Source organism: Pseudomonas fluorescens, assembly GCF_018614775.1.
GTDB lineage: Bacteria > Pseudomonadota > Gammaproteobacteria > Pseudomonadales > Pseudomonadaceae > Aquipseudomonas > Aquipseudomonas fluorescens_BY.
Window position 1 is genome coordinate 1 of record NZ_JAGGOF010000097.1, and the last position, 57,671, is coordinate 57,671.

Genomic DNA, 57,671 nt, shown 5'->3' on the forward strand with positions numbered 1-57,671 from the left:
CAGGCCCATGCCGAACATCACCAGCCCCAACAAAGGCACGATAGCGACCTTCAGGTCCACGAACCACTGCGGCAGCAGGAATGCCACGACGGCGAAAGCCAGTACCCAGTAAGCGAAGGTATTGCCGACAAAGCGGCTCAATGCAGCCAGTGCGCGCATGACCTGATCCTTATTATTGAATGAACACATAAAACCAATGTGGGAGCGGGCTTGCTCGCGAATGCGGTCTGGCATTCAACAATGATGTTGACTGACAATCCGCATTCGCGAGCAAGCCCGCTCCCACATTGGTTTTATGTGTTCATTCAATAATAAGGATCAGGTCATGCGCGCACTGGCTGCATTGAGCCGCTTTGTCGGCAATACCTTCGCTTACTGGGTACTGGCTTTCGCCGTCGTGGCATTCCTGCTGCCGCAGTGGTTCGTGGACCTGAAGGTCGCTATCGTGCCTTTGTTGGGGCTGGTGATGTTCGGCATGGGCCTGGCGCTCAAGCTGGAAGACTTCGCCGAGGTAGCCCGTCGGCCGGGACGAGTGGCCTTGGGGGTGATTGCCCAATTCGTCATCATGCCCGGTACCGCATGGCTGCTTTGCCAAGTGTTCAGCCTGCCGCCGGAAATCGCCGTCGGCGTGATCCTGGTGGGCTGCTGCCCGAGCGGCACGTCGTCCAACGTCATGACCTGGCTGGCGCGCGGCGACCTGGCCCTGGCCGTGGCGATTTCCGCGATCACCACGCTGCTGGCTCCCCTGCTGACACCGGCGTTGATCTGGTTGCTGGCCTCGGCCTGGTTGCCGGTGTCGTTCTCGGCGCTGTTCTGGTCGATCCTGCAAATCGTACTGTTGCCGATTGCACTGGGCATCATCGCCCAACGCCTGTTGGGTGCCCGGGTTCGTCATGCCGTAGAAGTGCTGCCGCTGATATCGGTAGTGAGCATCGTGATCATCGTGGCGGCGGTGGTGGCGGCCAGTCAGGCGAAGATCGCCGAATCCGGCCTGCTGATCATGGCCATTGTGATGTTGCACAACAGCTTCGGTTACCTGTTGGGGTATTTCACCGGACGCGTGTTCGGCCTCCCCTTGCCCCAGCGCAAGACCCTGGCGCTGGAAGTGGGCATGCAGAACTCCGGCCTGGGCGCAGCACTGGCGAGTGCACACTTCTCGCCGTTGGCGGCGGTGCCCAGCGCGCCGTTCAGTGTCTGGCATAACATCTCCGGCGCCTTGCTCTCGACCTATTTCCGGCGCATGAGTGAAAAGCAGGACCGCGAGGCGCTCGCTACCCGGCGAGCTGTTGACTGAACGTAAACTTGATCGAGTGCCCGACAATGGGCACTCTACCCTTCAGCGGGGACGACCCCGCCACTTCATCAAAGTGTTCAATCCGGGGACGGCCCCATCATCGATGGAGGCGTGTAATGTCCTGGATCATTCTGTTTTTTGCCGGCCTGTTCGAGGTCGGTTGGGCTGTCGGCCTGAAATACACCGACGGTTTCAGTCGCCCTCTCCCCACTGCATTGACGATTGCCGCCATGGCGATCAGCCTCGGCCTGCTTGGCCTGGCCATGAAGGAATTGCCGTTGGGCACGGCCTATGCGATCTGGACCGGGGTCGGCGCCGTGGGCACGGTGATCGCCGGGATCATCCTGTTTGGTGAGTCGATGGCGCTGGTTCGGTTGGCCAGCGTGGCGTTGATCGTCGCGGGATTGATCGGGCTCAAGGTCAGCGCCTAGGCTTCCACCGCTATCGCGAGCAGGCTCGCTCCCACATGGGCTCTGCGGTGCTCCGCGATTGTGCCTGGCACAAAGCTGTGGGAGCGGGCTTGCTCGCGAAGGGGCCGGCAGTTTCAACATTCTGGTCGACTGACACTCCGCTTTCGCGAGCGGGCTCGCTCCCACATTTGACCGAGTTGCCCGAACCGGACGCGATCTATTGTGGGAGCGAGCCTGCTCGCGAAAAATCGAAAGACCGCAGCCTATCTATCTGACCGCCCCGCGCAACTCGCCCACCAGCGCCTGCAACTTCATGGGCTCAGCCAGCTCCACCGCCACCGCCGGCCCGGCCACCAAGGTCACCCGCGACCACAACCGGCGAAACAGCCCCTTGGCCGGGTCACGACTGAAGAAACTGCCCCACAAGCCCTGCAACGCCAGGGGAATCACCGGCACCGGGGTTTCCTGGAGGATGCGGGTCAGGCCGCTCTTGAACTCATTGATCTCACCGTCGGCGGTCAGCTTTCCTTCAGGAAAAATGCACACCAATTCACCGTCCGCCAGGTACTGGGCGATTCGCTTGAAGGCCTTTTCATAGATATGAATGTCTTCCTGGCGCCCGGCGATCGGAATCGTCCCAGCGGTGCGGAAGATGAAATTCAATACCGGCAGGTTGTAGATCTTGTAGTACATCACGAAGCGAATCGGCCGACGTACCGCGCCGCCAATCAGCAAGGCATCGACAAAGGACACGTGGTTGCAGACCAACAGCGCCGCGCCTTCATCGGGTATCGCGTCCAGGTTGCGATGTTCTACGCGGTACATGGAATGGCTCAGCAGCCAGATCATGAAACGCATGCTGAACTCGGGGACGATCTTGAAGATGTAGGCGTTGACGCCGATGTTCAGCAGCGACACCACCAGGAACAACTGCGGGATCGACAGCTTCGCCAGGCTCAGCAAGACGATGGAGGCAATCGCCGAGACCACCATGAACAACGCGTTGAGGATGTTGTTGGCGGCGATTACCCGCGCCCGCTCGTTCTCGGCGGTGCGAGACTGGATCAGCGCGTACAGCGGCACGATGTAGAAGCCGCCAAAGATGCCGAGGCCGAGGATGTCGATCAGCACCAGCCAAGCATGGCCGAAGCCGAGCACTTCAAGCCAGCCATGGCCGTCGACGCTGTCGGGAATTCCACCGGAATGCCACCACAGCAACAGCCCGAACACGGTCAGCCCGAACGAACCGAACGGCACCAGGCCGATCTCGACCTTGCGCCCGGAGAGCCGCTCGCAGAGCATCGACCCCAGGGCGATCCCCACCGAGAACACCGTGAGGATCAGGGTCACCACGGTTTCATCACCGTGCATCCACTCCTTGGCATAGGCCGGGATCTGCGTCAGGTAAATCGCCCCGACGAACCAGAACCACGAGTTGCCGACAATCGAACGGGACACCGCCGGGGTCTGCCCCAGGCCCAGCTTTAAAGTGGCCCAGGATTGACTGAAGATGTTCCAGTTCAGACGCATTTGCGGCGAGGCCGCGGCGGCACGCGGGATGCTGCGACTGGCCAGGTAACCGAACACGGCAATGCCGACAATTGCGCTCGACACCAGCGGGGCGTAATGGGCCGAGGACATCATGACCCCGGCGCCGATAGTGCCGGCGAGAATCGCCAGGAAGGTGCCCATCTCCACCAGGCCGTTGCCGCCCACCAACTCGTCCTCACGCAGCGCCTGCGGCAGGATCGAATACTTCACCGGGCCGAACAGCGCCGAATGCGTGCCCATGGCGAACAGCGCCAGCAGCATCAGTGACAAATGATCGAACAGGAAGCCCACCGCGCCGACCGCCATGATGACGATTTCGCCCAGCTTGATCAGACGGATCAGCGCATCCTTGGCGAATTTTTCCCCGAACTGCCCCGCCAGGGCCGAGAACAGAAAGAACGGCAGGATGAACAACAGGGCGCAGAGGTTGACCCAGATCGAGCGGTCGCCCTCGATGGTCAGTTTGTAGAGGATGGCGAGGATCAGCGATTGCTTGAACACGTTGTCGTTGAACGCGCCCAGGGACTGCGTGATGAAAAACGGCAGAAAGCGCCGCGTGCGAAGCAAGGTGAACTGCGAGGGGTGACTCATCTTCCGTGTTCCTGAATGGCCTGGACGCTTATTGGAAATAACGCTTTTCGATCCAGGCCACACATTACCCCACGCCATGGGTGGCTTGGAGATGTCCAACGATTATTTTGCCAATCCTGCAATGCACGGTGACACAAACAACTCACCGTGCCAGGCGCCCATCAACGTGCGCCGGCCGACGATCAGCCACATCAGCGCCAGCAGCAGCACCAGCCCACACCCGAACACGCTGAAAAAAGCCAGGCTCAGCAGGTCCGCCAACTTCAGCGTCGTCAGCGCGTAGACGCCCAAGGGAAAGGTAAAGCCCCACCAGCCAAGGTTGAAGGGAATGCCGTCGCGCAAATAGCGCGCGGTGATCAGCAGCGCCATCAACATCCACCAGAACCCCAGGCCCCATAGCGTGATGCTGGCCACCAGGCCCAGCCCGGCGGCGATTTCACCGACGCCCGGCAAGCCATTGGCGGCAAAGATCAGCGGGGCATCGTTGCCCAGCAGCAACATGCCCAAGGCACCGGTGCCGATCGGACCGAGGGCCAGCCAGCTCGACGCGGCCATGTTTTCGTGGGGCAGTTTGTGCAAGGCCATGCGCAGCAGCAATATCGTCAGAATGCTGAACGCCACCGGCAGGGAAAATGCCCAGAGCACGTAGCTGGTCACCAGCACGACCAGTTGTCCATGAGCGTCGGCCAGATGCGGTGCCAACAGCCCGCCGCTGGCCGCCGCGACTTCGGCGGCCACCACCGGCAACAGCCACACGGCGGTCATCTGGTCGATCCGGTGTTCCTGGCGGGTGAACATCAGGAACGGTATCAGTACGCCACAGGCCAGGGACATCGCCACGTCGAGCCACCACAGCGTTTCAGCCAGCGGCACAACGCCCGCGCCCCAACGCGGCAGGCCGAACACCAGAAAGCCGTTGATGAGAGTCGCCAGCCCCATGGGAATGGTGCCGAAAAACATCGAGACCGTTGAGTGGCCGAAGATCCGCCGCGCTTCATCGAAGAACAACAGCCAGCGCGCGGCGTAGAGTCCGGCGAACAGCACGAACAGCAGCGTATTGAACAACCACAACCCTTCGCCCACGACACGCAAGGCCGGCACATTCCCCGGCCATTGCGCCAAGGACAAGGCCAGGACGCCGGTGCCCATGGTCACGGCGAACCAGTTGGGCGTGAATTGGCGAATGGCTTCCAACGGCCTGGGCAAATGGCTCAACGGACGAAAGCGGGTCTTGGTGGCGCAGCATGTCATGGCACAACTCCTGTCCTCGAATGCGGTGGAACCCATGCTAGAGCCAGATCGAATATCTATATAACGGGTAATTTCTCTATATGTCATCTGTTCTACAGATAAAGCATCAGAGGCGGTCACCGGTTTTCATCACAACGCTTTGCGGCTGGCGCATCGCCCCCCAGAGTGCAACGACCGACAGCACAATCAACACCGCACCGTAACCATCGGTGGTCGGGATCAGCCCGAACACTCGCACCAGGTTCCCGGCCAGCAACGACGGCAGGCTGAACGCCAGGTAACTGAGGACGTAGAACGCCGACATCAGGCCAGCCCGTTCGTGAGGCAAGGCCAGCGGCACGATACTGCGCAATGCACCGAGAAAGCCCGCGCCAAAACCGCTACCGGTCACCAGCGTGCCGATGAAAAACAACGGCAGGCTGCCGCGGTGTGCCGCGCTCAACACCAACACCAGGCCGATCACCAACAAGGCGCCGGCCCAACGCAGAATCGTCCCGGCCGCCTGGTTGCGCAGCGTATAGATGGACAACGCCCCGCTGAGGGTCAGCACCGCCACCAACGCGCCGCCGATCAGGTTGGAGGAAGATCCGGTCGCGGTCCGCACCAGGGACGGTGCCAAGGACAGGTAGAAGCCGCCCACCGCCCAGGCCGCCAGGTTCAGGGGCAGCGTCAGCCACAGGGCTCGCCGCGCCTGGACAGGTACGTGCAAGGTCGGACGCAGGGATCGCCACGCGCCGGGTTGTGGGCTGACGCTTTCTCCCAAGTGCCAGAGGTAAACCGCCTCGCCCAGGAACAGTCCCAGCAGCAGCCAATAGGTCAATTGCAGCGGCAACGGCGCGAACTCGGCGAGCAGGCCACAGCCCAGCGCACCGCACGCCATGCCCAGCATGGGCGCGACGCTGGTGATCAGCGGACCTTGCTGTCGGTCGAAATCCAGCAACGCGGCGCCCAGCACGCTGGTGGCCATGCCCGTGGCAAAGCCCTGGATCAAGCGGGCGCCGATCAGCCAGCCGATGCTTTCGGCATTGATAAACAGCAGCATCGCCAGCATGTTGAGCAGCAGCGCCACGAAGATCACCGGTTTGCGACCCAGGTAGTCCGACAACGAGCCCACGGTCAGCAGGGCCGCCAACAAACTGAAGGCGTAGACGCCGAAGATCAGCGTGAGGATCGCCGGGGAAAACTGCATGTGTTCCTGGTAGAGGTGATACAGGGGCGTCGGTGCGCTGGACGCGGCGAGGAAACCGAGCAAGGTGACTGCCAGGAAGATCAAGCTGGCTCGCGTTGACGCGGGACGGGACATGGGCACGCTCCATCAAAATGTCTATAAAAGCTAATTATTTGCTTTTGTAGAGTCTGCGCCCGACACGCGCTTAAAGCAAATTCTTTGTGTTAAGGTCCTATCCATGGCTATTAAAGAAGGTTTACGCCCCGGCGGCAGAAGCGCCCGGGTCCAAGAGTCGATCCATTCGGCCGTCCGTGCCCTGCTTCAGGAACAGGACCGCGCCACGCTGACCGTGCCGCAAATCGCTGCGCGCGCGGGCGTGACGCCGTCCACCATCTACCGGCGCTGGGGTGACCTGCCGGCGCTGCTGGCCGACGTCGCCGTCGCCCGCATGCGCCTCGACAGCGAACCGGCCAACACCGGCAGCCTGCGCGGCGACTTGCGCGCCTGGGCTGAGCAGTACCTGGACGAAATGAGTTCCGAACCCGGTCGCAACATGATGCGCGACATCCAGGCCTGCGCCACGCCGGGGCATTGCGTGGAAATCATCAGCGCTCAGTTGCAGATCATTCTGCAGCGTTATCCCGATGCGCCTGACCCCGGCATCGAACGGCTGATCAATGTGATAGCGGCGCCGACGGTCTTCCGCATTCTCTTTGCCAGCGCGCCGCTGGAGGTCGAGGAATTGCATCGGTTGATTGATATCGCGTTGGGTCAGTAAGGCCGCCATCGCGAGCAGGCTCGCTCCCACATTGATGGGGTGAACCCTGGATCCTGGAGCTGACTCAACACCCCTGTGGGAGCGAGCCTGCTCGCGATGAGGCCGGCAAAACCACCACAAAACTGAACAATCCCCCTACCCCGCGACACCCCGCCACGCCCCGACCTTGGTCGACACTGACGAACCCGAGCGGGCATGCGAGACTGTCTTGCCGGGCTCAAGCCTGGCGTTCTTCGTTCGGGAGTTTCCATGTCGTTGTCCAGCGGGCTGATCGCCGGTGTCGCCCTGGCCTATATGGCCATCATGTTCGCCATCGCCTTCTACGGCGACCGGCGCAGCACGCCGCTGCCGCCACGGGTACGCGCCTGGGTCTACAGCCTGTCGCTGGCGGTGTACTGCACCAGTTGGACGTTCTTTGGCGCCGTGGGCCAGGCCGCCGAACAGCTCTGGTCATTCCTGCCGATCTACCTCGGGCCGATCCTGCTGCTGGTGCTGGCGCCGTGGGTCCTGCAGAAAATGGTGATGATCAGCAAGCAGGAAAACATCACTTCCATCGCCGACTTCATCGCTGCCCGCTATGGCAAATCCCAGTCCCTGGCGGTGGTGGTGGCGCTGATCTGCCTGGTGGGCGTGTTGCCGTACATTGCCTTGCAGCTCAAGGGCATCGTGCTCGGCGTAAACCTGCTGATCGGCGCCGGCGCCGACGCCATGGGTACCCGCGCCCAGGACACCGCGTTGATCGTCTCGCTGATCCTGGCGCTGTTCACCATCGTGTTCGGCACCCGCAACCTGGACGCCACCGAACACCACCGCGGCATGGTGCTGGCGATTGCCTTCGAATCCCTGGTCAAGCTGTTCGCCTTCCTCGCCGTCGGCGCGTTCGTGACCTACGGCCTCTACGACGGTTTCGACGACCTGTTCGACCAGGCGATGCTTGCGCCGCGACTAGAGCAATACTGGAAAGAAACCATCAACTGGCCGTCCATGGTGGTGCAGACCGGGGTCGCGATGATGGCGATCATCTGCCTGCCACGGCAATTCCACGTGACCGTGGTGGAGAACATCGAGCCCCAGGACCTGCGCCTGGCCAAGTGGGTGTTCCCTGCCTACCTGGCTTTGGCCGCACTGTTCGTGGTGCCCATCGCCCTCGCCGGGCAAATGCTGTTGCCCAGCTCGGTGCTACCGGATTCGTTCGTGATCAGCCTGCCCCTGGCGCAGGCTCATCCGGCGCTGGCGTTGCTGGCGTTCATCGGCGGCGCCTCGGCGGCCACCGGCATGGTGATTGTCGCCAGCGTGGCGCTCTCCACCATGGTCTCCAACGACATGCTGCTGCCGTGGCTGTTGCGCCGCAACAACGCCGAGCGGCCCTTCGAAGTGTTTCGCCAGTGGATGTTGTCGGTGCGGCGCGTGAGCATCGTGGTGATCCTGCTGCTGGCCTATGTCAGCTATCGGTTGCTGGGCTCGACGGCGAGCCTGGCGACCATCGGCCAGATTGCCTTTGCCGCCGTCACTCAATTGGCCCCCGCCATGCTCGGCGCGCTGTATTGGAAACAGGCCAACCGCCGCGGCGTGTTCGCCGGCCTCGCCAGCGGGATTTTCCTGTGGTTCTACACCCTGGTGTTGCCGATCGCCGCCCATAGCCTTGGCTGGTCCCTGGGCAGCTTCCCCGGTTTGGCCTGGCTGCACGGCAACCCGCTGAATCTGCCAATCAGCCCGCTGACCCAAGGCGTGGTGCTGTCCCTGGCCGGCAACTTCACCTTGTTTGCCTGGGTGTCCGTGCTGTCGCGCACCCGCGTCTCGGAGCACTGGCAGGCCGGGCGCTTCATCGGCCAGGAAATCAGCGCCCGTCCCAGCGCCCGTTCGATGCTGGCGGTGCACATCGAAGACCTGCTGCAACTGGCCGCCCGTTTCGTCGGCGAGGAACGCGCGCGGCAGAGCTTCATCCGCTTTGCCTATCGCCAGGGCAAAGGCTTCAACCCGAACCAGAACGCCGACAGTGAATGGATCGCGCACACCGAACGGCTGCTGGCCGGTGTACTCGGTGCTTCGTCGACGCGGGCGGTAGTAAAAGCCGCCATTGAAGGTCGGGAGATGCAGCTCGAGGATGTCGTGCGCATTGCCGACGAAACCTCGGAAGTGCTGCAGTTCAACCGTGCACTGCTGCAAGGCGCCATCGAGAACATTACCCAGGGCATCAGCGTGGTCGACCAGTCGCTCCGGCTGGTGGCTTGGAACCGCCGCTACCTGGAACTGTTCAACTACCCGGACGGCTTGATCAGTGTGGGGCGGCCCATCGCCGACATCATCCGCTACAACGCCGAACGCGGCCTCTGCGGACCGGGCGAGGCGGAAGTGCATGTGGCCCGGCGCCTGCACTGGATGCGCCAAGGCCGCGCCCATACGTCGGAGCGGCTGTTCCCCAACGGTCGGGTCATCGAGCTGATTGGCAACCCGATGCCCGGGGGCGGTTTCGTCATGAGTTTCACCGACATCACGGCGTTCCGCGAAGCGGCGCAGGCGTTGACCGAAGCCAACGAAGGGCTGGAGCAACGGGTGGCCGAGCGCACCCGGGAATTGTCGCAACTGAACCTGGCCCTGACCGACGCGAAAAGCACCGCCGAGGCGGCCAACCAATCGAAAACCCGCTTCCTTGCCGCCGTCAGCCATGACCTGATGCAGCCGCTCAACGCCGCGCGCCTGTTCTCCGCCGCGCTGTCCCACCAGCACGACGGCTTGCCCAGCGAAGCCCGGCAACTGGTGCAGCACCTGGACAGTTCGCTGCGCTCGGCCGAAGACCTGATCACCGATCTGCTGGACATTTCCCGCCTGGAAAACGGCAAGATCAATCCAGAGTGCAAGCCGTTCGCCCTGAACGACCTGTTCGACACCCTCGGCGCAGAGTTCACCGCGCTGGCCCAGGAACAAGGCTTGAAATTCCGGGTTCGCGGCTCGCGGCTGCGGGTCGACAGCGACATCAAGCTGCTGCGACGCATCCTGCAAAACTTCCTCACCAACGCCTTTCGCTACGCCAAGGGCCCAGTGCTGCTGGGCGCGCGGCGGCGCAACGGCGAGTTGTGCCTGGAAGTCTGGGATCGCGGACCGGGCATCGCCGAGGATAAACAGCAGGTCATCTTCGAAGAATTCAAGCGCCTCGACAGCCATCAGACCCGCGCCGAAAAAGGCCTGGGATTGGGCCTGGCGATCGCCGACGGCCTATGTCGCGTGCTGGGGCATACCCTGCGCGTGCGTTCCTGGCCGGGACGCGGCAGCGTGTTCAGCGTCAGCGTGCCCCTGGCTTGCGCACAGGCAGTCGTGCCCAGCGCCGCGGCCGAACCCAACGGCCATTTGCCAAGGGGCGCGCAGGTGCTCTGCGTCGATAACGAAGACAGCATTCTGATTGGCATGAATAGCCTGCTGACGCGTTGGGGTTGCCAGGTGTGGACGGCGCGCAACCGTGAGGAATGCGAGCAGTGGCTCATCCAGGGTGGCCGCCCGCAACTGGCGTTGGTGGATTTTCACCTGGACGACGGCGAGACCGGCACCGAGCTGATGGCCTGGCTGCGCACGCGCATGGGCGAACCGGTGCCGGGGGTGGTGATCAGCGCCGACGGCCGGCCGGAGACGGTGGCCCAGGTGCATGCAGCGGGCCTGGATTACCTGGCCAAGCCGGTGAAGCCGGCGGCGCTGCGGGCGTTGTTGAGTCGGCATTTGCCATTGTGATGGGCACCCCTGCAATCCTGTGGCGAGCGAGCATCTTGTGGAGCTTCTTGTGGGAGCAAGGCTTGCCCGCGATACACGCGCCTCGACTTACCCTTGGGCCGTATTGTTCCCATCGCGGGCAAGCCTTGCTCCCACAAGTGCTTCGTTCGCTGAAAATCTACTCTGACAGCTCCACCGGCCCATCCGCATCCGTCATCGCTCGCTCAAGCAAGTCGGCCGGCAAGCTCTTGCTGGCCCGGGCGCCGAGGAGCTTGAGTTGCTCGCTGCGGCTGATCAGGTTGCCGCGCCCTTCCGTCAGCTTGTTGCGCGCCGCGCTGTAGGCTTTGTCCAGTTGCTGCAAGCGGCTGCCGATCTCGTCCAGGTCCTGGATAAACAGCACGAACTTGTCATACAGCCACCCGGCCCGCTCGGCGATTTCCCGTGCGTTCTGGCTCTGGCGTTCCTGTTTCCACAGGCTGTCGATCACCCGCAAGGTCGCCAACAATGTGGTTGGGCTGACGATCACGATATTGCGGTCAAACGCTTCCTGGAACAGGTTCGGCTCAGCCTGCAACGCAGCGGAAAACGCGGCCTCGATCGGCACGAACAGCAACACGAAATCCAGGCTGTGCAGCCCGTCCAGGCGCTTGTAGTCCTTGCCGGCCAAGCCTTTGACGTGGGCCCGCAACGACACCACATGTTGCTTGAGGGCGAGCAGGCCAATGGCGTCATCTTCGGCGGCCACGTACTGCTGATACGCCGTGAGGCTGACCTTGGAATCGACCACCACCTGCTTGTCGCCGGGCAGATAAATCAATACGTCAGGCTGGAAGCGCTCGCCGTCCGGGCCCTTGAGGCTGACTTGGGTCTGATACTCGCGGCCCTTCTCCAGGCCCGCGTGTTCGAGCACCCGCTCCAGAATCAACTCGCCCCAATTGCCCTGGGTCTTCTGGCCTTTGAGTGCACGGGTAAGGTTGGTGGCTTCATCGCTCAGGCGCAGGTTCAGCTGTTGCAGGCGCTCCAACTCCTTGCCCAGCGAAAAGCGCTCACGCGCCTCGGCCTGATAGCTTTCTTCAACGCGCTTTTCGAAGGACTGGATGCGTTCCTTCAAGGGGTCAAGTAACTGGCCCAGGCGCTGCTGGCTGGTTTCGGCGAAGCGCTGCTCACGCTCGTCGAAGATCTTACCGGCAAGTTCGGCGAACTGCGCCCGCAACTCGTTTCGCGAACCTTGCAGATCATCCAGGCGTTGCTGATGGCTTTCCTGCTGCTCGTGCAGTTCGGCGTGCAGCGAGGCCGCCTGGGCATCGAGCCGGCGCAGCTCCGCTTCCTTGTTGGCGCGTTCCAGGTTCCAGGCGTGGGCCGCGTCGCGGGCATTGTCGCGCTCGATCTGCAACAGCTCGACTTCGCGAGACGCGGCAGCGAGTTCGGCTTGCTTGGCGGCGTTGGCCTGGCTCAGATCGCTGATCTCATCGCGGCAGGCATCGAGCTGGGCGTTGAGACCGTCGTGGGCCATGTGCGCAGTGGCCAGGCGCTCCTCCAGCAAGGCCTGCTCGGTCTGCGCGGCGCTGGCCTGGCGTTGCAGGTGCCAGGTCAGGCCCAGCAACGGCACCGCAGCGCCTGCCAGACCGAACAACAGGCTGGTCAAATCCATAGCCATGACAATTCCTGCTGATGAAATAAAGCCCGAAGGTTAACCAAGCGGGCGGGGCATTGCCCAGCTCAGTCTTGGATTTCAGTCAATTTCACCGAGGGCCTGCCGGGCACGGTGATCGCCGGCCCGGGCGGCCTGGCGCAGCAGGTCGTGGCCAATACGCCGATCCCGAGCATTGCCGCATTCGCGGCACATCAACTGCCCGAGACGACTCTGCGCCGCGACCACGCCTTCCCGGGCCGGTTGCTTGAGCAAACGGCCGGCCAAGTGTTTGACACTGGCATTTGACCCAAGGCGCGGGCTGTCAAGCAGCCACTCGGCGACGCGCATCGACATGCATTTTGGAGTGGTAACACGGGGGGGTGTGGAAGTAACAGGCGTTGATACGGAGCGAAACTTCATAAAGCACTGCGGGACAGATCGGAAGGCGCGCCACTCTACTCCTTTTTTCGTACGGGTAAAGTCGAAAAAATCCGGCACGCCCGTGCTAGAGCAAGCGCTTGGGACAATCCACAGAAGCTGTGGATAACTCAGTGGACAACCTCCCCTTAACTCGCCGAAAGCCCTGTGGAACGGGGCCTGCGCTCAAACTGACGATTTTTTCACCAGTAAAAAAAAGCGATGTTTTTCATTGACTTAAATTTTCGACACAGGCACCCACTGCGGTTTGCTCGCACATGACAGTACGGTGACAAGCAGCATGGCAAGTGTGCACAAGTAACACCTGAAGTGGTTATAAGGGTCGGTTTTTTTGGTTCATCCAGCGGTAAACCTGGGGATAACGTTCTCGCCTATCCGCGAAAACCATCCATCCTTTGGGGGAGCGAGCCTGCTCGCGATAGCGGTGGGTCAGGCAGTGCGCTATCGCGAGCAGGCTCGCTCCCACAGGGGCCGGGCTGACCCGTTAGGCTATTTGAATATTTTTTGACCAGTGCCCTTCCCTCCAGCGATTCGATCCGTTACTATCCGCGGCGTTAGTACCAAGCTGAAAGTCAATTCCGGGTCGAACACCTCTCCGCGGTCAGCCATCCCAACTGGGAAGCCCTTGCCGATAAAAAGAGACCGACCCCCTCGATGGTTTCCAGGTATCCCTTGCGCCAACACTGCCTTTGATCAAATGCAAAGGGTGTTGCCAGGCTCGTTACTCTGACCGAACCAACCTGCAAATTGATCAGGATCTTCACCCCGGGCCCAGAACCTTTGCCCTTGATGTGTTGCCTGCCCTCCTAAGTACCTACCTGCCAGCCCAAGCGCGCACTTTTATAGCGCTCAAACTGGCTGCTTTGTTCCAGTCGGGTTCTTCGTTCGACCAATGGTGGTCGACGTTACTGGAACGTTTTAACGTTGCACGGTTCTTAACCGTGTCATTTGTAGGAACACCCATAATATGTCGACTCAAATCCACACGCAGGATGCCATCCGCACCCTAACCAACGCTTTTGCTCCAATGAACTGCCTGATCATGGCAGCGCGCAAAGGCTGCTTCAGCTTCACCCTGGTCAACGAACACGGCATCGCCCGTCACAGCGAACGCCTGTACCCCGATCAGTACTCCAGCGCAGAGCCGCTGCAGGCGGTGATCGAGCGTACCCGTCAGGCGCTGGTTGCCTGATACGCCGTAAAGGCAGAAACCCCAAGAGCCCCGCCCGAAAAGCGGGGCTTTTTGTTGCCTGAGAAACGCAGGACAAGCGAAACGGCCTAAGCACCAAGGGATATAACAGTTATAACCGTTCGCTGAAGATGTTTTAAAAACAGTCCTTTACAGCACAAATATGACACTACACTTCAGGTCAAGCGGCATGATCCGCTTTCGGCGGAGCCTGAACCGATCCATTGCTGCCAAGCCCACACCCGTCAGGCTCCGCCCCTATCACGCTTCGAGGGTTTTATGGGTATCGCCGCCAGCGAACTGTGTCGATATGTAATCCGCCCGACGCTCCTTTACCTGGAACGCCACAGCGCCACGGCGGAGTCCTTGTTGCTGGGCATTGCCGCCAGCCAGTCCGGCCTGGGTTCAGCCTTGCATGACCGGCGCGGGCACGGCCTGTATCGCATCACCGAGCCTCGCCACCAGGCGCTGTGGGACCATTACCTGGCGTTGGACCCGGAGCGCGCCAGCCTGGTCCGCGGCCTGGCCAGCCAGCATGCCTTCCTCAGCGGGCCGCACCTGGAACTGACCGTCAACCTGCGCTACGCCACCGCCATTGCCTGGCTGCTGGTGGAAGAACAGAATCCAGCCCTTCCGGACGCCGATGACCTGCTGGGCATGGCGCGCATCTGGCGCCAGACCTTCCACCCGCAAGGGCGCTTGCGAGACTTTACGTGCGCTTGGCAAAGCTGTGTTTCACCACAGAAACAGTTCGCTTGCTGACGAGGAATTCAGAAACTTCCTACAATGCACGTGAATTTGGTCGGATTGTCCTACAAAACCGCTCTAAATCAGGCCATGCAGGCTATAGCGCTAGAACGAAAATGTTGGTAATTTTCGCCCCGGTGACCATCAGGAGTTCTAACAATGAAAAAAATCATGCTCAAAACCACCCTAGGCCTTGCCGTTACCCTGGCATCCACTCAGCTTTTCGCCAGTGGCTTTGCCTTGAACGAACAAAGCATCAGTGGCATGGGCACTGGTTTCGCGGGTCGTTCCTCTTCTGCCGACGACGCAAGCACCGTGTTTGGCAACCCTGCCGGCATGTCGCGCCTCAAGCGCCAGCAAGTCACGGGTGGTTTCGCGGTCATTGACGCCTCCACCGATATCAATGATGCCAGCGGCACTCAGTCGGGTACCAACAAGGGCGATATGGTCCCCCTCACCGGCGTTCCGATGGGCTATTACGTCAAGCCTATCGACGATCAGTGGGCTTTCGGCCTGGGTGTCTACGCGCCGTTTGGCTTGATCACCGATTATGAAAACGGCTTCCAGGGCCGCAGCTTCGGCAGCAAGAGCGAAGTGAAGGTCGTCACCTTCCAGCCAACCGTCAGCTACGCCTTCAACGACAAGGTATCGATCGGTTTCGGCCCGACCGTCAACCGTATTTCCGGCTCGCTGGAATCGCAACTGGGTGTAACTGGCCTGCCCGAGGCCGGCGTAGAGATCAAGGGTGACGACATTGGCTACGGCTATAACTTCGGCGTGCTGGTCCAGGCAACTGACACCACTCGTGTCGGTCTGACCTACCATTCCAAGGTCAAGTACAAGCTTGAAGGCCACACTGAAGTGAACCCGGGTGCCGGTACACCCGCCTTCCTGCTGACCAACGGCCGCTACGACGCTTCGCTGGACATCACCACGCCTGAGTCGGTGGACTTCTCCGTCACCCAGGAGATCAACGATGCCTGGAAGGTCTATGCCGGCAGTACCTGGACCCGCTGGAGCCGCCTGAAAGAAATCACTGTGCAAAACGACGGCACCGGCAGTGGCGGCGGTTTACTGAACCCTGCTCTCGGCACCATCACCGAAGAACAGAACTGGCACGACACCTGGGCCTATGCAGTCGGTACGTCCTATCAGTTGAACAAACAGTGGGTACTGCGCACTGGCCTGTCCTTCGACCAGTCGCCCACCAACAACACCGACCGTTCGCCACGTATCCCCACCGGCGACCGGACCATCTTCAGCCTGGGTGCCGGCTGGAGCCCGACTGACGACCTGACCATCGACGTTGCCTATTCCTACCTCAAGGAAGAAAAAGTCAACGTCAGCGGCAGCAACGCCCTGAACCAATCCTACAACGCTGAATACAAAAACAGCGCCAACGGCTTTGGTGTCGGTGCAACCTATCGCTTCTGATGAGGCATGGCGAAGCTGAACCCTTCGCCAACTGACGCGATAAAAAGCCCCGCGCTCTGCAAAGAGGCGGGGCTTTTTCATGGCCGTTGATCAGGGCTTGGAGGCGATGGCGGCTTCCACGGCCCTGATGAATTCAGGGTCATCGGGTTTGATCCGGCTGGAGAAACTGGCGACCACCTTACCCTGGCGATCCACCACGTACTTGTAGAAATTCCATTTCGGCGCAGCAGATTGTTCAGCCAGGTGCTTGAACAACGAGATGGCATCCGCGCCACGCACCGGTTGCGGTTCGGTCATGGTGAACGTCACGCCGTAATTGACGTAGCAGACCTTGGCCGTTTCCGCGCCGTCCCTGGACTCCTGCTTGAAGTCATTGGAGGGCACGCCCAGCACTTGCAGCCCTTGGTCCTTGTAGTGCTGGTTAAGCGCTTCAAGGCCCTTGAATTGTGGGGCGAACCCGCAGAAGCTGGCGGTGTTGACCACCACCAGCGGCTTGCCAGCGAAACGCTGGCACAGGTCGATGGTTTCCTTGGCCCGCAGCTTGGGCAACGAACCTTCCAGCAACGGTGGGCACTCAGCGGCCCAGACGGAGCCGGCCATGGCCAGTAAAAGAGTCGGGACAGCAAGCCAGCGCATCAGCATGTTGGCATTTCCTATAGGCATTCAGCCTAAGACGTTACTCGCCGAGCCCGACGCCGTCCATGTTCAACAATTGCCCATGCCCAACTGCATCAAGGCCAACCCGCCCTGATGCCAGCCCCACCAGGCGACGGCCAGCAGCAGGCCGGCGCCCAGCGCAATCAGCCACGGACCGATGCGACTCATGCGGCACCGGCCTGGACTTGCAGACGCGCCACTGGACGCTCACGCACCGGCCAGTTCAACGCCGCCGCCAGGAGGCTGAGCAGGATCGACACCTGCCAGATCAAGTCGTAGCTGCCAGTGCGGTCATACACCACCCCGCCCAACCAGCCGCCCAGGAACGAGCCCAATTGGTGGAACAGGAACACGATCCCACCGAGCATCGAGAGATTTCGTACACCGAACAGGGTCGCGACCGTGCCGTTGGTCAAGGGCACCGTCGACAGCCAGAGCAAGCCCATCGCCATGCCGAACAAGTAAGCCGTGGTGGTGGTCACCGGCAGCCACAGGAACAGGCCGATCACCACCGCGCGTAGCAAATACAACCCGGTCAGCAAACGTGGCTTGGACATCCGCCCGCCCAACCAACCGGCGGTATAGGTACCGAAGATATTGAACAGCCCGACCAGGGCCAGCACGGTGGTTCCAACGCTGGCCGCCAAGTGTTGATCCACCAGATAGGCCGGCAAATGCACGCCGATGAACACCACCTGGAAGCCGCAAACGAAGAACCCGAGCGCCAGCAACCAGAACCCGGAATGGCTGCACGCCTCGCGCAGCGCTTCGGACAGGGTTTGCTCATGGCCGGCCACCGGCAACGGCGCGTCCTTGAGCATGCTCACCAACGGCACGATCAACGCCACCAGCAGGCCTAGCACCAACAAGGCAGCCGACCAGCCCAACCAGCTGATCAGCCCCAGCGTGCCCGGCAACATGGCGAACTGGCCGAAGGAGCCGGCGGCACTGGCGATGCCCATGCCCAGGCTGCGTTTCTCCGGTGGTACGGCACGGCCGACCACGCCGAGGATCACCGAGAACGAGGTGCCGGACAGGCCGATGCCAATCAGCAATCCAGCGCTCAACGACAACGACCAGGCCGAATCCGACAACCCCATGAACACCAGGCCGAGGGCGTACAGGACGCCGCCGACCAGCACCACTTTCGCCGCGCCGAAGCGGTCCGCCAGCGCACCGGTGAACGGCTGCGTCAGGCCCCAGATCAGGTTCTGCAAGGCAATGGCAAAGGCGAACACCCCACGGCCCCAGCCGAACTCGGCGCTCATGGGCGAGAGGAACAAGCCGAAGCCATGCCGCACGCCCAAGGACAACGCCAGAATCAGCGCACTGCCCACCAGGACCCAACCACAGGTACGCCACATCGATGTCATTCTTATTCTCCGGTCGCGGGTATATGCCCGCTTATCATCGAACGAACCGGCGTCAGGCCAATTCGTCCAGCAAGGCCAGCAATGCCGTGCGCTTCTCGGCGCCCAGCTTATCGATCAAACGTTGTTGCGCCGCCTCCCAGGCCGGCAATGCCGCCGCCAACCGCGCGTGCCCGACCTCGGTCAGCTCGACGATGCGGTTGCGCAGGTCTTCACCCTCGGCCAGCTTCACCAGCCCTTCGCCTTCCAACACCCGCAGATTGCGCCCCAGGGTACTGCGGTCCAGGCCCATGGCCTCGGCCAGGGAAGAAATACTCGGCTGATCCAGGCGCGCCAGGTTGCTCAGCAAAGAATACTGGGCAACGTTGATGCCGAAGCCGTCGAGGGCGCCGTCGTAATACCTGCTGACGCCACGGGCGGCGCGACGCAGGTTGATGCACAAGCATTGGGAAGGAAGCATGGGTGCGTGTATATACCCGCGATGAGTGGAATGCAAATTTAAAATCAAAAAAACGCTTCCCTGTGGCGACTACTCTTTAAATTCCCCAAGGTAATCAAGCACTTCGCCTGAAGCCTTTTCACCCATCCCTCATTAAAATCCCCGCACCTGTCATGTCTGACAGGTTTCAGGGAGTTTGAATCGAGCTATAACGACCCCCTGCCTCCAGCCCCACAGGGTCTGAATCTGGGCCGTGCGAACCATGCCATCCAGTAGTAGGAAGATTCCGCCGCCCCCACGCCATCAATGATGATGAATGGGAGATTTTCCATGTATCACAGCACCGTTGTTTCCGAACACTCATCGCCCTTTCAGGATCGCTTTCACGCTACCGAGGGCAAGCAACCTCAGAAAATCCGACTGACAAACCGCGAGAAAGAGTTCCTGCAGTGGAGCGAGGTTGGCAAGTCTTCCTGGGAGATTGCCATGATTGTCGATTGCAGCGAGGCCAACGTTAATTATCACTTCAATAACATTCGCCGAAAATTCGGCGTCAGTTCGCGTCATCTCGCGGGGAAGATTGCGCGTGAGCAGGGGTTGATCTAAGCCTTGGATAAACCTCTACATCGGACGGAATGCTGGTTGGACATCTCGCCCAGCTCAATCGCAGTGAAGGACCACCAATTGATATAAGCACGGCCGTCATGGACAAGTTAGAGCTTGGCCATGACGGTGGTTTGGCGGATTTTTCTGAGTCACTGGATCATGTAAACGAGATCACTAGCCACCCAACCTGATTAGTTCTGCCTTCCAGCCGTTGTATTTTTCTCTGTTCACTTGCGACGTAGCCCTGCGTTGATTGTCATCAATACTAATTTTTTCCTTTAATCTTTCTATTCTTTTCAGGTCTTTGTCAGACACCCGGGGTTGAAGGGTTGGAACAGGTTCAGGCGGTGGTTGAACCGATTTAGGCGTGAACTTGGATGAGCTGGGAAGAGGCATTGGCGGCCTCCCGGTTTGATCGATATATCGATTACTTCTGTTTTTTGCGAGATCAGAAATGGAGCCTTTTTCAAAGTTCTGATTCTTGGGCGGGATAATGCGGTTAGCTCGACTTCTTGCAAGATCTGCAATACTGCCACGCTCAACGACTATTTTACTCGGCTGAATGGCTGTTGCCGCAGGAACATTAGCGGGCATCGCTGACAACTTGCTGGAAGTGTCCACTGCCTGTGGTGCACCAACTGAATGACCGCCGACCAGTTGGCTAGCATTCCGAGTCACCCCGGCTGCTGACATAGTACTCACAACAGGTCTGGGCATAGCATTGGGTAATCTATATATTACATGCCCCGTAGGATCCGAAAAACTAACCGGATCCCCCTCGCAATAGGCATAGGCATTCACCCCCCCCTCCCCAAAAGGACTCCAACTGTCCGGACTATGAAACCTCATCAACAAGGGGTTGAACACCCGATACCCCTTCCCCAACAGATACCAGCCGGTTTGCGTCTCCCGCCGTTCACCGTTGTAGCCCAAGTGGCTGCCGACCGCAGCCTCTTCAGCGCGATGGCCGTACGGTGTGTAGGCCACCGCTTGGGCTGCACCCTGGCCAACTTCACAGAGCACACTGTTCTTGTTATCCCCGGCCAACAATAACGACTTTGGGTCAGCACCCGCCTGGCGCTCGGCGAGCACCACGTTATCTGCACGCACGAACGTGGTGCTATCGGCGCCTCTGATCTGGCTCGTCAATTCTCCGCCCTGGTAAAAGCGTTGCTCTGGCCCGCTCCCATCGTCCAAACCGGTCAGCGTATCCAACGGATCGTAACTGTAGCCGGCAGGGGGCTCGCCCGATTGACCGCTGACGGAAATCAGCCGACCGAGGGGGTCGTACTCCAGCGTTCGGTTTTCTTCGTCTCGGACCAGGTGACCGTCCAGGTTGTACTCCAACTCGATGCTGGCAGGGTAATCCGCATGACTGTTGGTGACACGTCGCAGTTGCGTTGGGTCGAGGAGCGTGTCGTAGGTATAGATTGCCCGGTTGAAGCCACCGGCAAAGTAGGTCAGCACCAACGTGAGGTTATCCAGCGCGTCAAACGAAAACCCCTGACGATCGATGGGTTTGCCATACGGATCGATGGGCGGCTGGGTACCGACACACGTGTAATTAGTCAGACGCCCCCGCAAGTCATAGCTGTAGGACTCGTCACGCAGCACGACGGCCCCCTCACGCAAGGTTCGCTGTTCCAGACCGTCGACATCGTTGTAGACCTGGCTCAGTTGCTGCTCGACCCCATCGAGATCAAAGGTGCGCAAGGTTTCACGACCGAACTCGTCGTACTCCAGGGTGATGCCCACGCTTTGCCCGCTGAGGCTGTCGTGAGTATGAATACTGGCCGTCTGGCTCAACGCGTCGTAGGTAAACGTCGAGGCTGTCGTGCCCAGTTGCGTATGCTCCAGACGGCCTTGAGCGTCATAGCGATAACTCTGTTCCTGCCCCAGCACGTCAGTGTAGGCAAACAGGCGACCGAGCCGGCTGTAACGGTAATGCATGGTGTAGTCGACACCGTCTACCGTTCGCCGCTCGCTCTTTGGCTCACCGGTGCTGTAATAGTCACGGGTGAGCTGCAAGCCTTGTTCCTGGCAACTGGTCAGACGTGCGTTCTCCCGGTCATATTCATAATCGGCCAATATGCTTCCTGCCAGATTCCGCCGTAGGGGCTCGGTTCCCAACTCCGGTTGATATTCGTATTCAATGACGTTGCCGCTGGGCGTAGTGACCGTATGGGGTTGCGTCTGCCCGGGCTCGTAAGTGAACACCTGCTCCCGACCGCCCGTTTCGGAGTGGATCATCCGGTCGAGACCATCGAATGTCTGGGTACCGAGCCCAACTTCATTGACGCTGATCGAAATAGGCAGGTCTTCGCGACTGTGTGCGGCATAACTGCGCCGAACCACAGCGGTGTCCGGCAGGGTGCTTTCGATCATCCGGTCAAAAGCGTCGTAACCGTAGAGCGTGACACGCTCCAGCTCAGGGAATCCGACAATTTCCTTTGCGGTCCGCCCGAGCCCGTCATAGAAATATCGATGCAGGCTGACAGGCTGCTCGGAGAGATCGAGTCGTACGACACGGGTCGGCTTCTCGAACAGGTTGAGCCATGTCTCGGTGACGCCACTGGTTTTCGGCACGGGTACGAGGCCTTCGCGCCAACTGCGCTGGATCGGCCCCTGCGACTCGGACGTACCAATCGGATCGGTCTGCTCGAAGGCCTTCACGCCGTCCGGGCCGGTGACACAGTATTGTGCGCCCCAGTCGTCGTATTCATATTCTGTCGTCAGAATCCGTACGTCTTCACCCAGCCAGTCATACTCGGCATCCTTGATCAGATTACCCAGTGCGTCATACCCGGCGGCGTAGACCTGACGCGGTGTGCTGGCGCGGCTGGGGTCATCCGCGTCGTCCCGTTCTTCATAGATCGCCCGGTTGAGCCCGTCGAACTTCGTACAGGTTTTGACCCGCTTGACGTCATACAGCCACTGTTCGGCCTGCTCTCCAGGATTGGCACACAGAAAATACTCATAGCTGCGAAATGCCGAGAAAGCGGTGCCGGGCGCGACGGTTTCCCGGGTTACTCGCCTGAGCGCGTCATAGGTGTAGTGGATTTCGACATTGTTGTCATCGCGGTTGAGCAGTGGCTCGCCGTTGAGCACCGAATGCCACAACGTCACGACTTTCTGCACGTTTCTGCCATCTTGTTGGTGGTCGAAACCGGTAAGGGTTTCAACCGTCTGCAACACGCTCTCCTTGAACAGTGGGCTGTCGAGCGTGCTGTAGGCATAGTCGGTGCGGGTGGATTGGCCATTCATCGTCACCGTTTGACGTGAGACGCGTCCATGCAGGAACGCATCCGTCCGGTCGTCGATATGGTCGAAGAGTGTACGCTCCAGCTCGGTTTCGGTGGACCCAAGCTGAACCAGCGTCTGGCTCTCGATCGTCAGCCACTGTTTGAGGAAGGCGTCCCCCACTTCCGACAGAGCCTTGTAGCGATAACGGGTACCTAAGGTCGGGGCTTGACCATCAGACGACGGAGCCGGGTTGACGTTTTTTTCTTTCAGGCTACGCACAAAGCCTTCGGGGTCGGCCGGACAACCATCCCCCCCTGCGGCGGGATACCAGGTGCTGGTTTCGATAACGCCATTGGCCAGGGCCTGCACGTGCAGGTTGCCGAGCGTGTCATAGGTGTTGCTGACGGTTTCGGTGCGCCTGCGGTTCGGATTATCGAGTAACGACCAGCTGGTTCGGACCGTCTTGGGCAACTGGCAGTATTTCGGTTGCTGTTCGAAATCGACGTCCGGGGTCAGGTAATACGTGGTTTCAACCGTCTTGACGTTATTGTTCTGAGTGGTTGTTTCATGCGTCAGCAGATGGAACTGGTTGAATCTGCGTTCGATCTTTCGTACTGGATACGGCTCCTCTTCCGAGTCGTCGGCGACCCAGTGGGTTTCGATGCAGCCGTACTCGTAGGCGCCAATGTGTTTGTAGAGATTGTCCAGACCGTCATTATCCCAGGCCAGACGCAGGCCGTTGCCGAGAAAGTTCGTTTCGGTGTCGTTGTCAGGGAGCTTGTAGGTGTAGCGCACATCAATCGGAGGCTGGTCGAAGCCCGGTTCGGTGAGATGCCGGGTCACCCGGGGCAACGGCGTGCGCCCGCTGTTCTCCGGGAATGAATGGCCGGCGTCTTGATAGAACACGTCTTCACGCCCGCCCGTGGGGGTTTCTACCCAGGTGATGCAGAGATGATCGCGGATACGGTTGTAGCCGAAACGCCAGGATGCTTCGTTCTCGGTGGGCAGGGTGATGCGGTTGACGTATTTGTCAGAGCCTTCCAGGGCCATGACGAAGCGCGCCAATGGGTTGCCATCCGGGCCGGCGAACGGCTGGAGTAACACTTCGACGGTGGTGCTCTGGCGTTCAACGGTCAGCAGGGTCTGGTCCGAGTCATCCTTGACCCAGGCGAGTATCTGGTGAGTGCCGCTGAACGGGGTATAGCCGAGGGTGACCTTGTGCCCCGTGGCTGATCGAATCTCAACGGGCAGGGCCACCTGATTCTGTGAGCTGTCCATGACTTCGAGTATCTCGACCAGGCCGGATTTATGCACGACCCGATAATGGGTCTCGTCCTGTTGATGGAAATGAAAGCTGTCGAGTTTTTTTTCCTTCATCACCAACTGGCCACTGACGGTGTCACTGCCAGTGACCTTGAAGGTTTCCCCCGTGCTCAGGGACAGGACCTGGTTGGCGGGCGTGTATTGCGACAATTGCAGGTTCCAGCCATAGCCAAAACCACTGTCCTGGGTATTGAGGGGGTTATACGCCAATTGAAGAGGCAGCTCCGGCCCTTGCAGGTAATTGGCCTTGATGTCCGGCAAGCTGACGCTAAAGGTATATTGCCCGGTGCGCGGATCAACGCCCCCCTCTATAAAGCTCATGAAGTTGAAAGCATTGGAGTGTACAGAGTTCGAGGCGGTCATCTGGTAATCCTCATGTATCTGAATTCAATAAGCCCGGCAGCGGCGTATAAGCGGCAATATTCAATGCCTTCCGGCATCTGGCTGCCGCCCGCTCCGAGCATTCGAAGCTCAATGTTTCTTTAACTGCCCAGCGTGATTCACGGCGTAAACTCCGTGTGCACCAGTCTGTTCCGATCCCCTACAGTACTAGGCGGAAGGAAAGAAATGCGTCGCCTGTGTGGATTTCCACGTTTATCGATCAATATCACTGCCAGGTCCCGGGACAACTTGTCTCTGGCATTGTTTCCCCGACGGATGTAAGGAATGCGATCGGAACGATGCAAAGTAATAACCAGCAGGCCTTTCGCAAAATTTGACTGGTCAACCCTAATATCCAACGACTCGTCCCGCTCTTTGACGACCTCCTTGAGGACACTGTCGAACTTCACCTTATCGACAACTTCCTCCTTCAGCGGATCGTCGAAGATATACCCTGTCCAACTGAACATGGTTTCGGCCAGTTGCTCGCTTTCCCAGCGAATGGTCGACGTCTGGGGCGATAGGTAAATATCGCTGCCATCAACCGAAACAAACTCCAACGTTTCGAACGCAACGCCAGGAAGCGTACCCCCCACGTATCGCAACGTCCAATAATCGACAGTGCGCAAATGAAAGTCGAAATCATCTTCGGGATCCCCCCCCGGGCCCGCTGATCCACCACTGACCCTCACTCGCTCAAATAGGTAGTCCGACGGTTGGAATTGAGGTATGGCCTGCGGGGTAACATGTATTTTGCTGTTTACCTCGCCGGGAAAGTCGGTTGACTTCCACCATCGTTGGTCACTGTCGGCCTGGAACTTCACATGAAAAGCCTTTACTGCATTCCCCCTTTCCCGCGAATGAAGATAAATCTCCTGCCGGCTGATGGCTGCACTGGGCGAGGCGTCTTGCACGGCGCCCCAGGGTTCGGCCAGTTCAAAACGATTCTCGACCAAGCGGCTCCGCCATTTCTCGCTGTCCGATTCCGCTATACCGTCAAGCGGCTCCTCGACCGGCTCTATTTCATCTCCCGATACATCGTCTACCAGCTTCAGGCTGGCCTTCTCGGTGACACTCAACGGGTATTCCACGCCATTGACAGGGACTGTCCCGACCACGATTTCCGCTCTCAACTGTTGATAGCCGTTTGCATACAACTGGCCATAGCGTCCCTGTTCTCTCCCGCCAGGCACCGTTACGGTGAACTCTGAAAGCGCCTTCCAGCTGGGCTCCGGTTCCAGCTCGGAAAGATCCACGACACTGTAGCCGCTGGACAGAACCACCCCGTTGCTGACGATTTCGCATTGCACGACAGTGCTCGATGCCGGGCCCTGGGCCGACGCGGTGAACTGCCCCGTGGAACTGACCTGCCCTGCGCCGCTGATCACTTTCCAGCGTCTGGGGAGACTGGGCAGCAGCGTGGTGTCGTCCCTCAGTTGTATCGCCACGGACTTTTGTACCGCTGGAACATAGGCGGGATCGATCCGCAGTTGTTGTTGCGCATTCTGCAGCACCAGGGCTAACCGCCGCGTTTGCGTACCGGCGACTTCAATCTGCTGCACGGCCAGGCCTTTGGCCCTTGAGCGGGTATCCGGTGTAAAGGTTGCCTGGTGACCCTCAGGGGTCAGCGCGCCGTACAGCGGTGCCAGGGGAGTCCATGTCACACCCGTGGCATCCGCTGTCGAGGCCTTCAACACGATGGGTTGTGATTGGGCCCGGGTCGAATAAACCGCCGTGCTCGGTGCCACCGTCACGCTTTCATACACCACCAGCAGCAACGCCGATGCCGTGTAGGTCTCATCGCCAGCGATATATTCGGCGGTGACCACCACATGCAGCGACTCATGCCCGATGGTATTCGCGGAGGCGGCGGTATACAGCCCGTCGCTGATCCTGCCATGACCCGCGGCGGTATGACTCTGCAGGCTGACCGCCTTCCAACTGCTGGCCTGGATGGGCGTACCGTTCCAATCAAGTAACCTGAAGCGCTGCGTCCCTCCGGCCTGGATAGTCTGAAATGTAGGCTCCAGGGTAATGCGGGTCCGTTTCGGATTGATGTTGCCAAATACCGCCAGGTCGGCAGGCACATGGCGCTCACGCTCTTCAAATACGTTGTCACCGGGAAACAGCAGGTTGTTGAGCACGTCCAGCCGGTTATCCTCGATGTGAGGAATCATCGCCTGGGAAAGAATCAGCGCCGCCGTGTACCGATCACTGCCATCGGTTTCCTGATCATCAGGCAGCAAGTACGGGAAGCTGCCATCGGGAGGGAAACGCCCATCGACGGTATTTCCCTGCAACCGTATGAAAATCACCACCCCACCCTCGCCAAAATTCGACGCCCCCCTGACCTTCGCCCCTGGGGCCGCCTGGGTGAGGATGTGAAATGAAGTGGGGGTCAACGGGTTGTGGCCTTTAAGTTCGAGCATCCCCAATTGAAAGACACTTCGGTGCGCTGGTAGCGCCGCGAAACATTGTCTCAAGAAGCCCGACAAGCGTAGGTTCGTTGCTTCATCGTCTCCGGCCAGATTGCAACGAAAGTTAACCCCTTCGGCCAAATTCAGCTTCACCCTGCCCTGCTTGTCGATTTCGCCCACCACCATGGATAAATCAATGTCCATTTCGACATTGAAACCCTGCGACTCCGCAACAGTGAAAGTCGATGAGAGCGTCTTCAGCGCGCCAGCCGCCTGACGCGAAGCGGTATAACGACCGCTCAGAATATTCATCGTCAATACTGCAGTGGAATTAGTCAGCGATGCGGTATTGAACGACAACCGCGGCTGCCCTAACGTAATATTTTCCAGCTCGACATAATGGCTCTGAAGTTCGTTCAGAAAGACTTGCCCACTTAACGGCGGCAGGAAGCCGAACCCATTGAATCGTTCTATGTATTGCTGCTCCAACAAACGATTCAACCGCCCGCGACTGAAGATTGAAACAGCGCCCCAGCCTTGGGTCACCGAACCTTGCCGCATACGTGCGAGCAGGCTTTCCAACGAGTTGCCAGACATGATATTGCCCTCTCATTCACTTAAGAAATAAAGCAATAAAGCGGTGCTTGATAATTATTGAGCCAACGCCTCAAGCACGGTAGGAAAACCAGAGAGGGGCAGCGGCAAAATGATATAGCCTTCGAATGTGCCGAAATCGCCGCCGTCCACCGACACGGTAATCAGAACAAACCGCTCTTTGGCTGAAACGTTATCGCTGTACAGGCCCGATGCCGCATCAATCGATCCCGGCCCACCGAGCGGGAGCGACCATCGGCCGTTTTGGGATTGATTATTTACAAAGACCTGCAATTGAATTTGCCCCTCCGGCAAATCCGGATTATCTACCGGTTTAATCGTGGCGCCGGGCTCGCTTTGAAGTACCAGGACATAGGCAGATTGTGTTTGAGATCCGTGACTCACCTCGACCTCATCGAGCACAAAGGTTTTTGTAGCGACTTGAGGACCAGCGATATAAGTGTGATCACCACCCGGTTTGTCACTGACGACCACGTCACCGCTTTCGCCGGCGACGGGATTCTTGATGGCCCAGTCCAATACGCTCCCATCCAGGTGACTTGCCGACAGCTCTACCCGTTGGCCGTGATAGCACACCTGGATCTGCGGATTAGCGGTGATCGGGTTCGCCATGACCGAGAGCAATGTCGCGCTTCGCTCGCCGGAGAGCGGCTCATGGGCAATGACCAGTACCCGGTTGAATGAGCCGTTCAGGGCGTGGGCAGGTGGCGCCTGGTACAAGCCGGTTTGCGCGTCGATCTCACCCGGGTTGCTGCCGCTTTCGGAAAGATTTTCCACTGACCAGCGCAGGCCGGCATGCTCCGGTTCCGTGGTCAGTTGCAGGGGCCTGCCGGCAGCCACCATCGGTTGGCGCTCGACAATGGTGAATGACGCACCGGACGTATGGACCTGGCCGAACATCGCCAGGTCGAAGGGCAAGGCGACGCGGGTCGGGTGCGCATTGCTGCTGCCTATTATTTGCACCCCTGCTAAAAAGGTTTCGGACGCTGCCGTCGTCAAAGTGGTGGCGAACCGCTCAAGGATCGCCCTTTTCACCGTGCTGGCGACGAAATCCTTGATCTGCTCCAGTTCCTGGCCCTCAATCGTCCCGGGAAGCCCGGAAACATGACTGACCTCCTGCGTATCGGTGTACGGCACGAACAACTCGCCTTCCATGGCCGAAACGCCAGACTCATCCGCCGCCAAACGGAACTCGTGCTGCAAGTTGATTGTGAACGTAGCCGTATGCGCGCTCCAGGTCGTGCCGCCTGAAGGGCGGTATCTGAACGACAGGGAGAAGGTGCTCTGCCAGTGTTGGAATACCTCATCCTCACCAAACTCGGCGGTCAGCGGCAAAGCGCCGTCCGCAGCCGGAACACTGAACGCTTCGAACTCGAACTCATAGTCAAGGCTGCGGTAGCTGCCCGCCGTCGCCGGCAGGGCGCCGCGCTTGGCGACCATTTTTGCCAACGCGCCGCCCTGACCGAGCGTACGCTCGAATTCAGCCCCCTCAAGCAACTGTAAAAGCGCATGGGCGAAGGCAGCCCGATGGATCAACGCCAGGGAAAACAGTGCAGTCGCCGAGTAGCTTTGCTGGGCATCATCGTCGGGAATCAGGTACCTGAAGTCGGAGCCATCGCTAGGAAATGTGCCCGCAAGTCCGTCGGACATACGCACGAACAACAACACGGCACCGTCTTCGCTCCCGGGCATCAGTGCCTGGGGGTCGCGAACCTGGGTCCGCACATCGATGCTTTGGGCGAACATGAACGGATTCCCCTCATCGGGGAAGGTGCCCAGGGCATAGACGCGCCGGTCTGCGTCCAACCCCTCGAACCAGCGCTTGAAGAGCGTCCCCGCTTCACTTTGTTCCGTAGGGGTATTGAACAGCTTCAGCAAGACTTCCTCGCTGTTCGCCAGATCTGCCACCACATCACCGACATCTGCCGTCAAGGCCAGATCCAACGTCACCTGCGCGCCATTCAGCGGATCGAGGGCGCTGAGGCTGGTGACGCTCTTCTGACCCTGGACGGTTTCCACCATCATATGGATGCCCTCTACGACCGCCAGGCTCAAGGATGTCGTGGCAGTCTGAAGGCTGGGCTGTTCAAAAGAGAGCGCTGGCGCGCCCAGCCTGAAACCCGTCAGGTAATGGGTAATGTTGGTATCGGGTATGTCCATGGCCCCCGTGATAGCGCCCAGGTCCGTGCCCTGACTCAAGCGAGTGATATGGTCCTGCTGCAGGCCCAGGTTAATTTTTCCGCCCTCCAGGACCATAATGAGGTCCCACCCTCGCATCTGGGAGTTGCCGTGCATCCACGCGAGTAAACTTTCCACCGAATGACCGGCCATGACATTACCTCCAGAAGGATTCGCTCCAATAACAGGGCTTGTATTGACAGCTGGTTGACCGCTATTCATTGACTCAACACCTCGAGTACCTGTGGGAACTCAATCAGAGGCAGCGGCAAGATCAGATGGCCTTCGAACTTGCCGAATGCGCCACCATCCACTAAAGCGAAAATCAGCACGAAGCGCTCGGTAGCGGTTGGCGACGTCCGGTAGAGGCCTGTTGAATCGATCGAACCCGGTCCCCCCAAAGGCAGGCTCCACTCGGCCTCCATAACATTCGAATTGACAATGGCCTCCAGTTGAACCTGCCCCTGCGAAATATCGAGGTTGACAATCCTGATCGTTGTTCCGGGTGTCCGTTGCAGCGCCAGAACATGGACAGATCGGATCTGGCTCGTCCGGCGGTTCTTGACTTCCACTTCGTCGAGTACATAGGTTTTACTGGAGACCTCGGGTCCATGGTGATAGGTGTGATCGCCCTCGGGGTTAACGCTGGGTCGTACTTCGCCACTTTCGTTGGCAACCGGGTTCTTGATCGACCAGATCAGCTCACCTTCACCCAACGTACCTGCCGCTAATTCGACACTGCTTCCAAGGTCGCAAATCTGGATCAACGGGTGGACGGACAATTCATTCACCAGCACGGTTACCAAGGCCGAACTGTAGTAATCCGAACCTGGGTCGGTCGCCGTGATCCGCACACGCTTGAAACGCCCCTCGATCGAGGCCGCCGGAGGCGAACGGTACAATCCGTCGGCGCTGATGGCTCCGGGATCGCTGGCGTCTCTCGCCAGGTTCTCCACTGTCCACAGCACCCCGCCGACATCAGGTGCCGTGCTGAATTGAAGGGTATCGTCCTGCGGCATCAGCGGCTGCATCGGGCTGATGATGAAAGAGGTCTGGGTGGGATTGACGCGGCCGAAGAAGCCGATATCGTAAGGGGAGCGGATTTCGTGACCTTGTATCGCTCTGCCAAAATTCATTTTTATGAGGTCGTCGATAAATGGCCTCATAAAAATATCTATATTTAAATCACGTTGCAGCGCACGCTTGATTTTTGGTTGAACACTATTCACGAACAAAAGCCCAAGCTGAGCTAGCACATACAGTAACAATACTGTCAAGTTGTCTTTGCTTGCCTCTTCCTTTGCCAGTGGCGTACCGTCTGATAGCGCACCGGTTTCTTCATCTTTCATATTTGTCACCAGCTCAAACTTCGTGGCCCGCATCACCACCTCGCTGACGCCATCAGTTCCGACAACATCCATCAGTTCGAATTCAGCCTGAAGATCCACAACATACAAATACTCCTTAGTGATTGTAGGCCACAACTCCTCCCCCACCCCATTTACAAACAATATATTGACCTGTGACTTAGCTTCCGAAACCCAATGCACTGAGAACTTATTCGCCGCCTCGGCAACTAGCGTAAAGGGCACCTTACTATTTGCTGAAAGAAAGACCGAACTCCGGGTAATCCAAGGAATGACGAACTGCGAATCCTCACCAACACCCACACCGGGGAGAGGGTTTGCCGATGATGCTATCGTTAATCCTCCTGCCCTTGCCACAGCTGACATCAGCTGTCCATCACTGCTGTAGAGACGATGAAAATCATCACTGCCGATCATCTCTGCAACCCTATCCAGTAACGCGTCCCCCAAAACGGAAGACAGTTGCTCCACGTTGAATAACACAGTGGCCGAATAGTCTTCTTCGCCGTCATCGGGAATTAAATACCTGAAACCAGAGTTCGGACTCGGATAACCCCCTTCGTTATTCCCTTCCATACGTACGAAGGCCACGATAGCGCCGTTACCGTGCTCGGCGGAGCTGGGGTCGCGGGCAGCCGCTCCGCTTGCCTGAGTGCGCAGACCAAATGATTGAGGACGCATCGACTCACTCGTTCCGCGCTCGATCCTGCCCAACGGCCAGATACGTTTATCATCGGGCAGCTGGTTGAACAGGTCCTTGAAAAAACTTCCGCCCAATCGCTGCTCTTCTGCCGTCTGGCCAAAGGTCAGTCTGAAGTTATCGCTTTTTTTCAAATCCAGTATGATTCGCCCGTCGTCGTCCACATTGCCCGGGACTTGATGCAGCAGCAAGTCCAGGTACAATTTCGGCCCTTGCAATGGATCGATTTCATCCACCTCAACCGCCTTCCAACCCACACTTTCTTTTGTAAGGGTTAATTGGCTTCCGCCGATCACGCTCATAGTCAACATCGCTTTGGAATCATTCAAGTCGGCATTTTCGAATGACAGCAACGGTACATCCATCACAAAGTCATGGATGAATTTCACCCACCGGTTTTCAACGACCTGCACTTCCCCTCGGATCGGCGGCAAATAGCTTTCGGTATCGAAGCGACGTATATACTCCTGGCGCATCAACAAGTTTGCCTTGCTTCGCTCCAGCGCGACGATCATTCCCCAGCCCGACAACTGCGACGTATCTTTCATCCAGGCCAGCAACGATTCCAGCGAATTGTTTGACATGATCCAGACCTCATTGATTTGAATTCTCCACGGGCGTTACTCCACCAACTGCGGGGAGATCATGGGAAAGGCTTTATAGGAAAAGCCTTCATCGAAACTGGTTTCGACACGCACATCGAACTGTTGATTGAGTCGCAACCTTTCCAGAAAGGAGCGGGGCAGGCGCGAGGACAGCGCTCCGGCGAGATACTCTTCCTCGGTCACCACCTCGGCGTCGCCTTCGCGCAGGTTGAAAATCTCTTCGCCGCCAACCGCCAGCAGGCCCGTAGCCGTTATCTTCACGCGCTGCCCTTGGGCCATGAAGATCCAATTGGCCAAGTTGAAGGTCACCTCATCGATGACCGCACGCAGAGAAATTTTGTTATCCGGAGAAGCGGGGGAACGGATCTGGAGCGTCGGCCAACCGTTCACGATGTCCTTGATTTCCAGATCAAACACCCCCGATTTGTACGAGGGTTCCCCTGGGGGGGTGACTCGATAAAACACATCCAGGCGCTTGCCCATGTTCGCCGGTACAAAACGGGGCGGGATATAAAAACGTTTTGGATCACCGACCGTAGGATCAGCCACATGACTGCCGCTGTCGCCGTAACCCTCCCAGTGCATCTGGACCGTGTCCTCCGAACCAATCACCGCCTCGGCTGGAACCTTGATAGAGACGCCTCCCGTGATACTACTGGCGAGTAAATAACCCCGGTACTCCTCATCCTCACCGTCCCGGATCACCCCCTCGATCTCGGGATGAGGCAAATGCAGGGGCCGGCGCAACGTCAGCGTCAACGGCATGGAGGTGCCGGCCCGCCCTACCCGGGCGTACTGATAGGTCAGCTCTACCGTCTTGCCGTTATTGGCTGACAACCACCCATGGTCGACAGCGATTTGCAGGACCTGGCTGTCCACCGTTGACGGATCGACGCGCAGTGTCTTGATCTCCTTCGGATCGCCCATGGCGTACAACACCACCTCATCGCCCACCTGGATACCGGGGTAAATCTCGATGACCAGCGTAATGCCATTGGGGTGCGCCTCGGGGTCCAGCATGTCGCCGGTATAGTCCTTGACTCGGGGCGCCGGCAACAAAGGGGTTTGTGGCGTAACGATACGCAGCGCTTGTTCACGGGAGTGGCTGGGCACCGTCGGGGTGGTGTAGACGATGCTGTAGCTGATCAATGCAGAGCCATCTTCAATGGGTTCCAACTCACTGAGTGGTACTGTCCATTGCAGGGGTCGCCCCAGGTCGGGCTCGGACAGGACTATTCTGCGGGTAAAATCGTCCCAAGCGATGCCGTCAAAGAAGTATCTTTTCATGGTCAATGTCACCTGGTCGCCCACCGACATCGCCTGATAGGGTGGTACGACCACAGTGGCACCGGCAAGTCCTACCAACAGCGTCAGGTCCACATCGCAATCATGGGACTCCTTGATCTGTGCAACCGGAAGCAGCGCACTCACCCCTTTGCCCACATGAAAAAAACGCCGCAGCGATTCCTCTCCCCGGCCATCCGGTGCGCTCGCATCGTCCATCCTGTACGAATACAGCACCTGGCCCTGATCCAGCGCCCGGAGCTTGTCGTTAGGAATTTCGACCCGCATGCCTTCCGGCTTCAGCTCACCCGGGCCGATCAGCACCCGGTCGTCAACATGGTCGATGACCTCACCCAGCGGACCACTTCCCCGCCAGTTGGGCCAGAATGCATGCCCTTCGGCAATGCCGGGATAGTTAATGTGAGTGGCAAGGTCGGCGCTACCCAACGCGTCCAGATCAATCGCGTTATCAGGTCCAAGCATTGGAACTTCTGGCGGAGGTAGCACAGCGGCCATCATTTGAACTCCCTGATCGACATATCTTGATGGCGGGCTTTTTGAGCAGCGCCCCATCAAGTTTTCCTTTCTTTTACGCCTCGCCCATCGATCTGCCCACTATCAGAACTGATAGGTTACCGGCGCTGACCCGACTGTTATTGTCGTTGTCGGAAGTCGATATTTATTCCCCGAAGTTCGCTCTCAGCGGTGCTCGGCGCTGGCATTTTCATGTCCGGCCGCCGGCCCATCGGCGAACTTTTATTACCCCCAAAGAGGCTCATGACAATGACTGCCGCCCGCTCTGTACATTCCAACGCGCTTAACTTCATGAGTTCCGTACAGAACGGGGTTGACCCGCGCACGGGTCTCTACGCCGTAGCGATCAACTTCCCCGAGGTACAAACCAATGATCTGCGCGGTCCGGGTTTTGCCCTGGCGCTGGCGTACAGCTCGCTCAATACCCAGGACAGTGGCTACGGTTATGGCTGGAACCTGCAACTGTCGCAATACACGCCTGGAAACCAGATCCTGTCCCTGAGCACGGGTGAAACCTTCAAGGTCACCGGCAGCGACACCGTCAGCGGTCAGTTGGTCATGAAGGAAAAAAAGCTCGACAGCTTTCATTTCTATCAAGAGGACGAGAGCCACTACCGGGTTGTGCATAAATCCGGCCTGGTCGAAATACTCAAGGTCATGGGCAGTACCCAGAACGGCGTGGCCCTGCCGGTTGAGATTCGTTCACCCACCGGGCACAAGGTCACGCTCGGCTATGCGCCGTTCAGCGCCACTCAACAGATACTGGCCTGGGTCAAGGATGATTCGGGCCGGACCTTGCTGACGCTCGACCGCCAGAGCACGGCCATCGAGCTGCTGGTGCAGCCGTTCGCCGGTCCCGAGGGTGGTCCGTTGGCGCGCTTCACCATGATGCTGGAAGGCTCTGACAAATACGTTACCCGCATCATTCTGCCGACGCCGAACGAAGCGTCCTGGCGCTTTGGCTACAACCAGATCCGCGATCATCTTTGCATGACCTGGGTAGAGACCCCCGTCGGCGGGCGCGAGGACATACTCTATCAAGACGGTGGTCATCAATTCCCTGAAGGCAGCGGCCGCCAGCCTTTGCCCCGGGTCACCCGACACCTGACCGACCCAGGCTTGGGCCAGTCGCAGATCGATGTCCGCTACACCTATAAAAGCGAAGACCCCGAGCAGGGCGAGAAGAATTTCCTGGGAGGTGGCCTGCGTCTGGCCTGGGATGAAGATGGCCTCGACAATCTTTACAAGTACATTGGCGCCTATGAATACGTGTGCATTGAAACCCTCTGGGTACTTGATGAATCGGAATCGGACGCGCATCCGGTCCGAAAAATCGAACGCAGTTTCAACCAATTCCATTTGCTGACCCGGGAAACGACTACACAGAACAATAACGTCGAAACGGTGGAAACCACCTATTACCTGACCCCGGACGTCGCGTTCGATCAGCAACCCAACTACTGCCAGTTACCCAAGACCGTCAGGACCAGCTGGTCGGTACTCGATAACCCGAACCGCAGGCGCAGCGAGACCGTCAGCAGCACGTATGACACGTACGGCAACCTGCGGGTGCGGACCCAGGCCGATGGTGTCATGGAGACCAGCGTCTGGTACCGCGCTGCGGGTGAAGAGGGCTGCCCGGCCGATCCCGAAGGCTTTGTACGGCAGTTGAAAGAAAAAACCGTCAGCCCCGCGCGGTCGACCAATGGCCAGGCCCCGACGCTGTGCACCCGTTATCGCTACAAGGCCTTGCCGGAATTGGGCGACCGCCTGCCGGAGGATCGCCGGGCGGAGGACGTGCCCCTCAAGCAGTGGCTCACGGTCGAGAGCCAGACGCTGGTGCAGCTTGGGAGCAATGAAACCGAACTGGAGCATACGCTCTTCGAACACATCGACGACCGGACCGACGCGTTCCTGCATGGACGTGTCTCGCGCCAGACGGTGACCTTGAACGGCCTGTGCACCCTCGTCGATTATGACTACAGCAAGTTCGACAGCCCTCAATTCGGCGTGCCCGTGCAGCAAACCCGGGAGACGATGAGCACGAGGTTCGATAACGTCAGCAAAGCCATCGTTCGAGAACATTCACTGTTCACCTCACAAGAACTGTCGAGCCTGGTCGATGGTGTGCAAACCCATTACTACTACGACGCCCTGAATCGACTGACCCGGGAAGTCGTCGCCCCCGATACTGCCTTCACGGCCACACGCAATTATGAATACACCCTCAGTGCCATGGGCGGGCAGCGGGCCGAGCAATTGAGCTTCAGCGCCAGGCAAATCAAGACCCGCAGCGTTCTCGACGGGTTGGGTCGCTTGATTTTCCAGGAGAGCGATCATGTCGACAGCAACCATTCAAGCCGGACCCGACAAGCCTATGCGGCCACTTACAACGCGTGGGGGGATCTGGCTGAAGAGACGGAATATGACTGGCTGGACAGTGAACCCCGGACGCTCAAGAGCAGCTTTGAGTATGACGACTGGGCGCAGCAATGCTGCGTGACCGGCCCCGACGGCGTCGAGACCCATCAAAGCCTGGACCCGATCGGAACACCTGAGTCCCAGGGACCGATCCAGCGCAACTGGCGCCAGAGCGCCGGGCCATCCCCGTTGATCAGCGGCCTGAGCGAGAGCTGGCTTAATCCATTCGGCAAACCCTCGCAGACCCGGACCCTGGATTCAGCCGGGAACGAAATCGCGACAGAAACCTACCTTTACGACGGCCTGGGACGTTGCACCCAGCATACGGACGCCGCGAAATACACCACTGGGTTCGTCTATGACCCCTGGGCACGGCTGATCAGCAGCACCCTGCCCGACGACAGCATCGTCACGCGCACGTATGCGGCACACAGCACATTGGAATTGCCGGTGGGCCTGTGCGTAAGCGGCGACGGCGTAAACGAAACGAGTGTGGGCACCCAGGCGTTCGATGGCTTGGGTCGACTGACCCGGACCACATCCGGCACCCGCACCGAGCGTTACACCTACGATGCCGGCCAGATGCAGATAAAGACGAGAATCACACCGGCAAACGACACCATCGAATACGACTACAACCTGGCCCTCACCGACCAACCCATCAGCAGCCACGCGCCGGATCAGGACACGGGGTTCACTTACCATTCGACCAGCTCGCGCCTGACCCGGGCACGCAATGAGCAAGGCAGCCGCGAGTACGAATACGACACCGCCAATCAGTTGCGCGTCGAGCGTTGGATCGACAATCGCAACACCGCCTGGGAAACCCTGCATTCGAGCTCCATGCAAGGCCGCCCGATCAAGCGCACCGACTTGAAACAGAACCATAGCGCCGGCCTGGACACCGTCTACGACTACGATGACGCCGGACGGGTAAAAAGTATCGATCAGGGTCAGCTCCAGGCCGCGTTCGAATACAACAGCCTGGGTGAACTGCACCTCATCACCACGCGGGACCGGGCGGCGGACAGCACGCTGGTGACCCAATTGCAGTACGACGATCAAGGTCGCGAAATACTGCGCACGCTCACCTTGAACCAACTGCCGCCGCGCACCCAGGCGCAAACCTGGCAGGTCGACGGCCTGCTGCAAAGCCGGGATCTGCAGCTGGATGGACTCAGCCTGCTCAAGGAGACGTTCAGCTACGATGCCCGTGGCCGGTTGACCAAACATGAGTGCGAGGGCAGCACGTTGCCCAGGGACGGCGAAGGAAGAGAGATCCGCAGTCAGATCTTTTCGTTCGACGCCCTGGACAATATCAAGCTGGTGCTGACGAAATTCGCCGACGATACAACTGAGCGGGCCATCTTCACCTACGCGGTCGACGATGACCCGTGCCAACTGCAGGGCATCACGTACTCGCCGCCGAAGGTGACAAACCCTACGTTCAGCTACGACCTCAATGGCTGTCAACTCAACGACGAGCGCGGCCAACGTCTGAGCTACGACAGCCAGAGCCGTCTGATGGGTGTCGAAAGCCCGGGGGGCCAGGTTGTCAGCCAGTACCGTTACGACGGGCATGATCATCTGGTGACTTCGAAACAAGGAAATGAAAGCGAAGCCCTGCGCTTCTACCAGGACGAACAACTGAGCAATCTCGACCAGGACGGCCATCAGACCCACTTTTTCTACCACGCTGACCGCCCCCTGGGGCAACAGGCCTCGGACAACTCACAGACGTTACTGTTGCTGACCGACGCGAACCACAGCGTCATTGGTGAAAGCCGGCAACGGGACCTGCGTTCCGCCGTCTACAGCGCTTACGGCGAACGCCATAGCGACGACACGCTGCGCAGCCTGCTGGCGTTCAACGGCGAAATGCGTGATGAAGCCAGTGGCTGGTACTTGCTCGGCCAGGGTTACCGGGCGTACAACCCGGGCCTGATGCGCTTCCACAGTCCGGACTCGCTCAGCCCGTTCGGCAGCGGAGGTGTCAACCCCTACACCTATTGCCTGGGCAACCCGATTGCCCTGCGTGACCCCACGGGGCATGAGGCGGTCGGCTGGAGTGGCAGGTTGCGGAAACCGGACGAGGATACTGCGCCGCCGCAGAGTAGTGGAGGTGGCGGCGTGGAGGGTTGGATTTCCGTGGCGGTGGGCGCGGTGTTCGTTGCCATTGGTGTCGCTTCATTCATTGGTTCATTGGGAACCTCGGGACCTGCCTCCCTGGCATTGATCGCGGTGGGTACCGCGCTCTCTGCCGGCTCGACCATTGCCAGCGCAGTGGCCGTAGCGGATAACAATGAACAAGCTGGTAGATGGGGCCAGTATTTGGGGTATGGGGCAATGGTTGCATCGGCCCCTTTCATTGTTAAGGGGGCTTACCAGGGGGTCATGAATGCAGTTAGAAAGACCGCCATCCCGGTCGCGAATAAATCGACGGGGCACTTGCTGCTCGCCGGCATATTCGCGCCGAAAGCAGCAAGGATGGTTAATATTGCCCCAAATAAGCAATTCCAACTGGTTCAGTTAATACCGAAAGTAAAGCCGATATTAGCTAAGCCTGGCGCCGCTCTGCTTCAACCAGCCAATCTCGCTGCGGCTTCAGCTGTGCCCACCCCTTTTATCCCTACCCCTCCAAGAATCCCGCCAGCTGCTGCGGCTCTTGCCGCTTCGCCGCCCAAATCAGGAGGGACAGGGGCAGGTCTTGGAGGAAGGGCCGGAGGAGGACTTCAAAAAGGTCGTTCAGCTCCAGACTTGGAGGATCTGTTTCAAAAAGAACTGAGGATTAAAACTGCCCCAAGACGAGACATGCCTGGGAACCAACCGCTTGAGTTCCACTCTGCCCGTCAATGAGTTCTTCGTTAATCTTCGGCGACAAAACCCATCCGTTTTGCCGCCGAAATCTTCTCGCCCCCCCAAACCCGCGGGCGCCGGCAACCCTCAAGCCACCAACGTCGGCGTCAGCATCGGAAAGCTCTTCCAGGTCTGCCTGGCATCGAAGCTGACGCTGACCCGCACTTCCAGCCCGCCACCGATCTTGAAACCCTGCAGGTCCGACTTGGAAATTCGCCCGGCGGGAATGGTCTGGGCCACCTCCGGAACCGGCGACTCCGTCAGCACCGGAATCCTGACCAACTGGTTGCTACTGTCGACACCTCTGACCTCGATCGTCAGGTACTGGTCGACGGCCATGAAGGTCCAGCGTGCGAGCGTGAAACTGGCATATCCCCCAGCAGCAATACTCGCCAGACTCAACCTGCCGCCGGACACTTTGTCGCACTGGACGGTGGGCAACCCCGTCAACTCCTCGACCCGCAGACTGTAGTTGTTCGACTTGTGCGGCTCGACGATGCCGGGCTCGAACACCTCGTAAATCACCGAAATCGTCTTGCCCAGGTGCTGGGCGATCTTGTCGCTCGGGATCTTGTAGTCCCGCGAACCTGCGGGGTTCGGACTGTCAGTACGAAACGCGCCGACCGTGCCCGGCTCGGCCCATTGCACGAACACGCCCTCACCGTCGTAGATGACCGCCTCGGATGGGATGATGACCGTCACGCCATTGACCGCATCGAGCGGTTTCAGCACCCCGCTCGATGATCCACCCGGGGCCTCCTTGACCGAGCAAGGTGGCAGGGTGCGTGGGATAGGCGTAGCCGCCACCTCCAACTCAACCGGCTCGGAACGCAGGCTCAGGTTGCCCGCGCGGTCCTGCGCCTCATACCACACATACCGCCAGCCATCGCCCCGGTCCCGAATCACATCACCCGGGATCGTGACTTCCAAGGGATCGGCATAGTTCTGGTCATCGAGCTCGATGACCCCGCCCTGGTACTGGGAACCCGGCGTGGCCCCCCAGTACCAGGTGATTCGGTCCCAGGGTCGGGGGGTCGTATAGGGCGGCAGGTTGGCCTTTACCTCATCGTTGTTCAGTTCGAGGTAATGGGCCGTGAGCTTGTTGGGTGGAAGGACTTCGGAGGGGAACACCAGCTCGCTGTCGGCAGCCAGTATGGGAGGGGTTTTATCGATGGTGACGTTTACCGGCACGCATTCACGAGGCGTCGAATTATTCCAGGGCACTACCTGGTAATACAAGGGGTGAACGCCCTCATCCAGCTTGGCAGCGGGGACTCTCAGCCAGAGGTCTGCGTTCTGAATGGGCCCCTGTAGAAATTTTTCATCGACCTTTTCCCCTTTCCAAAACAACCGAACGGTATCGGTCATCCCGGATTCTGGAGCTGCATCACTCCATAATTCGAACTCAACCCGTAGCGGCAACAGCCAGGCGTCCTTGCGTAGCAGGTTCTCTTCACCACCGGGAGCCGGGTCGAGCACTCCGATGATATCGGGCGGAGAGAGGTCCACTTTAGGTTCATTGAAACGCTGCTGGTCTCTGGAACTCGACATGGCTGTTGCCTCACTAAAAAGCGAGCCGGCTCGTTAGCGTGGTCGGCCTGGCCGGCGGGCGTTTGAAATATGAAATTCAGTTTTCACCCACTAACGTCTGGCTCTCATTTCAGCACTTAAAGCCAAGCATCGGGAGACCCCTGAGGCCCTCCCTCGTGAGCGCTCTGATCACCAGTTGTAACGAACACCAAAATTGACACCCCACGGCTGCTCGATCTTGTCACCGTTGCTGTAGTCCAGATCCGCGTGCATCGAGACCTTGTCGGTCAGCGTCATGGACAGGCCCGCGCCGAGTTCGCCCCGAGAACCCGACAAGTCGTTGTTGAACTTGTTATCGTTGACCTTGACTTCGTTGTTGTTGGCGAATTCATGGGCATAGGCGATGCGAACATACGGCTGCACTACCTTGCCCTCGCCCAGATTGAAATTGCGTCCGGCCGTTGCACCCAGCTTGCCGAGCAGCGAATGAGTGCGGTCGCCTTCAGCGGACAGGCCGTTATCCAGGTCATAGTCCTTACCCTGGATGATCACGCCCGAGAGCTGGGTATAAGGTTCGACGAAATAATCGTCGGCCAGGGTAATGTGCCGGCCGAACTCCAAGGACCCGCCAACGCCATGGTTGTCGTAGTTGCCCTTGGTTTTCTTGCCGTCGCTCAGTTGTACCTTGGATTCATTCTGGAAGCGGTTGAACTTGATCACACCGTCGAAGTAATAGCCGCTTTCATCATCCAGCCAGGTGGTGTAGGCACCCAGGTAGTAACTATTGACCGTGCCGCTGGTGCCACGGCTCAAATCCAGGTCGGACTTGCTGTAGCCACCCAACACACCGACCAGCCATTGCCCGTCGCCCATCGGCAACGGCGCATCGGCACCGAAGGACAGGCCCTGCTGGGTTTGCTGGTAGCCCACGCCGGAGCTGGCGCTGACATCGAATTTGTTGCCATAGGCACGAATCCAGCCACCGGCCTTGTCGGCATCCCTGCGCACTTCACCCATGCGGCTGCGCAACGTGCTGAGTTCGCCGTACCAGACCGTCGGCGCGGTGTTGAACAGTGCCAACACTGAACGCGTGCCAGGGCTGATGATCCGTGAGGCGACATCGAGGTACCAATCATTGTCGCCCTGTTTGACCAGGTCATATGAATAAGCGCCCAGGTCTACCGGACCGTTCAGCATGGAGAACTGGGCATCACCGGCGGCGATGTGGATAACGGGTATGGCGCCCGCTCCGGTCGGGTCGGCGCCACTGCTGCCCATTAGCACCGTGTGGTTGCCTGTGGCCGTGCCGGTGACCTCAAGGGTGTCGACTTGGCCGGTGGCGAAGTTGGCATCCATGATGAACGTGCCATTGCCCGACAGATTGTCGACTGACAACTTATAGAACTCGGTCGGGTTGCCAAACTTGATCGCCCCGCCGTCCATGGACAGATTCTCCACGGTGCCGGTATCAACCATGTTCCACTGGGCCTGGCTATTGATCGCCAGGTTGGCGACATTCTCCAGCCGCCCCGTCAGGGTTGCCTGGTTTTGCAGGGTGATGTTGGCCGTGGCCCCGCTATCGGCGACGACATCGCCCACCAACTGGCTGTTGTCGACCGTCATGTTGGCGGTCGATGAGCCTTTGACTTCCAGAATTCTGCCGTTGCCACCGATCAGGGTCGAACCATTGCCGACATGAATGTCGGCCGTCGTGGCTGGCAGGCCAAAATCATTGACGAGTATCGCTGAACCGGTCTGGCCCTGGACCGTCGTGCCATCGAGCACCAGCCGTCCAGGGGTCGATACGTTCTGGTCCGTGGTCATCACAATGCCGTTGAGCCCGCCACGAATCGTACTGGCGGTGGCCGATACCCGGCCATTCGCCAGTTGCAGGCCGAAACTGTTCGCGTTGGTGCCCGTCAGCACGGTTTGGTCCAGGTCCAACTGACTCAACCCACCGACCAATGCCCCCACATTACCGCCGGAAATAGTGCTGCCCGTGACGGTGGCTGCGGACCCTTGCAGACTGCCCGCCACGTTGCCCAACGACAGCCCGGTGCCAGTGCCGGTGATATTGCTGCCTTGGATGGTTGCGTTGCTGTCGAGCAAGTCGATGGCGATGCTGCTGGTACCCGAGGTCACGACCGAGCCATTGAGCGTCAGGGACGATCCGCGCTCAGCCCGGATCTGATTCGTCGTCGCACCGTTGGCAGTCAGGCTGGCATTGTTTCTGAGCAGGTAGTTATCGGTCGCGACGCTGCCATCGATCGCCAGCGTGTCGTTGTCGATGATCCGCGCCAGCAAAGGCGTGCTGCCCAACAGCAATGGCAGGAGAGCTACCCACCTCAAAGATATCGACAATGGGCTCAATACGAAGGAGTTCTTAGCTTTCATCAGACACCGCAAAAGTAAACTGTCAAAGAATAGGTTCGCCGTGACCGACGATCTGTGCTTGAACCTGCAAAGGCGGCGAATAATAGAGAGACAGCTCCTCAGGGTATGTAGGAACAATCCGAAAACAACCAGGAAGAATTACCCTGTCATCAGCAGCAGGAGGACAGCCGTCCTTCTGCTACCGAATGAGGCAACAGATCACAGCCTAGGAATCACACAGTGCCCCCCGTCTTCGAATACGGCGATCATCACGGTCACCAGATCAGAACTGACGTCCTGACCGCGGATGTTGATCGTGTACTTCACTTTTCCATAGCCGTACTGATCGCCGGTGTCATAGGTCGGTTTCAAATACGTGTCATAGTCAATAAACCAATGAATGCCGTCTCTTTCCTGGTCGTCCGTGACGGTGATGACTTCTTTAAGTTCGGTATTCGGCAATTCCACACTGCCGCTTTTATCGTAGGTTTGCCATTCGGCGTTGACCTCCACATCCTTCTTCACATAGTTGGAGGGTGGAATATAGACCCGGATCCCCCATACGCCGTTTTGCTCAACCAGTGCATCGCAATTCAACGGATAAGGAACGTCTTGATCCGGGAAGGTAGGCTCTTCGAGATCAATAACCTCGACATTGACGTTAACGAAGGTACGATTCGACTCCGGTTTATTCGTGAACCCCGTGCGAGTCAGGGTGTAGTACATCGGCAATTGAGACATCACGGGCGTCTGTTGTATGACGCTCCAAAGGATAATTATTTCAACTTCCTCGTTAGGGTCTTCGGTGCCGCTGACGACATAATCAGGTGTCACGGCCACCCCGTTCCAGTAAAGCGTTAACGCGTCGCCGATCTCAGGGTCATCGTACAGCTCTATAAAACCTGACGCGGGCTTACCGATATCATTCTCGGTCAACTCGGTACTGCTGTTGGAGGAACTCTGGAACCTGATCAACTCCAGCTCTGGGTTGATGGGCCCAGGGTCCCCTGTTTCCGGGCCGGGTATTGCCAAGTCCACCTTGACCTCGATTTTGCTCGGAGAGGCGGTCGGATACGGGCCTCGAAGTACCTCATAGTCCACTTCCGTCAGTTGCACGTGAGTGCCGTTAAAATCATATTCATCCCTTATGTGTGTCCAAGGCACAGTGATCTGCAGTGGGAAGGGAAGGTGCGAGCCGACGGGCGTCTCAGCAAGTTTGGTGGTCCCCCACCTGATGACAATCCCGTCGTAGGCGTCCCAGTTCGTGTATTCGCCAATCTCAACCTTGGTTGGAAAACCCGCATCGACCCTGTCAATGAGGTCGTCTGCAGCCAATGGAACGCTGGGAGAACGCAAATTGGCCGGTAGATTGCCCAAGGCGACCACGACTTCAACCGGGAACGGCATATCGCTGCGGTTACCCGCCTTGTCGAACAGGAAATACACGACATAGTGAAGTTTCGAGCCCAGGCGCGTCACAATATCTTTAGGCACCAGTATCTGCCGAGTCGGAGGGAGCAATCCCAGATACGCCAGGTCCGCAGGATCCATGTCCGAAGTCGGTGGCTTATCCAGCCACGCAACGGCGATAGTGACGGACTCTTTTTTGTCTTCGATGAAATCAGGTATCTCGCATCTGACGCCACCGTCCTGGTTCAGGATCGCCGTGGTGATCGGCTGTTGGGGCAGGATGATGATGCGCTCCGGTACGTCGGGCCTGATGGGCCCCGTTTTATCGATCGTAATCGGCGCCGTGATAGATGGCGTTTCTGTGGACGAGTTCCACTCCTTCACTCGGTACCTGAGTTGAAACGTCCCTTCATAGTTTTCAAAGATCGTCAGCGGAATTTGCCGGCTCAGAGGAAATTGATCAGAGGGCAGCGCACCGCTGTCGGGAACATCTTCAGCGTGAAATTCCAAAAATTCCGATGAACTGGCAGGCTTCCAATCCAGGTACAGTTTATTTAAAAACGGAGATCCCGGCTCCGGACGATTTGGCCATTCGGGAATCTGGATCTGCAAGGGTGCGTCGATTTTGCTGATGGGCATCAACCCGTCGGCGTCGCCAGGGATGGCATCCACCACGATGGGCGACCTGAGGTCCAGCGCCTCGCCTCCTTTGAAGAGTTGTTTGCGATAGTCGATCCGTACCTGTTCCGCCTTTGAACGTGTGCTTGAACCTGCCATGCTCGCTGCTCCAAAACCGTTTGGGTTTAGCCATGAAGGGATTTCATGGTCTGTCAAAACGCGTTCGGCAGTTCGACTCATGGCCCAAAGGAAACACCAGCCCTGTCGCTCCGCCCGGCCCTAGAAGCCTGAGCAAAATTAAGCGCCGATTTTTCGAAGCACGATACTGTCAGAGTTGACAGGTCACCCAGGCACGTTCAACCCAACACCACCCCCACCAACACCGCCACCTCCAGCAACTCCAACAACGCCCCCGCCGTATCCCCGGTGCAGCCCCCCAACCGGTTCACCATTATCCGGCGCACGCCGATGAACACCGCTGCAGCCACCAGCAGCGCAAGCACACCAGCCCATCCCGCCAGCCACACGCAGCCCAGCGCAGCGCCCAGCAAAACCTGCCAGCCGGCACGCTGAGGCAGATGATCGGCCAGGGCCTGGCCCAACCCGCCGGCGCGTACGTAAGGTGTGGTCAGGAACAGCGCGAGCAACGCGCCGCGTCCCAGTACCGGCACGATGAGCAACGCCAGGGCCTGTCCTTGCTCGATCAGCGCCAGCAGCGCGGTGAATTTGAGCAGCAGCACCAATACCAGGGTGATGACGGCGATTGGTCCACTGCGCGGGTCTTTCATGATCAGCAAGGTGCGTTCACGGTCGCCGAAACCGCCGAGCCAGGCATCAGCGCTGTCGGCCAAGCCGTCGAGGTGCAGGCCGCCGCTGAGCAACACCCACGCCGTCAGCAACAACGCAGCATGGAGCAGTGGCGGTGCGCCGAGGAACGCGGTATTGAGCAGCCACAACAAAGCGCCGAACAACAGCCCCACCAACGGATAGAACAGCAATGAGCGGCCCAGTTGTTCGGGCTCGGGCATGCCCGGCAGGCGCACCGGCAGGCTGCTGAGAAATTGCAGGGCGATCCAGAACGGCAGCATCGGCTCAGGCCTCCTCCGTCAGAGTCGGGCCAGACGTCACCCGCAGGCCGAACAACGCCCCATGGCCGACCTCGACATTCAGCAGTTGTTCGCGCGGCAGGCCCCGGGCCTGGGCCAGCAACAATCGCATCACGCCGCCGTGGCTGACCAGCAAAACCCGCTGACCAGCGTAGGCCGCGTGCAGGCGTCCGATGGCTGCCAGCACGCGGTTGGAAAATTCCAGCACCGGCTCGCCATCGGGGGGCGTGAAGCCGTAGGGATCAGCCCAGAACCAGCCCAGGCCGTCGGCATCGGTCTCCATCAACGCCGCCGCGCTGCGCCCTTCCCAGGCGCCGAAATGCAGTTCTTGCAGGTCCTTGTCCAACTGCACCGGTACGCCAAGGCGGGCACCGAGTTGCTCGGCGAAACGGGCGCACCGTTGCAGCGGCGAACTCACCAGCCGATCCCACGGCCCGCCTTGGGCGACTGCCCCGTGCATCTGTTCCCAGCCCTTGGCGGTCAGGGCGTCGTCGAGGCTACCACGCAGGCCGCCACCCAACTCGGTTTCACCGTGGCGCAGCAGGTCCAGGCGCAAGGTCATGCCGGGCGATCCGCCACGGCGGCTTCGGCAAACGTCGCCATCTGCCCGTGCAGGTCACAGGCCAGGCGCAACAACGGCACCGCCAGCGCCGCGCCACTGCCCTCGCCCAGGCGCAAGCCGAGGTCGAGCAGCGGTTCGGCGCCGAGGGTTTCGAGCACGTGGCGATGGCCGGGCTCGGCGCCGCGATGGGCGAACAGCAGCCATGGCCGGCACTCGGGGTTCAGGCGCACCGCCAGCAGCGCGGCGACGCTGCAAATGAAACCGTCCACCAGCACCGCGACGCCCTGCTGGGCGCAGGCCAGGTACGCGCCGGCCAACGCGGCGATTTCAAAACCGCCGAGGTTGAACAGGGTCTGCAACGGGTCGTTGGTTTGGGCCGCGTGCAGCGCCAGGGCGCGCTCGATCACTTGGGCCTTGCGGCTGACGCCGGCCGCATCCAACCCGGTGCCGGGGCCGACCAGATGGGCCACCGGACAATCGAGCAGTGCGCAGGCCAGGGCGCTGGCGGCCGTGGTGTTGCCGATGCCCATTTCGCCGCCGATGAACAATTGGGCGCCGGCGGCGACAGCGCGGGCAACGCTGTCGCGCCCGGCTTGCAGGGCTTGCTCGCCTTGGCCCTCGGTCATCGCCGGGCCGTGGACGAAGTTCGCGGTGCCGGGGCCGACGTGCAGATGCCGTACGCCGGGCAGGTTCAGCGAAGGCGTTACGGTGCCCAAGTCCACCACTTCCAGCGAGGCGCCCAACTGCCGCGCCAGGACGCTGATGGCCGCCCCGCCGCTGACGAAGTTGAGCAGCATCTGGCCGGTGACTTCCTGCGGGAAGGCCGATACCCCTTCAGCCACCACACCGTGGTCGCCGGCAAAGATCGCGATCCACAAGGAATCCAGGCGCGGCTTGACCTGCCCTTGCAGCCCCGCCAGTTGCACCGCCAGCGTTTCCAGTTGTCCGAGGGAGCCGGCCGGTTTGGTCAGTTGCTGCTGACGGGCCGCGGCCTGTTCCAGGGCCTGGGTATCGAGGGGCTTGCAGGGGTCCAGCCACCAGCGGTGATTCATAACGCGGTACCTTTGAGAGTCAGGGGCAATCCGGCGACGGTCAGCACGACACGCTGACAACGTTCGGCCAGGGCTTGATGCAGCCAACCGGCTTCATCGACGTAACGGCGAGTCAGCTCGCCCAGCGGCACGACACCCATGCCGGTTTCGTTGCTGACAAAAATGATTTCACCGGGCAGCGCGGCGACGCTGTCCAGCAGGGCTTCGCGTTCGGTGTTCAATTGTTCGGGGGTGTCGAGCATCAGCAGGTTGGTCAGCCATAGGGTCAGGCAATCGACCAGCAGGCAGTGACCGGCGGCGGCGTTTTCTTGTAACACCTGGGCCAGGGCCAGGGGCTCTTCCACCAGGGCCCATTGCGCCGGACGCCGGGCGCGGTGTTGGGCAACCCGCGCGCTCATCTCGCCGTCCAGGGGTTGGCTGGTGGCGATGTAGGTCACTGGCAAGCCGGTGTCCGCCGCGAGTTTTTCAGCCAGGCGACTCTTGCCGGAGCGGGCGCCGCCGAGGATCAGTTGGAGCATGGTGTTTTACCTTTCAAATAGGCGGCGTTGCTGCCGGCCTCATCGCGAGCAGGCTCGCTCCCACAATGGGACGGTGTTCACAATCCCCTGTGGGAGCGAGCCTGCTCGCGATGAGGCCAGTACAGCCACCCTAAATCCCACAGAGCTCACGCAACAGCCGGGTATCCAAATGCTTCTCCACCAGATCCGCCAAGCGCTCGATGTCCCGCTCGCGCAACCCGTGGTAATCCACCGCCTGCACATCCGCCAACCCGGCCCAACGCAGCAACGCGCTGCTGGCCTGCGGCGATTCGAACAGCCCATGCAGGTAGGTCCCGAAAATCTGCCCGTCCGGGCTATGGGCACCGTCGCAACGGCCATCATCCAACTGCACAGCCGGGTGTTCCAGCGCAGGGCCCGTGGTCACGCCTGCGTGAATCTCATAGCCACTGACCTCGGCCGCTTCCAGCGCCAGCCGCCCGCGTACATTGCGCAATTGCTTCTCTTGCGCAAGCGTCGTTTCAAACGCCAATAGTCCCAGTCCGGCACTGGAACCCGCCGCGCCTTCCAGCCCCAACGGGTCGTGGACCTGCTGGCCGAGCATCTGCAATCCGCCGCAGATCCCCAGCAGCTTGCCGCCGTAACGCAGGTGCCGCTGAAGCGCGGTTTCCCAGCCGTTGGCCCGTAGGTAGGCGAGGTCGCTGCGCACGCTTTTCGAACCGGGCAGGATGATCAAATCGGCGGGCGGAATCGCCTGGCCGGGACCGATGAACTGCAGGTCGACCTGCGGGTGCAGGCGCAGCGGGTCGAAGTCGGTGTGGTTGCTGATGCGCGGCAACACCGGCACCACCACCTTGAGCACCTGTTCGGCCTTGTCGGTCTGACGTTGGTCGAGACCATCCTCGGCTTCCAGGTGCAGGTCCATCACGTAGGGCAACACCCCCACCACCGGTTTGCCGGTGCGTGCCTCCAGCCAGTCGAGGCCCGGTTGCAGCAAGGCGATGTCGCCGCGAAAACGGTTGATGATGAAGCCCTTGACCCGCGCCTGCTCGCTGGGCGACAGCAACTCCAGGGTGCCCACCAGATGGGCGAATACGCCGCCGCGATTGATGTCGGCGATCAGCAGCACCGGGCAATCCACCGCCTCGGCAAAACCCATGTTGGCGATGTCACCGGCGCGCAGGTTGATCTCCGCCGGCGAGCCCGCGCCTTCCACCATCACCACCGGATACGCCGCGCTCAAGCGCGCGTGGGACGCCAGCACCGCTTGCATGGCGATGGCTTTGTAATCGTGATAGGCCACGGCATTCATGCTGGTCACGGCGCGACCATGGATGATCACTTGGGAGCCGGTGTCGCTGTTGGGCTTGAGCAGCACCGGGTTCATGTCGGTGTGCGGTTCCAAGCCCGCCGCCTGGGCCTGCACCGCTTGGGCGCGGCCGATTTCGCCGCCGTCAGCGGTCACCGCGCTGTTGAGCGCCATGTTCTGCGGTTTGAACGGCACCACGCTGACGCCCTGGCGCCGGACCCAGCGGCACAACGCCGTGACCAGGGTGCTTTTGCCGGCATCGGACGTGGTGCCTTGCACCATCAAAGTGGTCATGAAAGGTCCTTGGCGTAGGCCTCGAAGGCCTCTTCGAGGCGGCGGAATTCGTGGTCATCGGCCGGCAGCCCGAAGCGCAGGCTGCTGTTGTACACGAACAGCCGCAGGAGGATGCCGCGACGGGCCATGAACTCATGAAGCCTCTGGGCGTGCTCGGTAATCAGCCATTGGAACAGTCCGCAACCGCCCTGGGGCTTGAAGCCGTGACGTTCCAGCGTGACGGCCAGGCGCTGGCTGGCCGCTTCGCAGCGTTGTCGTTGGCGGGTGTGGGCGCCGGTGTCCAGCAGGCAGGCCTGGCCCAGCACCCGGGTCGGCCCGCTGACCGCCCACGGGCCGACTTGGTCAGCCAGCAGCTTGAGCAAGTGACGCTCGGCCAGGACAAACCCGAGGCGCACCCCGGCCAGGCCAAAAAACTTGCCAAACGAACGCAGCACAATCAACCCGACCTGATGGGTGTGCGCCGCCAGGCTCAGTTGCGGGGTGATGTCCATGAACGCTTCATCCACCACCAGCCAACCACCGCGCTGGGCCAGCCGGGCGTGCCAGTCCAGCAAACGCTCGGGACCCAGGCTCAGGCCGGTGGGGTTGTTCGGGTTGACCACCACCAACACGTCGAGGTTGTCGAGAAAGAAATCCACTTCGGCTTCCAGCACTTCGCGCACGATGTAGCCACTGCGCCGCCAGGCTTCGGCGTGTTCGGCGTAGCACGGCGACAGCACGCCGACCTTGCCGGCCCGCCGCAGACGCGGCAACAGTTGGATCGCCATCTGCGAACCGGCTACCGGCAGCACCTGGGATGCACCGTAGTAATCGCAAGCGGCCTGTTCCAGGCCGTCATCGGTTTCCGGCAGACGCGCCCAGGCCCGCAGGGGAATCGCCGGGACGTCGAACGGCCACGGCGCCAAGCCGCTGGACAAGTCGAGCCAGTCGGCTTCAGCGATTGCGTATTGCAAAGCTGCGTTGCGCAAGCGGCCACCATGCTCAAGCATAAAACTCAGCTCCCAGGCAAAGGATCAACAGCCACAACCATACCCCGCGCTGCACCAGTTGCCAGCCACGATCGATGGAATCGGCACTTGCCGGTACGCCTTCGCCCAACGGCGGACGCTGGTGCAGTTCGCCGTGATAAACCGCCGCCCCGCCCAACTCGACAGCCAGCGCACCGGCACCGGCAGCCATGACCGGCCCGGCGTTCGGGCTGTCCCAAGTCGGGCCTTGGGTACGCCAGCACTTCAAGGCCAGTCGGGTTTTTCCCAGCAGTGCGTAGGTCAATGCCACGAGGCGCGCCGGAATATAGTTAAGCAGGTCATCGATCTTCGCCGCCGCCCAACCGAAGCGCTCGAAGCGTTCGTTGCGATAGCCCCACATCGCGTCGAGGGTGTTGCTCAGGCGGTACAGCACCACGCCGGGCGCGCCCGCCACGGCGAACCAGAACAGCGCGGCGAACACCGCATCGCTGCCATTTTCCAGCACCGACTCGGTGGCGGCCCGGGCCACCGCCGTTTCGTCCAGCTCGGCAGTCTCGCGGCTGACCAGATAGCCCACCCGCTTGCGCGCCTCGTTCAGATCGCCGCTGCGCAGCGCCCTGGCGACGGGTTCGACATGCTCACCCAGGCTGCGCAGGCCGAGAGCGCAATATAGCGCAAGGATTTCCACCAGCCAGCCCACCATCGGCGCCCAGGACAGGGCGGTCGCCAGCAAGGTCAACGGCACCACGGCGATGAACCACGCGGTCACCCCATGGCTGCGCCAGCCGCGCCCGCCGGCGTTGAAACGTTGTTCGATGCGATCGGCAAAGCCACCGAATGCCACCAGCGGATGCCAGCGCCGGGGCTCGCCCAGCAGCGCATCCAGCGCCACTGCGGCGGCACTGAGCAATGCGACACTCATGGGCTGACTCCCCAACGGTTTTCATACAGCAGTTCATGCAATGGACGCGGTTGCGCCCAGCCTTCCAAGGCGAGCATCGGCGCCGGGTAGAAGCCTTCGACCGGGCCCAGGCACAGGATTGCCAGGGGCTTGGCGCCGGCGGGCAAGCCCAGCAGATCGGCCAGGGGCCGGGGCTCGAACAGCGACACCCAGCCCATCCCCAGCCCTTCGGCACGGGAGGCCAGCCATAGGTTCTGGATCGCGCAGGACAGTGAGGCGAGGTCCATTTCCGGCAGGGTCCGCCGGCCGAAGATGTGCCGCTCGCGGTCCTCCATCAACGCCGCCACCAGCACTTCGGCGCAATCGTGGATGCCTTCGACCTTGAGTTTCATGAACTCATCGCTGCGTTCACCCAGGGCCTCGGCGGTGCGGATGCGCTCCTGCTCCACCAGTCGCTGGATTTCCCCACGCAAGGCGCGGTCGCTGATGCGGATGAACCGCCACGGCTGCATCAGGCCGACACTGGGCGCCTGGTGCGCGGCTTCCAGCAGGCGGCGCAGCAACGCCGGCTCGACCGTACCGCCGCTGAAGTGGCGCATGTCACGACGTTCGGCGATGGCGCGGTAAATCGCGTCGCGTTCGGCCTGGGGGAATGCGTTGTCGGTCATGGCCTATTCGCGAGCAAGCCCGCTCCCACAGGGAATTGTGAACACCCATCCAATGTGGGAGCGGGCTTGCTCGCGAAGGCGGCCTCAAGATCAGGCGCAAACAGTGCGGCAATCGCCCGCGGATTGGACGGAAAATAAAAATGCACGTAAGACGCCGTCATCCGCCCGTCCCGGAACACCGCCTCCGCCCCGCGCCCGCCGTTAGGGCTGTGGCCACGGGCAATCGGTACAAGCTCGGTGCTGGTCAACGAATGATGATAGGTATGCCCACGCAGGTTGCCTTCCGGCAGCTCCACCGACTGCAACGCCAGGGCCGCGAGGCGCTTTTGCATCTGCGCATCGCCGGCCAGCAAACCGAGCAATTCGGCGCGGGTGCCTTCGACATCGGTCAATGAGTCCAGCAAGTACAACATGCCGCCGCATTCGGCGAGCAAGGGTTTATCGGCGGCGTGATGGGCGCGGATCGCCGCCAGCATCGACGTGTTCTGCGCCAGGGCGAGGTGGTGCAGTTCCGGGTAACCGCCCGGCAGGTACAGGCTGTCCGCTTCGGGCAGTCCGCTGTCGTGGATCGGCGAGAAAAAGCTCAACTGCGCGCCCATGGCCCGCAGCAGGTCCAGGCTCGCGCCATAGGTAAAGGCAAATGCTTCGTCCCGGGCCACGGCGATGCGCACGCCGTCGAGCCATGGCTCGGGGGTGATCACTTCGGGGGCGGCAAACGCTACCGCCGGCGGCAGCGCCACTTCGCAACTGCCGGCCAAGGCCTCGGCGGCGGCATCGAGGCGCACATCCAGGTCGTTCAACTCGCTGGCCTGGACCAGCCCGAGGTGGCGGCTGGGCAATTCGATGCCGGTTTCCCGCGACAGCGCACCGTACCAGCGCAGGCCCTCCGTCAGGCTGCCTTCGAGCAACTGCGCATGGCGCAAGGTGCCGACGCGGTTGGCCAGGACCCCGGCGAACGGCAAGTCCGGTTGATAGCGCGCCAGGCCCAGGGCCAGGGCACCGAAGGTCTGGGCCATGGCCGTGCCGTCGATCACCGCCAGCACCGGCACGCCGAAATGCCGCGCCAGATCAGCACTGGACGGCGTGCCGTCGAACAGTCCCATCACCCCTTCGATCAGGATCAGGTCTGCCTCGGCGGCGGCTTCCCACAGCAACCGTCGACTTTCCTGCTCACCGACCATCCACATGTCCAACTGATAGACCGGCGCGCCGCTCGCACGCTCGAGGATCATCGGGTCGAGGAAGTCCGGGCCGCATTTGAACACGCGCACCTTGCGCCCCTGGTTGCGATGCAAACGGGCCAACGCAGCGGTAACGGTGGTCTTGCCCTGACCCGAAGCCGGGGCCGCGATCAGCACCGCCGGACAGGAGCGGCTCATGGACGCATCACTCACAGTTCGACGCCTTTCTGCGCCTTGATGCCGGCCTGGAACGCATGCTTGATCATGCCCATCTCGGTCACGGTGTCGGCCAACTCGATCATTTCCGGTTTGGCGCCACGTCCGGTCACGACCACATGCTGCATGGGCGGGCGCGCCTGCAAATCGCTCAGGACCTGATCGAGGTCGAGGTAACCGTGCTTGAGGGCAATGTTGAGTTCATCGAGCACCACCAAGCCAATGGTCGGATCGCTGAGCAATTGTCGCGAGACGGCCCAGGCAGCCTCGGCGGCGGCGATGTCGCGCTGGCGGTCCTGGGTTTCCCAGGTGAAGCCTTCGCCCATGACGTGAAACCGCACCTGCTCGGGGAAGCGACGGAAGAACAGCTCCTCACCGGTGCTGTTACGGCCCTTGATGAACTGCACCACGCCGCAGTGCATGCCGTGGCCCATGGCCCGGGCGAGCATACCGAACGCCGAGCTGCTCTTGCCCTTGCCATTGCCGGTCAGCACCAGCAGCAGGCCGCATTCGTTCGGCGAGTTGGCGATGCGCTCGTCGATCACGGCTTTCTTGCGCAGCATGCGCGCCAGGTGGCGTTCGTCGCGATCAAGCGTATCGGTCATGGGGAGCTCTCCGTTGGAATGGGATAACGGCGGGCAGGCAGAAAAAAGACGGCAACAAGCCTGGCATCGCCCACCGTGATGCCGTTGGATGAATCAGGCCGGTCTCCGGGCTCATGAGCGGCGTAATGCCGGGCTGCGCGCCTTCCCATGTCGACGACACAGTGGCCTGGTGGCAGCTTTGACTCATTTACCGTTGCGGGGGCAGCGCCGGGTTCGTGTGCACTCACCGGCTTCCCTGTTTCACTCTGTCGACCAAGGCCACAGAGCACCTGAAACAAGCCGCGAAGGTTAGAGGGTTGGGGGGTGAGCGTCAATCAAAGCTGGTACGCCGGACATTGGCCAGGATCAATAAAGTGACGCCAATCTTGTGTCAGGCTACGGCAAGTGATATCAAATGGACATTACAGCCTATGTCACAAGAATAAGAGGGCAAACGTATGCAAGGCATGATCATCAGCAATCCGAAATTGGAATTCCTGCGCCCGGTGCTGGAGCGCTGGTTCGACTGCATCGACCGCTACAACGCCGTGCGAGGGGATAACGACTGTCCGTACTGGTTCGATGAGAAAGCCAACCTCGGATTGCTGTCGGCCGCGGCATGGATGGCCGAGATGGTCACGCTGCAAAATACCCCCACCCGCAAACAGAATGAAGAAGGCGAACGCAACGTCAGTGCCGACCTGTTCATCGCCAGCACCGAAGCACGCGCGTTCATCCAGGCCACCCAGCGCTGGCCCAAGGTCAGCAACCTGAACCTGACACAGCCCCTGCTGGAGGCCGCCAGCGATGCCAGGCGCATCAGCTATGCCAGCGACTTGAAGCTCGGCTGCCTGTTCGTCTCGCCGCAAAAAGCCCAGCAGAGCGCCACGCCGGAAGAACTGCAGGACATGCTCGACGACCTGCAAAAGGAAAACACCTGCGCGGTGGCCTGGTATTTCCCCTACGCCTACCGCAAGTTGCGCAACGACAGCGGCCACTATCACCCGGGCATCGCCGTGCTGTTCAAGCAGGCCCACGGCTGACCTGAAAACAAGCTGTGGGAGCCGAGGCATGCGCGCCACAGGTTGAACCATACGCGCGTCTACGCTTCTCTATGAATAACCTCATGCATTCATAGGGAAGCCAGCATGCTCAAGCCACCGCACCTTTTGATCATCGCCCTTGCCACCGGGCTTGCCGCCTGTGGCGAGTCTTCGACCCTGCAAGTGTCCGACGGCACCGGCCCGGCGCCGAAACTGCCCGAGCCGAACAAGACCCTGGTGCCCACCGTCAACATCGCCGAAGCCATCGGTTGGCCCCAGGGCGCCAAGCCCACCGCGGCCCAGGGCCTGCGAGTGGGCGCCTTTGCCGAAGGGCTGGACCATCCGCGCTGGCTCTACGTACTGCCTAATGGCGATGTGCTGGTGGCCGAAACCAATGCCCCGCCGAAACCGGACGACGCCAAGGGCATCCGCGGCTGGGTGATGAAAAAAGTCATGGGCCGCGCGGGCGCCGGCGTGCCCAGCCCCAATCGCATCACGCTGTTGCGCGACGCCAATCACGACGGCATCGCCGAAACCCGTACGGTCTTCCTGGAAAACCTCAACTCGCCGTTCGGCATGACCCTGGTGGGCAATGACCTGTACGTGGCCGACACCGACCGGCTGATCCGCTTCCCCTACAAGGAAGGCGACACGAAAATCACCGCGCAGCCGACCAAGGTCGTCGATCTGCCTGGCGGGACCATCAACCATCACTGGACCAAAAACGTCATCGCCAGCCGCGACGGCAGCAAGCTATACGTCACCACCGGCTCGAACAGCAACGTCGCGGAAAACGGCATGGAAGTGGAAGAAGGTCGCGCGGCGATCTGGGAAGTCGACCGGGCCAGCGGCAATCAGCGTATTTTCGCCTCGGGCCTGCGCAACCCCAACGGCCTGGCCTGGGAGCCGAGCAGCGGCGCATTGTGGACGGCAGTGAACGAACGGGATGAGATCGGCAGCGACCTGGTGCCGGACTACATCACCTCGGTCAAGGATGGCGCCTTCTACGGGTGGCCCTACAGCTACTACGGGCAGAATGTCGACGTGCGCGTCGAACCGCAAAACCCGGCACTGGTGGCCAAGGCCATCGCCCCGGACTACGCCGTCGGCCCGCACACCGCCTCACTGGGCCTGACCTTCGCCGAAGGCAGCCGCTTGCCTGCACCGTTTACCGAAGGCGCTTTCATCGGCCAGCACGGTTCCTGGAACCGTAAACCCCACAGCGGTTACAAAGTGATTTTCGTACCGTTCAGCGGCGGCAAGCCGGTGGGCCAGCCAGTGGATGTGCTGACTGGCTTCCTCAACGCGGACGAGAAAGCCCAGGGCCGGCCGGTGGGCGTGGTGATCGATAAACAGGGCGGGTTGCTGGTGGCCGATGATGTGGGGAACAAGATCTGGCGGGTGTCGGGTCAGTAACCCCGACACACCGATGCGGCGGGGGAATTCTCTCTGGCCTGTGGGAGCAAGGCTTGCTCCCACAGTTCGGGGCAACAAATCAGGGATTACGCGCCAGATGCTCCGGCTGCAACACCCGCTTGGCGCTCAGATAAGCCTTCTGCCAATAAGCCTTGGACAGGCTATCAAGTTTGACCGTCCCGCCTGTTGCCGGCGCATGCACAAAGCGGCCCTCCCCCACATAGATCCCGGCATGACTGACCTGGGAGCCGCCGTTGGTGGCGAAGAAAATCAGGTCGCCGCTCTGCAATGCATCCTTGCCAACGTCCGGTGCACGCATGCCGATCATTTCGCGCGTGGAACGCGGCAAGGAGATGCCGGCGGCGTCGCGGTAGACGTAGCCGATCAGGCCACTGCAATCGAAACCCGAGTCCGGGGTGTTGCCGCCCCAACGATACGGCGTGCCCACCAGGCCCAGCGCCCGGAAGAGCACATCTTCGGCCGCTGGAGAATAGGTTTGCGGGGGAGCGAAGACCACCGGCGCCCGTACTGGCGCGGGCGGCGGTGTGCGGCTGGCGCAAGCGCTGAGCAGCGCGGCAAGACAGATGAGAGCGAGGCGGGCCGACGTCGACATATGCAGAACAATCCTGATCTGGATGCGGCTTTTCTGCCGTGGGCATGAAAACAGACCCGCCCGCGTAATACGCAGGCGGATTGCCATCAATCAATGATCAAGGATTCTAGCGACTATGCGGCAAACTTCAAGTAAGACTTTAAGTTTGCCT

At 60.2% G+C, this 57,671-nt stretch carries 38 protein-coding genes, 1 pseudogene and 1 riboswitch; of the genes and pseudogenes, 11 read left to right on the forward strand and 28 right to left on the reverse strand.

The window, feature by feature from the left end:
* Positions 1 to 159: pseudogene (locus tag J7E36_RS25330) on the reverse strand (bile acid:sodium symporter family protein); the annotation flags it as partial.
* Positions 160 to 325: 166 nt separating this feature from the next.
* Here J7E36_RS25330 and J7E36_RS21860 point away from each other — a divergent pair.
* Positions 326 to 1,294 (forward strand): bile acid:sodium symporter family protein, encoded by a 969-nt coding sequence (locus J7E36_RS21860; RefSeq protein ID WP_215007717.1) that lies wholly within the window; start codon positions 326 to 328, stop codon positions 1,292 to 1,294.
* A gap of 116 nt (positions 1,295 to 1,410) precedes the next feature.
* The gene (gene sugE, locus J7E36_RS21865) at positions 1,411 to 1,725 is read left to right on the forward strand and encodes a quaternary ammonium compound efflux SMR transporter SugE (RefSeq protein ID WP_003204587.1); all 315 of its coding nucleotides are present in this window, start codon (positions 1,411 to 1,413) and stop codon (positions 1,723 to 1,725) included.
* A gap of 246 nt (positions 1,726 to 1,971) precedes the next feature.
* Here sugE and J7E36_RS21870 read toward each other — a convergent pair whose 3' ends face one another.
* The 3 genes from J7E36_RS21870 to J7E36_RS21880 all read right to left on the reverse strand — a co-directional run bounded on the left by J7E36_RS21870 (position 1,972) and on the right by J7E36_RS21880 (position 6,400).
* Entirely contained in the window at positions 1,972 to 3,846 is a 1,875-nt protein-coding gene (locus J7E36_RS21870) for an MFS transporter (RefSeq protein ID WP_215007720.1), read from the reverse strand.
* A gap of 102 nt (positions 3,847 to 3,948) precedes the next feature.
* Complete coding sequence (locus J7E36_RS21875; RefSeq protein ID WP_215007723.1) at positions 3,949 to 5,097, reverse strand: TDT family transporter; 1,149 nt, start codon at positions 5,095 to 5,097, stop codon at positions 3,949 to 3,951.
* Between the two features lie 106 nt (positions 5,098 to 5,203).
* Positions 5,204 to 6,400 (reverse strand): MFS transporter, encoded by a 1,197-nt coding sequence (locus J7E36_RS21880; RefSeq protein ID WP_215007726.1) that lies wholly within the window; start codon positions 6,398 to 6,400, stop codon positions 5,204 to 5,206.
* Positions 6,401 to 6,503: 103 nt separating this feature from the next.
* Between J7E36_RS21880 and J7E36_RS21885 the strand changes: the two genes are divergently transcribed.
* The gene (locus J7E36_RS21885; protein WP_215007729.1) at positions 6,504 to 7,043 is read left to right on the forward strand and encodes a TetR/AcrR family transcriptional regulator; all 540 of its coding nucleotides are present in this window, start codon (positions 6,504 to 6,506) and stop codon (positions 7,041 to 7,043) included.
* Between the two features lie 249 nt (positions 7,044 to 7,292).
* Complete coding sequence (locus tag J7E36_RS21890; RefSeq protein ID WP_215007732.1) at positions 7,293 to 10,763, forward strand: hybrid sensor histidine kinase/response regulator; 3,471 nt, start codon at positions 7,293 to 7,295, stop codon at positions 10,761 to 10,763.
* A 157-nt stretch (positions 10,764 to 10,920) separates the two neighbouring features.
* Here the strand turns inward: J7E36_RS21890 and rmuC are convergent, their stop codons facing one another.
* Complete coding sequence (rmuC, locus tag J7E36_RS21895) at positions 10,921 to 12,285, reverse strand: DNA recombination protein RmuC (protein ID WP_215008052.1); 1,365 nt, start codon at positions 12,283 to 12,285, stop codon at positions 10,921 to 10,923.
* Between the two features lie 189 nt (positions 12,286 to 12,474).
* The gene (locus J7E36_RS21900; RefSeq protein WP_215007735.1) at positions 12,475 to 12,795 is read right to left on the reverse strand and encodes a sel1 repeat family protein; all 321 of its coding nucleotides are present in this window, start codon (positions 12,793 to 12,795) and stop codon (positions 12,475 to 12,477) included.
* 985 nt (positions 12,796 to 13,780) lie between these two features.
* Here J7E36_RS21900 and J7E36_RS21905 point away from each other — a divergent pair.
* From J7E36_RS21905 to J7E36_RS21915, 3 genes are all read left to right on the forward strand, one after another.
* Positions 13,781 to 14,005, forward strand: a complete 225-nt coding sequence (locus J7E36_RS21905; protein WP_007898912.1) for a hypothetical protein — start codon at positions 13,781 to 13,783, stop codon at positions 14,003 to 14,005.
* Positions 14,006 to 14,281: 276 nt separating this feature from the next.
* Entirely contained in the window at positions 14,282 to 14,764 is a 483-nt protein-coding gene (locus J7E36_RS21910) for a hypothetical protein (protein WP_215007738.1), read from the forward strand.
* Positions 14,765 to 14,908: 144 nt separating this feature from the next.
* The gene (locus J7E36_RS21915; RefSeq protein ID WP_215007741.1) at positions 14,909 to 16,183 is read left to right on the forward strand and encodes an OmpP1/FadL family transporter; all 1,275 of its coding nucleotides are present in this window, start codon (positions 14,909 to 14,911) and stop codon (positions 16,181 to 16,183) included.
* Positions 16,184 to 16,273: 90 nt separating this feature from the next.
* Here J7E36_RS21915 and J7E36_RS21920 read toward each other — a convergent pair whose 3' ends face one another.
* From J7E36_RS21920 to J7E36_RS21930, 3 genes are all read right to left on the reverse strand, one after another.
* Positions 16,274 to 16,825, reverse strand: a complete 552-nt coding sequence (locus J7E36_RS21920; protein ID WP_215007758.1) for a glutathione peroxidase — start codon at positions 16,823 to 16,825, stop codon at positions 16,274 to 16,276.
* Between the two features lie 179 nt (positions 16,826 to 17,004).
* Complete coding sequence (locus J7E36_RS21925; RefSeq protein ID WP_215007761.1) at positions 17,005 to 18,213, reverse strand: MFS transporter; 1,209 nt, start codon at positions 18,211 to 18,213, stop codon at positions 17,005 to 17,007.
* 52 nt (positions 18,214 to 18,265) lie between these two features.
* Positions 18,266 to 18,670, reverse strand: a complete 405-nt coding sequence (locus J7E36_RS21930; protein WP_215007764.1) for a MarR family winged helix-turn-helix transcriptional regulator — start codon at positions 18,668 to 18,670, stop codon at positions 18,266 to 18,268.
* Positions 18,671 to 18,979: 309 nt separating this feature from the next.
* Here J7E36_RS21930 and J7E36_RS21935 point away from each other — a divergent pair, with 309 nt between their 5' ends.
* Positions 18,980 to 19,255, forward strand: a complete 276-nt coding sequence (locus J7E36_RS21935; protein ID WP_215007767.1) for a helix-turn-helix transcriptional regulator — start codon at positions 18,980 to 18,982, stop codon at positions 19,253 to 19,255.
* 174 nt (positions 19,256 to 19,429) lie between these two features.
* Here J7E36_RS21935 and J7E36_RS21940 read toward each other — a convergent pair whose 3' ends face one another.
* From J7E36_RS21940 to J7E36_RS21960, 5 genes are all read right to left on the reverse strand, one after another.
* Positions 19,430 to 24,184, reverse strand: coding sequence for an RHS repeat domain-containing protein (locus J7E36_RS21940; protein ID WP_231286428.1), 4,755 nt, complete (start codon positions 24,182 to 24,184; stop codon positions 19,430 to 19,432).
* Positions 24,185 to 24,321: 137 nt separating this feature from the next.
* Positions 24,322 to 27,216 (reverse strand): hypothetical protein, encoded by a 2,895-nt coding sequence (locus J7E36_RS21945; protein ID WP_215007769.1) that lies wholly within the window; start codon positions 27,214 to 27,216, stop codon positions 24,322 to 24,324.
* A 54-nt stretch (positions 27,217 to 27,270) separates the two neighbouring features.
* Positions 27,271 to 29,565 carry a hypothetical protein gene (locus tag J7E36_RS21950; RefSeq protein ID WP_215007772.1) on the reverse strand — a complete coding sequence of 765 codons (2,295 nt, stop codon included), beginning with the start codon at positions 29,563 to 29,565 and terminating at the stop codon, positions 27,271 to 27,273.
* Positions 29,566 to 29,630: 65 nt separating this feature from the next.
* Positions 29,631 to 32,063: a hypothetical protein gene (locus J7E36_RS21955; RefSeq protein ID WP_215007775.1), complete on the reverse strand. Its 2,433-nt coding sequence runs from the start codon at positions 32,061 to 32,063 to the stop codon at positions 29,631 to 29,633.
* Between the two features lie 36 nt (positions 32,064 to 32,099).
* A complete protein-coding gene (locus J7E36_RS21960; protein WP_215007778.1) occupies positions 32,100 to 33,851 on the reverse strand; it encodes a hypothetical protein in 1,752 nt (583 codons plus the stop codon).
* A 342-nt stretch (positions 33,852 to 34,193) separates the two neighbouring features.
* On the opposite strand from J7E36_RS21960, the gene J7E36_RS21965 reads away from it, so the two are divergent.
* On the forward strand, positions 34,194 to 39,179 hold the full coding sequence (locus tag J7E36_RS21965) for an RHS repeat domain-containing protein (RefSeq protein WP_231286429.1): 4,986 nt from the start codon (positions 34,194 to 34,196) through the stop codon (positions 39,177 to 39,179).
* A gap of 87 nt (positions 39,180 to 39,266) precedes the next feature.
* Here the strand turns inward: J7E36_RS21965 and J7E36_RS21970 are convergent, their stop codons facing one another.
* The 13 genes from J7E36_RS21970 to cobO all read right to left on the reverse strand — a co-directional run bounded on the left by J7E36_RS21970 (position 39,267) and on the right by cobO (position 54,469).
* Positions 39,267 to 40,730 (reverse strand): hypothetical protein, encoded by a 1,464-nt coding sequence (locus J7E36_RS21970; protein ID WP_215007781.1) that lies wholly within the window; start codon positions 40,728 to 40,730, stop codon positions 39,267 to 39,269.
* A gap of 168 nt (positions 40,731 to 40,898) precedes the next feature.
* Positions 40,899 to 43,103, reverse strand: a complete 2,205-nt coding sequence (locus J7E36_RS21975; RefSeq protein ID WP_215007784.1) for an autotransporter outer membrane beta-barrel domain-containing protein — start codon at positions 43,101 to 43,103, stop codon at positions 40,899 to 40,901.
* Between the two features lie 198 nt (positions 43,104 to 43,301).
* Positions 43,302 to 45,269, reverse strand: a complete 1,968-nt coding sequence (locus tag J7E36_RS21980; protein WP_215007787.1) for a hypothetical protein — start codon at positions 45,267 to 45,269, stop codon at positions 43,302 to 43,304.
* A 197-nt stretch (positions 45,270 to 45,466) separates the two neighbouring features.
* A complete protein-coding gene (locus J7E36_RS21985; protein ID WP_215007790.1) occupies positions 45,467 to 46,198 on the reverse strand; it encodes an adenosylcobinamide-GDP ribazoletransferase in 732 nt (243 codons plus the stop codon).
* 4 nt (positions 46,199 to 46,202) lie between these two features.
* Entirely contained in the window at positions 46,203 to 46,778 is a 576-nt protein-coding gene (cobC, locus tag J7E36_RS21990) for an alpha-ribazole phosphatase family protein (RefSeq protein ID WP_215007793.1), read from the reverse strand.
* Positions 46,775 to 47,830: a nicotinate-nucleotide--dimethylbenzimidazole phosphoribosyltransferase gene (gene cobT, locus J7E36_RS21995; RefSeq protein ID WP_215007796.1), complete on the reverse strand. Its 1,056-nt coding sequence runs from the start codon at positions 47,828 to 47,830 to the stop codon at positions 46,775 to 46,777. The genes cobC and cobT overlap by 4 nt, the downstream gene beginning before the upstream one ends.
* The gene (gene cobU / locus J7E36_RS22000) at positions 47,827 to 48,348 is read right to left on the reverse strand and encodes a bifunctional adenosylcobinamide kinase/adenosylcobinamide-phosphate guanylyltransferase (RefSeq protein ID WP_215007798.1); all 522 of its coding nucleotides are present in this window, start codon (positions 48,346 to 48,348) and stop codon (positions 47,827 to 47,829) included. The genes cobT and cobU overlap by 4 nt, the downstream gene beginning before the upstream one ends.
* A gap of 130 nt (positions 48,349 to 48,478) precedes the next feature.
* A complete protein-coding gene (locus J7E36_RS22005; RefSeq protein ID WP_215007801.1) occupies positions 48,479 to 49,930 on the reverse strand; it encodes a cobyric acid synthase in 1,452 nt (483 codons plus the stop codon).
* The gene (cobD, locus tag J7E36_RS22010; protein ID WP_215007804.1) at positions 49,927 to 50,919 is read right to left on the reverse strand and encodes a threonine-phosphate decarboxylase CobD; all 993 of its coding nucleotides are present in this window, start codon (positions 50,917 to 50,919) and stop codon (positions 49,927 to 49,929) included. Before cobD ends, J7E36_RS22005 begins: the two co-directional genes overlap by 4 nt.
* Complete coding sequence (gene cbiB, locus J7E36_RS22015; protein WP_215007807.1) at positions 50,912 to 51,820, reverse strand: adenosylcobinamide-phosphate synthase CbiB; 909 nt, start codon at positions 51,818 to 51,820, stop codon at positions 50,912 to 50,914. The genes cobD and cbiB overlap by 8 nt, the downstream gene beginning before the upstream one ends.
* Complete coding sequence (gene bluB / locus J7E36_RS22020; RefSeq protein ID WP_215007810.1) at positions 51,817 to 52,467, reverse strand: 5,6-dimethylbenzimidazole synthase; 651 nt, start codon at positions 52,465 to 52,467, stop codon at positions 51,817 to 51,819. The genes cbiB and bluB overlap by 4 nt, the downstream gene beginning before the upstream one ends.
* The gene (locus J7E36_RS22025) at positions 52,464 to 53,846 is read right to left on the reverse strand and encodes a cobyrinate a,c-diamide synthase (RefSeq protein WP_215007813.1); all 1,383 of its coding nucleotides are present in this window, start codon (positions 53,844 to 53,846) and stop codon (positions 52,464 to 52,466) included. The genes bluB and J7E36_RS22025 overlap by 4 nt, the downstream gene beginning before the upstream one ends.
* Positions 53,847 to 53,857: 11 nt before the next feature.
* Positions 53,858 to 54,469 (reverse strand): cob(I)yrinic acid a,c-diamide adenosyltransferase, encoded by a 612-nt coding sequence (gene cobO / locus J7E36_RS22030; protein WP_215007816.1) that lies wholly within the window; start codon positions 54,467 to 54,469, stop codon positions 53,858 to 53,860.
* 79 nt (positions 54,470 to 54,548) lie between these two features.
* Positions 54,549 to 54,757, reverse strand: a riboswitch (cobalamin riboswitch).
* Positions 54,758 to 54,906: 149 nt separating this feature from the next.
* On the opposite strand from cobO, the gene J7E36_RS22035 reads away from it, so the two are divergent.
* Positions 54,907 to 55,491, forward strand: a complete 585-nt coding sequence (locus J7E36_RS22035) for a hypothetical protein (protein WP_215007819.1) — start codon at positions 54,907 to 54,909, stop codon at positions 55,489 to 55,491.
* 105 nt (positions 55,492 to 55,596) lie between these two features.
* Positions 55,597 to 56,907: a PQQ-dependent sugar dehydrogenase gene (locus J7E36_RS22040; protein ID WP_215007822.1), complete on the forward strand. Its 1,311-nt coding sequence runs from the start codon at positions 55,597 to 55,599 to the stop codon at positions 56,905 to 56,907.
* 79 nt (positions 56,908 to 56,986) lie between these two features.
* On the opposite strand, the gene J7E36_RS22045 is transcribed toward J7E36_RS22040, so the two are convergent.
* Positions 56,987 to 57,520 carry a C40 family peptidase gene (locus J7E36_RS22045; protein ID WP_215007825.1) on the reverse strand — a complete coding sequence of 178 codons (534 nt, stop codon included), beginning with the start codon at positions 57,518 to 57,520 and terminating at the stop codon, positions 56,987 to 56,989.
* Between the last annotated feature and the right edge of the window lie 151 nt (positions 57,521 to 57,671).

What these genes read in the sequence shown, in the direction of transcription:
- J7E36_RS22005 (WP_215007801.1), bottom strand. Translation starts at nt 49,930, where the DNA reads ATGACCACTTTGATGGTGCAAGGCACCACGTCCGATGCCGGCAAAAGC.
- J7E36_RS21930 (WP_215007764.1), bottom strand. Translation starts at nt 18,670, where the DNA reads ATGCTTCCTTCCCAATGCTTGTGCATCAACCTGCGTCGCGCCGCCCGT.
- J7E36_RS22040 (WP_215007822.1), top strand. Translation starts at nt 55,597, where the DNA reads ATGCTCAAGCCACCGCACCTTTTGATCATCGCCCTTGCCACCGGGCTT.
- J7E36_RS22045 (WP_215007825.1), bottom strand. Translation starts at nt 57,520, where the DNA reads ATGTCGACGTCGGCCCGCCTCGCTCTCATCTGTCTTGCCGCGCTGCTC.
- J7E36_RS21875 (WP_215007723.1), bottom strand. Translation starts at nt 5,097, where the DNA reads ATGACATGCTGCGCCACCAAGACCCGCTTTCGTCCGTTGAGCCATTTG.
- J7E36_RS21910 (WP_215007738.1), top strand. Translation starts at nt 14,282, where the DNA reads ATGGGTATCGCCGCCAGCGAACTGTGTCGATATGTAATCCGCCCGACG.
- cobO (WP_215007816.1), bottom strand. Translation starts at nt 54,469, where the DNA reads ATGACCGATACGCTTGATCGCGACGAACGCCACCTGGCGCGCATGCTG.
- J7E36_RS21950 (WP_215007772.1), bottom strand. Translation starts at nt 29,565, where the DNA reads ATGGCCGGTCATTCGGTGGAAAGTTTACTCGCGTGGATGCACGGCAAC.
- cobD (WP_215007804.1), bottom strand. Translation starts at nt 50,919, where the DNA reads ATGCTTGAGCATGGTGGCCGCTTGCGCAACGCAGCTTTGCAATACGCA.
- J7E36_RS21935 (WP_215007767.1), top strand. Translation starts at nt 18,980, where the DNA reads ATGTATCACAGCACCGTTGTTTCCGAACACTCATCGCCCTTTCAGGAT.
- J7E36_RS21945 (WP_215007769.1), bottom strand. Translation starts at nt 27,216, where the DNA reads ATGTCTGGCAACTCGTTGGAAAGCCTGCTCGCACGTATGCGGCAAGGT.
- J7E36_RS21980 (WP_215007787.1), bottom strand. Translation starts at nt 45,269, where the DNA reads ATGGCAGGTTCAAGCACACGTTCAAAGGCGGAACAGGTACGGATCGAC.
- J7E36_RS21905 (WP_007898912.1), top strand. Translation starts at nt 13,781, where the DNA reads ATGTCGACTCAAATCCACACGCAGGATGCCATCCGCACCCTAACCAAC.
- J7E36_RS21890 (WP_215007732.1), top strand. Translation starts at nt 7,293, where the DNA reads ATGTCGTTGTCCAGCGGGCTGATCGCCGGTGTCGCCCTGGCCTATATG.
- J7E36_RS21880 (WP_215007726.1), bottom strand. Translation starts at nt 6,400, where the DNA reads ATGTCCCGTCCCGCGTCAACGCGAGCCAGCTTGATCTTCCTGGCAGTC.
- J7E36_RS22035 (WP_215007819.1), top strand. Translation starts at nt 54,907, where the DNA reads ATGCAAGGCATGATCATCAGCAATCCGAAATTGGAATTCCTGCGCCCG.
- J7E36_RS21925 (WP_215007761.1), bottom strand. Translation starts at nt 18,213, where the DNA reads ATGACATCGATGTGGCGTACCTGTGGTTGGGTCCTGGTGGGCAGTGCG.
- J7E36_RS21960 (WP_215007778.1), bottom strand. Translation starts at nt 33,851, where the DNA reads ATGCTTGGACCTGATAACGCGATTGATCTGGACGCGTTGGGTAGCGCC.
- cobU (WP_215007798.1), bottom strand. Translation starts at nt 48,348, where the DNA reads ATGCTCCAACTGATCCTCGGCGGCGCCCGCTCCGGCAAGAGTCGCCTG.
- J7E36_RS21860 (WP_215007717.1), top strand. Translation starts at nt 326, where the DNA reads ATGCGCGCACTGGCTGCATTGAGCCGCTTTGTCGGCAATACCTTCGCT.
- J7E36_RS21975 (WP_215007784.1), bottom strand. Translation starts at nt 43,103, where the DNA reads ATGAAAGCTAAGAACTCCTTCGTATTGAGCCCATTGTCGATATCTTTG.
- J7E36_RS21885 (WP_215007729.1), top strand. Translation starts at nt 6,504, where the DNA reads ATGGCTATTAAAGAAGGTTTACGCCCCGGCGGCAGAAGCGCCCGGGTC.
- J7E36_RS21985 (WP_215007790.1), bottom strand. Translation starts at nt 46,198, where the DNA reads ATGCTGCCGTTCTGGATCGCCCTGCAATTTCTCAGCAGCCTGCCGGTG.
- J7E36_RS21870 (WP_215007720.1), bottom strand. Translation starts at nt 3,846, where the DNA reads ATGAGTCACCCCTCGCAGTTCACCTTGCTTCGCACGCGGCGCTTTCTG.
- J7E36_RS21920 (WP_215007758.1), bottom strand. Translation starts at nt 16,825, where the DNA reads ATGCTGATGCGCTGGCTTGCTGTCCCGACTCTTTTACTGGCCATGGCC.
- bluB (WP_215007810.1), bottom strand. Translation starts at nt 52,467, where the DNA reads ATGACCGACAACGCATTCCCCCAGGCCGAACGCGACGCGATTTACCGC.
- J7E36_RS21940 (WP_231286428.1), bottom strand. Translation starts at nt 24,184, where the DNA reads ATGACCGCCTCGAACTCTGTACACTCCAATGCTTTCAACTTCATGAGC.
- J7E36_RS21900 (WP_215007735.1), bottom strand. Translation starts at nt 12,795, where the DNA reads ATGAAGTTTCGCTCCGTATCAACGCCTGTTACTTCCACACCCCCCCGT.
- J7E36_RS22025 (WP_215007813.1), bottom strand. Translation starts at nt 53,846, where the DNA reads ATGAGCCGCTCCTGTCCGGCGGTGCTGATCGCGGCCCCGGCTTCGGGT.
- J7E36_RS21915 (WP_215007741.1), top strand. Translation starts at nt 14,909, where the DNA reads ATGAAAAAAATCATGCTCAAAACCACCCTAGGCCTTGCCGTTACCCTG.
- cobC (WP_215007793.1), bottom strand. Translation starts at nt 46,778, where the DNA reads ATGACCTTGCGCCTGGACCTGCTGCGCCACGGTGAAACCGAGTTGGGT.
- J7E36_RS21970 (WP_215007781.1), bottom strand. Translation starts at nt 40,730, where the DNA reads ATGTCGAGTTCCAGAGACCAGCAGCGTTTCAATGAACCTAAAGTGGAC.
- J7E36_RS21965 (WP_231286429.1), top strand. Translation starts at nt 34,194, where the DNA reads ATGAGTTCCGTACAGAACGGGGTTGACCCGCGCACGGGTCTCTACGCC.
- cbiB (WP_215007807.1), bottom strand. Translation starts at nt 51,820, where the DNA reads ATGAGTGTCGCATTGCTCAGTGCCGCCGCAGTGGCGCTGGATGCGCTG.
- J7E36_RS21955 (WP_215007775.1), bottom strand. Translation starts at nt 32,063, where the DNA reads ATGTCAAACAATTCGCTGGAATCGTTGCTGGCCTGGATGAAAGATACG.
- cobT (WP_215007796.1), bottom strand. Translation starts at nt 47,830, where the DNA reads ATGAATCACCGCTGGTGGCTGGACCCCTGCAAGCCCCTCGATACCCAG.
- sugE (WP_003204587.1), top strand. Translation starts at nt 1,411, where the DNA reads ATGTCCTGGATCATTCTGTTTTTTGCCGGCCTGTTCGAGGTCGGTTGG.